The following is a 50,193-nucleotide window of genomic DNA, read 5'->3' on the forward strand; positions in this document are numbered from 1 at the left end:
CCCCCCCCGCCCCCCCCGCGGGGGGGCGCGCGGGGGCATGCACCCGGCGGGGGCCCCGGCGCCCTCAACGGGCGCCCGGCCGCCTCCATGCGGCCGGCAGACACCGACAGCACGATTTAAGGCTTGCGTCCGGGCACAGCCTGTCCGAAATCACGCCGCATGGCCTATATGATCAAGGAGATGTTCGCGACCCTCCAGGGTGAGGGCGCGCATGCCGGCCGCGCCGCCGTGTTCTGCCGTTTCGCCGGATGCAATCTCTGGTCGGGGCGGGAGGCCGATCGCGCGGGCGCGACCTGCCGCTTCTGCGACACCGATTTCGTCGGCACCGACGGCGAAGGCGGCGGCCGCTTCGCCGACGCCGACACCCTGGCCGACGCCATCGCCGCCACCTGGGCCGCACCGGACATGGAGCACGCCTTCGTCGTCTTCACCGGCGGCGAACCCCTGCTGCAACTCGACGCCCCCCTCATCGCGGCGGTCCATGCGCGCGGCTTCGAAATCGCCATCGAAACCAACGGCACCCTCCCGGCCCCGGAGGGCATCGACTGGATCTGCGTCAGCCCCAAGGCCGACGCACCGCTCGTCCAGCGCACCGGCCACGAACTGAAACTGGTTTTCCCCCAGCCGGAGCGACTGCCCGAAACCGTCGCGGATCTCGATTTCCAGCAATTCTGGCTCCAGCCGATGGACGGCCCCGACCAGGCCCGCAATACCGAACAGGCGGTCGCCTACTGCCGCACCCACCCACGCTGGCGCCTCTCGTTGCAGACCCACAAGCTGATCGGGATTCCCTGACATGGCCGCATCCCTCACCCCCACCGACCCGAAGCAGGAAAGCGCGATCGTCCTGTTCTCCGGCGGCCAGGATTCCGCGACCTGCCTCGCCTGGGCGCTGTCGCGCTTCGGCCGCGTCGAGACGCTGGGCTTCGCCTACGGCCAGCGCCACGCGGTGGAACTGGAATGCCGCGACACATTGCGCGCGGGCATGGCGGCGCACGACCCCGCCTGGGCGGCCCGCCTGGGCGAGGACCACACGCTGGCGCTCGACGCCCTGGGCGCGGTCTCCGACACCGCGCTGACCCGCGACGCCGCCATCACGATGAACGAGAACGGCCTGCCCAGCACCTTCGTGCCCGGCCGCAACCTGATCTTCCTCACCTTCGCCGCCGCCCTGGCCGCCCGCCGGGGCGCCCGCCACATCATCGGCGGCATGTGCGAGACCGATTATTCCGGCTATCCCGATTGCCGCGACGACACGATCAAGGCCATGCAGGTGGCGCTGAACCTCGGCATGGCCAGCCGCCTGGTCCTGCACACGCCGCTGATGTGGATCGACAAGGCCGATACCTGGCGCCTGGCCGAAAGCCTGGGCGGCCCCGATCTGGTCGCCCTGATCAACCGCGAGAGCCATAGCTGCTATCTGGGCACGCGCGAGACGATGCACCCATGGGGCCATGGCTGCGGCACCTGTCCGGCCTGCGACCTGCGCCGCAATGGCTGGGAACGCTACATGGCGGGGCGCAAGAATGCTTGATCTGGTCTTCACCCGCCGTTTCTCGATGGGACACCGGCTGATCCACGGCGCCAGCGAAAGCTGCGCCCTGCCCCACGGCCACAACGAATTCGTCACCGTGCGCCTGCGCCCCACCGCTCCCCGCCGGCTCGACGGGGCCGGCAACATGGTCGTGTCCTTCCAGCGCGCCAAGTCGCGCTGGCACCGCTTCGTGGACGAACGGCTGGACCACGCCCTGCAACTGGCCGAGGACGATCCCCTCCTGTCCTGGTTCCGCGCGCACGAGCCCGAACGCGCCCGCCGCATCATCGTCACGCCCGGCGACCCGACCACGGAACTGATGGCCTGCCTGATGATGGCCAAACTCAACGCGCTGCTCGACGCCGACGGCGCCCTGCTGCGCTGCGCGGAGATCACCTTGCAGGAAACCCCGACCAACACCGTCCGCTACGAAGGCGACCCGCTGGACGTGCTGCCCGCTCCCCGCCCGGCCGGGCAATGCTGGTGGCGGCGCGCCGACGACAGCATCGCCGACGCCTGACCCGGCAATGTCCGAATCCACCCTTTCCGCCGCCCCGCTCTCCGGCCTCGCCCGCTACCGCGCCGAATGGGCGGCCAATCCGATGCGCGAGGTCCTGGCCGGCATGGTCGGCACCTTCGCGCTGATCCCCGAAGTCATCGCCTTCTCCTTCGCCGCCGGGGTCGACCCGGAGGTCGGGCTGTATGCGTCGTTCGTCATCAGCGTCGTCATCGCCATCGCGGGCGGCCGCCCGGCCATGATCTCCGGCGCCGCCGGCTCGGTCGCCCTGGTGGCGGCGGCGCTGGTCCGCGCGCATGGCGTGCAATACCTGCTGGCCGCCACCCTGCTGGCCGGACTGTTGCAGATGCTGGCCGGCGCGGCGCGGCTGCACCTGCTCATGCGCTACGTCTCGCGCCCCGTCCGCACCGGCTTCGTCAACGCGCTGGCCATCCTGATCTTCTCCGCGCAACTGCCGCACATGTTCCATGTCACATGGCACACCTACGCCCTGATCGCGCTGGGCCTGGCCATCATCTACGGCGTGCCGCGCCTGTTCACCGCCATCCCCTCGCCGCTGATCTGCATCCTGGCCCTCACGGCCGTCGCCACCATCTGGCCCATGCCGGTGCATACGGTGGCCGATCTGGGCCGCCTGCCCGACAGCCTGCCACACCTGGTCTGGCCACGGGTGCCGTTCTCCTTCGCCACGCTGGACATCATCCTGCCCTTCGCCGCCGCCATGGCCATGGTCGGCCTGCTGGAATCGATGATGACCGCCAGCGTCGTCGACGACATGACGGAAACCCACAGCAGCAAGCGCACCGAATGCGTCGGCCTCGGCCTGGCCAATGTCGCCGCGGGCCTGTTCGGCGGCATCGCCGGCTGCGGCATGATCGGCCAGACGGTGGGCAATCTCCGCTATGGCGGGCGCGGCCGTCTCTCCACCTTCATCGCCGGCGCCTTCCTCCTGCTGCTGATGGTGGCGCTGCGGCCATGGGTCGCCCGCGTACCCGTCGCCGCCCTGGTGGCGATCATGATCATGGTCTCGGCCAGCACCTTTTCCTGGTCGTCGCTGCGCGACCTGCGCACCCACCCGCGCGGCGCCAGCCTGGTCATGCTGGCAACGGTGGCGGTGGTCGTGGTCACCCACAATCTGGCGGCGGGCGTGCTGGTGGGCGTGCTGCTCAGCGGCCTGCTCTTCGCCGCCAGCGTCTCGCGACTGGTCACGGTCGCAGCCCGGTACGACACCGCCACCGACACCCGGACCTACAGCGTAACGGGCCAGCTCTTCTTCGCCTCAGCCGACCTGTTCGCCGAGGCGTTCGACACGCACGACACCGCCCGCCACATCCGCATCGACCTGCGCCACGCCCATTTCTGGGACATCACGGCCGTCGGCACCCTGCGCGACATCGTCGCGCGAATGGAAAGCCACGGTCTCGCGGTCGAACTCGAGGGCCTGAACACGGCCAGCGCGACCCTCATCACCCGCCATTCGGACCTCAGAACGGGGCTGTAAATGCGCGCTGGCGGCGATCCGACGCGCGTTTCCTGCGCTTCGGTGCTCACGGCCATCAAGGCCGCTCCGCTCCGATGCTCGGAAACACACGACGGCCGTGCCGCTGCGCGGCACTCTCGCTCGCCAGCCCACATTTCCAGCCCCGTTCTCCGAGGCACCACACGCCTCAAACCGACGGAGCCAACTCCGCGAACAGCCACCAAGCCCGCTCCGCACCACGCTCGCGCGCCAGCCCCCATGTCCAGCCCCGTTCCCCGAGGCCCACACGCCTCAGACCGGCGGCGTCGGCGCCGCAAACGGGTCGGGCGCCCCGACAGCAGGCGCAGCACTCGGCGATTGCGCATGCAGGCTCTGCCCGGCCTGTAGCGTCAGGGCCGCCGCGCCGGCGGCATCCCCCGCCTGCCCCGCCGCGCGGGCCGCCAGGGTCAGCGCCCGCGCCATGCCGCGATAATCCACCATCTGCCGCCGCAGATCGGCAGCCTGCACAGCCAGGTCCCGCGCCCCCGCCGGGTCATGGGGCAGACGCATCCGGGCCTGCAATTCATCCTCGTCCGCCTGCCATTTCGCGGCCACGGGGCGCCTATGGGCCAGATGCGCCACGGCCTGCCCCAGCATCGCGCGGTCGCCCACCCCATCCGCGATCAGCCCGGTCAGCAGGCTGGCCTGTTCGGCAATCGCCGGATCTGGGCTCGCCATCGCCCCGGCGGCCAACGGCACCGCCTCGCGGTCCCGCGACAGCCGATGCAGGGCCGCGGCCTGCGTCAGGTCCAACCCCGCATCGGCGCCCGACCGCCCCCGTACCGCCAGCGCGGCCCGCGTCGCCGCGAGGGTCGTGAGCGCATCGGCCGGCTTGTCCTGCGCCAGTTGCACCACCGCCAGATTATAGCCGGCATCGCCGATCGCCCCGGCATCGTCGCGCGCCAGCGCACGCGTGCCGGCCTGCCGATACTGGCCTTCCGCGACCGCCAGCCGCTCCAGTCCCGCCGACTGGCGCCCGCTCTCCATCGCCTGGTCCAGCACGGCATCGCCGGCGGGCGCCACCCTGCCGCCCCCACACCCGGCCAATGCCGGCATGGCCAGCACCAGCAGCAGGGCCGCGCGCGTGTACCCAGCCTTCATGGCGCGATCCTCCCCGTCGGCAGGCGGTTCGACGCGGGGGCCTTCGTCCCGCCACCGCCCAGCAGCCACAGGCCGCGCAACTGGTCGGTCAGCTTCTGGAGGCTGGCGGCGGTGGTCTGCGCCTGCGTCAGCAGCACCGGCAGCTCCGCCGACGTCTCCTGCAGGTTGCGCGTGATCGCCGGCATGTTCGGCGTGGCCTTGCGCAGGTCGCCCGACATGGCGCGGACATTGGCCATGCTGGCATCGGCCTTCGCCATGACCGACGACAATTGCCGCTCGATCGGTGTCAGATGGGCAACCGCTTCGTTCAGCGACGTCACCAGCGTCTCGGCCTGACGGATCAGCTTGTCGTCGGTCATCAACTGCCCGGCGGTGCCCTTGCCGGCATGCAGGTCCGTCACCGTGGCATCCAGCATCGACATCATATGCTGCGCACTATCCAGCACCGGCATCACCCGCGCGCGGATATCGGCGAATGTCTGGGTGATCATGTCGGCCGGATTGGGTGCCGAATGCGCGGTCAGCACCGCGTAATGCCAGTCCATCACCTCCCCGGTGCCACGCGTGATGTCGATATAGTTCGCCCCGGCCACCACGAAGCGCCGTCGGATGGTGGCGGTGCTGTCACGACGCACGAAGGGTTCGATATCCGGGTCGATATCCGCGATCGCGTACATCCCCCCGCTCGGATTGATGCGGATGCGCCGGATGGTGCCGGCATGAATACCCACCACCTCGACATCGTCGCCCGGCGCCAACCCGCTGACGCCGCCGTCAGGCAGCACGATCTGCAACCGACCGGCCGGCGTCAGCCAGTTATGCAGCACACCCGCCTCGATCACCGCCGCCGCACAGATCAGCAGCGCCACCAGCACCAGCAGCCCGACCCATTCATCGGCATAGCGCACCCGCACCAATTGCCGCGCCAGGCCCTTTACTTGATCCTTGGCCATCAGACCCCCCGCACCGGGAAAAGACCTTCATCGAGAAGGCGCAGATGAACATTCACCGCCGACCGGTAATCGGCCCAGGTGGCGGCATGGCGTACGAACCAGATCACCGCCGCGCCCCGGTCGCGCGCCGCCGTGATCGCTTCCAGAAACGCAACCGCCGCGTCCGCCGGCAGCACGTCGGAGATATCCTCCAGCACCAGCAGGTCGGGCCGGCCGAGAAAAGCCCGCACACAGGCGGCGCGCGCCAGATCGGCCGCCGACAGATGCCCCGGACTGGTCACCGGCAGGCCGGGAAAGCCGAATGCCAGGCCCAGCGCCATCGCATCCGCCACCACGTCCGCCGTCGGCCGCGTCGTGTGGTGCAGTTGCTGGAGAATGATGTTCTGGTGCGTGCCGAACAGGTCCAGCCACGATCCGCGCCGGGTAATCCGCCCGATCCGCCCCCGCAGGGCGTAAAACTGGCGGTCCCTCAGTTCGGCCCAGTCCAGCCCCATGAACTGCACGTTGCCCGAGGCCAGCGAGATCATGCCGCAGCACAGATCGGCAAACAGCGTCGCCCGCGCGGAATCCCGGCATTCCACCACCGCGCAGTCACCGGGCATCAGCCGCAGGTCGATCGGCACCGGCGCCATGCCGCTTTCGTCGAACGACGGCTGGGCGGCGCGAAGTTCCAGGATCGCTCCCTCGTTCGCCATCGCTCAGCCCCCCAGGATGAACAGGATATTGACGACCATCACCGTCATGATCCCGCGCGCGAACCCGCGCGGCATCAGGGTCGCGATCGTATCGTCGGCATCCACCAGCAGGCCGGTCATGCAGGCCCCCAGGCCCACGAAGAACCCGACCAGAATGAATTTCAGCGGAATGACCAGAAAATCCCAAGACGACATCGCGGCCAGCACATTGGCGAAGAACGTCCACACCGATGTCGTGATCACGCCCGAGGCATGGGTGATGATAAAACCCATCAGCAACGCATTGGTGGCGAACAGGATACCCAGCGTAAAGCCGCCGACCATGAACGCGCAGGTGCGCGGCAGCACCAGCAGCAGGAACGGGTCCATGCCCTGCGCCTGAAGGGCGCGGATCTGCCCCCCCAGCGTCAGCATGCCGATTTCGGTCAGCACCAGCATGCCGCTGCGCCCCAGCAGGATGATCCCCACCAGCACCGGCGAGATCTCGCGCACCAGCACCGACACCAGAATCGAGCCCGTCATCTGCGCCATGCCGGCAAAGCCAAGCCAGTAGACCGCCTGCGACACCACCATCAGCCCCGCCAGCGTGGCGGTCACGATGGTGCTCAGAAACCCGCCGCCCACCACCTGGCGCAGGCACAGGCGGAATTCCTCCCGCACCGTCCGCCGCCAGGAATTGGGGCGCATGCTCTCGCGCACCACCCCCCACGCCGACCCGATCAGCACCAGCACGAACCGGACCTGATGGCGCGTCAGCCGCCCGATCCAGGCCAGGGCGGGCCTGATACGCGCCAGCCGCGCCTTCAGCCAGCCCGACGGCCCGTCCGGCAGCCCCTCAGGCAGCCCCTCCGGCAACCCGTCTTCCGACAGGTCGGGCGGCCCCGGTGCAACCGTCCCGCCCGTCACCGGCGCCCCGCCAGAACATAGGTGCGCGTCATCCCCGCATGCGGCACGAAGAAGCGCCCGCGTTCACGGAACAGGAACCGCCCGCGCAGAAGCTGATACACCTCATCCGACACCTGGATGGTGCCGACATCCGGCGCCCCCTGGGCCATCATCTCGGCCATGCCGATGGCATCGCCCCACAGGTTGAACACTTTCGGGTCGTCACCGAGCAACCCGCCGAACACCGGCCCGACATCGATCCCCATGCGAAAGACCGGGTCCAGGTCGGCGCGCGACAGGATCGAGAGCGACGCCTCGCGCATCACCAGCGCCGCGTTCGCCATCCGCTCGGCGGCCGCCGGATCGGGCGTGTGCGTACACCCGGCCACGCAGACCAGCCGATGGCCCAGCATCTTGATGGAATACAGCCCATGGTCCCGCGCCACGGTCTGGAGCTGAAGCGCCAGCGCCTCCACCAGCGCGATGATCCGCGCCGGATCGTCCCGCGAGGACGTGATGATATCGGCAAAGGTAATGACCATGACCGCCACGGCCGGGAACAGCCCTTCCACCGGCCCCCCATGCCCGTCAGCCTGCGTGCTGCCCGGCGGAATCAGGAAACCGTCGCCCAGCGAATGCTCGGCTTCCTCCGCCGGCGGCGCGGCCAGTTCCTCGGCGGCGGCGGCAACGGCGCTGTAATGCTGGGCGGAAAAACGCGCCGACACCACCCCGCCGATCATGGCGACGAAATGCGACACCAGCCCGGCACGCGGCGCATCCTCCAGTGTGATCATGCCGATCGGCCCCGACGCCCCCAGAATGGGCGCCAGGAACAGGCTGCGGCTGCCGAAGGTCCGCATGAACAGCCGATGGAAACTGACCGTCCGCTCGTCCGCCCCCGCATCGGGCACCGTGATCGCATCGCCATGCGTCACCAGGTCGAAAAACGCCTGGAGGTCGGTGCGCGACAGTTCGAAACCGCCCGAATGGGCATCGTGCCGCGCATCGTAGGAATCGACGCACAGCAACGTGGCGCCGTCATGCATCAGCCGCCAGACCGAGGCCCGCCGCGCCAGCGTCATCTCCGCCAGGCTGCGCGTCAGGATCAGCGCCTCGTCGGTCGGGTCGAACAACGCCGGATAGCCGGCCACCGCCCGCAATGCCTGGCTCTCGCGCCCCGAAACCGCACGCAGGCCCGCCAGTTCCGCCGCCACCCGGTCGGTCCGCCGCCCCTGGCGGAACAGCAGCCCCCCCAGCAACGCGGCAAGGGCCACGATCATCAGCGAGAACAGCAGGTTCTGCCGGCCGTCCACCATCGCGAAATTGGCGAAATCGCTTTCCGGCGCAACCAGGATCAGCACCCATTTCTTCGCCGTCGAGGGCAGCGGGGCCGCCATGGTCACGAAATTACGCTTGCCGCTGCGAATCGCATGCGGCCCGTATCCCAGCACGCGATACACGTCGAACGCCTGCGCCAGCGCCGGATAGGTCTGGGGGTCCAGCACCATCTTCGACGGGTCCCAGTTGGCTTTCTTCGCCACATCCAGCATGTGCCGTCCGGCCAGAAGATGCCCGTCCTGGTCGACGATCAGCGCATGGCCGTTCTTGCCGATCTTGAGGGAATCCAGAAAATTCGTCAGCTCGTTCATCGACAGATTGATGGCGAAGACGAATGTCTTGCCATCCAGCCCCTGATAGACGATCGAGGCCGTGATGATCATCTGGCCGGTCTGGCTGATCAGATAGGGCGCCGACCAGTAAAGCTTGCCGGACTCCGCCGTCCCCCTGAACCACTCGCGGGTCCGTGGGTCAAAATTGCCGGTCGGATTGCTCTCCGTCCGCAGCAAGTTGCCCTTCTCGTCGCGAAACTGATGGACGAACTGCGCCCCGGCCCCCTCGCCGGTCAGTTGCGTCGTCTCCAGCCCCTTGCCCTTCGGGTCGCGTTCGATCAGGTCGAAATGCCCGTCGGAATCGGCCAGATAGAAGGAATGAACCTGCGGCACATGCCGCAGCATGCTGCCGCCGTAGGAATTGAAGATCTTGATGATGGCGGCCTGCGAGCCATGCTCCAGCATATCGCGCGCAATCACCGTTCCCGCCGTGGCCGGGCCGAGGTAATCGCCGACTTCCTGCGCGATGTAGTTCTGCTCGCTGACCAGCAGGTCGTGGGTCAGCGCCAGCGCGCCCGAGCGGATCGAGCGATAGGAATGCAGCCCGATTCCGGCGATGACGGCCACCACCAGCACGACGCCGAAAATGGGCACACCGACATGCAGCAGAAAACGCCTGACCTGATCGGAACGGGCATCGGCGGGGTCCACGATCTCGTCAGCGTTCAATGATCTCTTCCCGATCTGTTGGCCCGGAGCGCACGACGGCTGCCTGTTACGATAGGATACACGCGCCACAAAAACCAACCCGCGAGATGCCTACCAGCCCCCCCGCCCCGTTACAGAGACCAGATCGGCTCCTTGACCTTCTCCAGAAAGCGGCTGTGCGCCGCCAGTTCCTCGGGCGTCGGCACGATCGGGCGCGGCGTGCGGTTCGTAACCCGCGCGTAGCTGTGCGCCACCGGTCCGCCGGCCCCATCCTCCATCATCAGGCCCAGCCCGCGCTGGCGCCCCCCCATCAGTTCCAGATAGACCTCGGCCAGCAGCCGGCAGTCGAGCAGCGCGTTATGGGTGGTGCGGGCCGAGAGATCGATCTCAAAACGCCGGCACAGGGCGTCCAGGCTGTTCGGCAGGCCCGGATAGCGTTCGCGCGCGATATCCAGCGTATCGACCATCCGCTCCAGCGACAGCACCGGCCGGCCGGCACGCTCCAGTTCCGCGTTCAGGAAGCCGAAATCGAAGCGCGCATTATGGGCGATCATCGCGTCCGGCCCGATAAACGCCAGAAACGCATCCGCGATTTCATGAAACCGGGGCTTGCCCTCCAGATCCGCCAGCCTGAAGCCGTGAACCTTCGTCGCCTCCTCGGGAATATCGCGTTCGGGGTGGATCAGCACATGGAAATTCTGCCCGGTCGGCAGATCGTCGATCAGTTCCAGCGCGGCGATTTCGATCACCCGGTCCCCCTTCTTCGGGTCCAGGCCAGTCGTCTCCGTATCGAACAGAATCGTTCGCTTCATGGCGTCTTCCCTTCCGCGCGCATCCGCATTTCGGCATCCGCGCGCATCCGCGCGACCAGTCGCCGCACCCGGCGCACGGTATCATTCCGCGACAACCCGGTACAGATCACATCATCCGCCCGCCGCCGCTTCTCGCGGTCGGGCATCTGGCGCGCGATCACCGCCGCCACCTCGCCGGGCGCCATGCCCCGCCTCCTGGCCACGCGATGGATCTGCACATCCGGCGGCGCCGACACCACCGCGACCCGGTCGCACAACCGGTCCCCCCCCGTCTCGAACAGCAGGGGAATATCCAGTACCGCCCAGGAATGCCCAGCCCGCCGCGCCCGCGCCAGAAACCGGTCTCGCTCCTGCCGCACCATGGGGTGCAGAATGCGCTCCAGCCCCTTCATCACCGCCCCGTCGGCAATGGCCGCGCGCCGCAGCACCGCGCGATCCAGCACCCCGTCCCGCACCGAACCCGGCACCAGCCGCCCGATCGCCGGCAGCGCCCGGCCGCCCGGCGCCTGCAACGCATGGACCGCCGCATCGGCATCGAACACCGGAAAGCCGGCGCGCCGCAGCATCCGCGCCACCGTCGACTTGCCCATGCCGATCCCGCCGGTCAGGCCGAGAATGCGCATCGTCACCGCGCGAGGTCGGCGTCGAACAGCGCCTGGATATCGGCATCGACCTCCGGATCGACCCCGAACCAGCATTTGAACCCCAGCCGCGCCTGATGCAGCAGCATCCCCGTGCCGTCCACCACCCGCAGCCCCCGCGCCACGGCGGCGGTCAGCAGCGGCGTCATGCGCGGCACATACACGATGTCCGACACCACCATGTCATCGGGCGCCCGCGACAGGTCGGGCGTAAACACGTCGTCCGGCCCGCCATGCATGCCCAGCGACGTGGTATTCACCAGCAGCGCATGCCCCGGCAGACGGTCCGTCCAGTCCGCCCAGTCGATCACCGAAACCGGCGCCTGCCCGTCCGCCGACAGCGCCTCGGCCAATGCGACAGACCGGGCGACCGTGCGATTGGCCACCGAAACCGCCACCCCGCGATCCAGCAGACTGGCGGCAACCGCCCGCGCGGCGCCTCCGGCGCCCAGCAGCAGCGCCGGCCCGCGCGCCACATCCACGCTCTTCGCCTCCAGGCTGGCGACGAACCCGTCGCCATCGGTCGAATGCGCCTCGATCGTCCCATCCTGCCCGAAGACCAGCGTATTGACCGACCCGGAGCGCACGGCGGAGCGATGCAGCCGGTCGGCAATCGCAAACGCCGCCTCCTTGTGCGGAATGGTCACGTTCGCCCCCCGGAACCCCGCGGCGCGCAGGCCATGCACCGCCACGTCGAACGCGCCGGGCGCCACCGGCAACGGCACATAGGCACCGTCGATCCCATACCGGGCCAGCCAGAAATTATGCAGCAGCGGCGAGCGCGAATGCGCCACCGGCCACCCGATCACCCCGGCCAGCGCGGTCGTCCCGCGAATCGTCAGCCGGCCGGGCGCCACCCGCGCCGAGGAAGGATGCGCCACCACGTCGTCCATTTCCGCCTTCATGCCGTGTAACGCGCCCAGGCCAGCGGCAGCAGCCGCGCCAGCCGGTCCGCCCATTCGCGCTGCCCCGCCGCATCGGCGACCAGGTCCTGCCTTATCTCCAGTTCCACATGCGGCAGGTCGCGCCTCTCGCCATGGAACGGCACCGTGAAGTCGCTGGTATCGGTCAGCGCATAGGGCTCGTTGTCCCCCACCAGCAGGCCCGGTTCCCGCTCCAGCAGATCCTTCAGGATCAGCCCGAAACGCGGGCCATGATTATGCAGGATGCCCGCATGCCACGGGCGCGCCACGTTATCCATCTCGGGCGTGAAACTATGCAGCGACACCAGCACCGTCGGCTGCCCCCGCGTCAGGCGCGCATCCAGTTCCTCGGCAATCCGGTCGTGATAGGGCCGGAAGATCCGCTCCACTCGCTCCGTCTCCGCCGCCGCATCCAGCGCCGCATTGCCTGGCACCACGGTCCCGTCACTGGCCCGCACGATCGAGGTCGGGTGCCCCGGCGCGCGATTGCAGTCGATCACCAGCCGCGAATAGACCTGCTCGACCAGAATCGTCTCCAGCCGTTCGGCCAGCAGCCGCCCCATGCCGGCCATGCCGATATCCCAGGCGATGTGCCGTTCCCAGTCCGGCGCCGACACGCCCAGATCGCCCAGCCGGGCCGGCACCGCCCGCCCCGCATGGTCGCTGACCAGAACGAATGGCGACAGGCCCCCCCGGCCATGCACCCGCACCGGCTGCGGATCGTCCGCGCCCAGCAGCGGTCCATCCTGTCGCATTCTGTCATCCTTACCTGATATGCCGATCCCGGCCGGTTCTACCGCGCCCCCCGCCGGCACGAAAGCCACAGCCCGCACCACAGCCTCACACCGCAGCCCCTCAACCGCCGGCCGCCAGCCCCCGCACCCGCTCCGGCGTCGATGCCGGGTCCCAGCGCACCGGGCCGACGACCCGCGCCACCTCGCGCCCCGCCCGGTCGATCACCAGCGTCACCGGCACCCCATCCTCGCGCAGCGCGGTCGGGATCTGCATGTGCGGGTCGCAGAGCACCGGCAGGCCGGCAATGCCATGGGTGCGATAGAATCGCCGCACCAGATCCACCCCTCCATGGTCGATCGAAACCGGCAGCACCGCGATATCCCCCGCCGGCGCCACCTGCCGCGCCAGCGCGTCCAGCGCCGGCATCTCCGCCACACAGGGCTGGCACCAGGTCGCCCACAGATTCAGCACCACGATCCGCCCACGCCAGTCGGCCAGATGCCGCGTCGTCCCTGCGTCATCCACAAAGCTCAGGTCCGGCAGCGCGCGCGGCGCGGCCGTGCGGTGCGGCGGCAGGTCCACCGGCACCGGCCCTTCCGCCCGCGCCGGCGGCGCAAGGATGGAATTGCACCCGGCCCACGCGGCCAGTAGGGTGCCGCCATCTGCGAGCAACGCTCGCCGACCGACGGTTTTCGACAGGATCTGGGGCATGGCATGTCTGTGAACGAAGAACATGCGACCGACAATGACTCCGCACGGGCGAATGTCCAGTGGGGCGGTCGGTTCGCGGGTGGCCCCTCGGCCATCATGCAGGACATCAACGCCTCGATCGGCTTCGACAAGGCCCTGTGGCGGCAGGATATCGCGGGCTCGCTGGCCCACGCCGCCATGCTGGCGAAAACCGGCATCATCAGCGCCGAAGACGAAGCCGAGATCCGACGCGGCCTGACCGGCATCGGCGAGGAGATCGAAGCCGGCCGGTTCGATTTCAGCCCCCGGCTCGAAGACATCCACATGAATATCGAGGCCCGCCTGTCCGACCGGATCGGCGAGGCCGGCAAGCGCCTGCACACCGCGCGCTCGCGCAACGATCAGGTCGCGACCGATTTCCGCCTCTGGGTGCGCGACGCCATCGACGGGCTGGACGGCCAGATCGCATCCCTGATGCGCGCCCTCGCCCGCCGCGCGCGCGAACACGCGGCCGCCCCCATGCCGGGCTTCACCCACCTGCAAACCGCCCAGCCCGTTACCTTCGGCCATCACCTGATGGCCTATGTGGAAATGCTGGCCCGCGATCGCGGCCGCCTGGCCGACACCCGCCGCCGCCTGAACGAATGCCCGCTCGGCTCGGCGGCCCTGGCCGGCACCTCCTTCCCGATCGACCGGCGGATGACGGCCAACGCCCTGGGCTTCGACCGCCCGACCGCCAATTCGCTCGACGCCGTGTCCGACCGCGATTTCGCGCTGGAATATCTCTCGGCCCTGTCGATCATGGCCATGCACCTGTCGCGCCTGTCCGAGGAAATCGTGATCTGGTGCTCGGCCCCCTTCGCCTTCATCCGCCTGTCCGACGCCTTCACCACCGGCTCGTCGATCATGCCGCAGAAGCGCAACCCCGACGCGGCGGAACTGGTGCGTGCCAAGATCGGCCGCATCGGCGGTGCGCTGGTCGGGCTGCTGACGGTCATGAAGGGCCTGCCGCTGGCCTACGCCAAGGACATGCAGGAGGACAAGGAACCGGTCTTCGCCGCCACCGACGCCGCCGCCCTGTCGCTGGCGGCCTGCGACGGCATGATCCGCGACCTCAAGCCCAATACCGAGCGCATGCGCGCCTATGCGGGCTCCGGCTTCTCCACCGCCACCGACCTCGCGGACTGGCTGGTGCGGGTGCTCAAGCTTCCCTTCCGCACCGCCCACCACGTCACCGGCCGTCTGGTCGCGCTGGCGGAGAGCCGCAACCTGGACCTCGCCGACCTGTCCCTGGCCGACATGCAGGCCGAAGAGCCCGGCATCACGCAGGACATCTTCTCGGTCCTCACCGTCGAAGCCTCGCTCGCCTCCCGCACCAGCGAGGGCGGCACCGCCCCCGCCAATGTCCGCGCGCAGGCCGAACGCTGGCTGGCCGCCCTGGGCGATACGCCATGACCCGGCGCCTGATGCGCCCCCTGGGCACCGCGTTGGGCCTCGCCCTTCTGCTGACGGGCCTCGCGGCCTGCGGCAAGAAAGGCTCCCCCTCAGCCCCCGGCCCGACCTCGCATATGACGTATCCCCGCACCTACCCCATGCCCGACTAAATTTGTGGGGGGAAACGCGTGCTGGTGGCGATCCGATGCGCGTTTCCTGTGCTCCGGTGCTCACGGCCATTAAGGCCGCTCCGCTCCGGTGCTCGGAAACACACACCGGCCGCGGCCCTGCGGGCCGCTCTCGCTCACCAGCCCACGTTTCCCCCCACAAATTCCGAGTCTCACGCCCACCGGGAAACGGTCTGGCGTTCACGGCCTTTCGGCCGCTCCGCTTCGATGTCCACCGTGGGGCCAGCCCTTCCAGAACGTCCGAGCCTCACCTCCATCAGTAAACGGCCTGGCGTTCGCGGCCTTTCGGCCGCTCCACCTCGATGTCCGCCGTGGGGCCAGCCCTTCCAGAACGTCCGAGCCTCACCCCCACCAGTAAACGGCCTGGCGTTCGCGGCCTTTCGGCCGCTCCGCTTCGATGTCCGCCATGACGCTGGCAGCTTTCAGAACGGCTTCAGCAGGCGATCCAGATAATCCAGTTCGTCGCGCGGACGGGTGCGGTCGGAATCCCGGCGACGCAATTCCTGCTCGATCTCGCGGGCACGCTCGCGCGACATCGCATCGGGCACATGGGTATCGGCATCGATTCCCTCCTTGCCCTCGCCAGTCCGCCGGCCCAGCGGATCGCGGTCCCCCTTTTCGTCTTCCTGCGCGCTGTCGCTGGAATCCTCGCCGTCGCCCGGCTTGCCGCCGCCGGAACTGTTCGAGAAACCCGGCAGGAAACTGGTCATGCCGCCGCCGCCCGATCCCTTCATCGCCTGATGCATCTGCTGGTCGCCCTTCTGGAGGTCGGCCAGGGCCTTGCGCTGCGCCGCCGCCGCCGCCGCGTCATCGCCGCCGGCCAGCGCGGTGCGCGCGTTCTTGATCGACTGCCCCGCGTCGGCAAAACCGGACGGCGCGTCCTTCCCCGTCAGGCCCTTGAATTCACGCCCCAACTCACCCAGCGCCCGCCCCAGCGCGCGCTGCATGGCCCGGTCAGTCCCTCGCGCGGCCTCGTCGCCCGGCATATCCTCGCCCCGCTGGCCCGGCCCGGATGACGGCGCCCCTTTCGCCCCATCGGCCGAAGCACTCCCCGGCGGCGGCCCGCCCTGCGGGCCGGACTGCTCGTCCTGCATGCCGGGCAACGGCCGCAGGCCAAGGCGGCGCATCAGTTCGGCCGCCGGCATCGTGGTCAGATCGCCATCCGAATCCGCCTCTTCCTCCTGCTTCGCCCGCCGCGCCGCCTCGGCCTTGTCCCGCGCGCGCTGCACGCGATCGAGGCGTGCCTGGCTGTGATCCAGCAGGCCGGACTGGCGGGCAATCAGGTCCCGCAGCGCCGCCTGCTGCTCGGCGGCCTGCTGGCGCGCCATCATCTGCGCCGCCAGGTTCGCCATATCCTGCGGCGAGGCCGTGCGCATATGTTCCAGCATGTCTTCCATGCGCTGCATCATCTGCATCGCTTCGGCGGACCGACCGTTCTTCGCCGCATCCTGCATCTGCTGCATCATCTTCGACAGCGCGCGGTCCCCATCCTGGGTCATCCCCGGCAGATCGGGGATCGCGGTATGCGACTGCAACGCCTGCTGGGCCAGCGCCTGCATCCGGCGGGAAATCGCCTGACGCAACGCCTCCATCCGCCGCTGCAATTCGCTCTGTTCGGCGGGTGACTGGCCCTGCGCTCCCAATGCCCGCATGCGGTTCAACTGCGCGGTCACGGCATCCTGCGCCGCGCGAACATCCAGCGCCGCCTGGGCGCCGGCCTGCCCGCCATGCCGCACGTCCTCGATCTCCAGCGCCAGATACCACAGCCGCGACACCACCTGATCCAGCGCCGCCTGATGCGCCACATCGGTGCTCTCCAGAAGAGCCGCCGCAGCAGCAAGGTTCAGCAGCATCCCCGCATCGGCCTGGAACGGATCAGGCATCTCCCCCAGCGCCGCCAGATCGGCAGCGCCCTCGGCCGCCCCTTCACGCCCCAGCGCCAGCCGGCGCCTGATATCCAGCACGGCCTTGGCCACCGGGCTGGTGAACTTGCGCGCGCCAAGACGGAATCGCGCCTCCGGGCTCGTACCCTGCTGCCCGCTGGTGCTGGTCGCCACCAACCGCCCCACGACCTCTTCGCCGGCCCAGGGATCGGCCGAAAGATCAGGCGAGGTCACGCCGGACGCATCGCGCGGCTGGCCATCCAGCGGAATCGGCACGCTCAGCACCCGTCCGGCCGCATCCCCCTTGCCCTGCTGCGCCAGCCGCAACTCGGCATGCAGCGACGCAATGCCATAGGCTTGCTTGGCGGCATAAGGCAGCCGGGTGCGCCACTCGCCAGCCGCGCTCCCCGGCCGCGTACCCCATGCCACGGTCGGCGCCGCGTAGGGCAAGACCGTCACGGTCCAGTCGCTGAAGGTCCGCCCGCGCCCGCGCAGCGCCAGCGTCGCACTGCCCAGCAGTTTGATTTCCGCCGACCAGCTTCCCGGCCCCAGCGCGCGGAACCGCTCGTCCGCCACCGCAGGCCCCGCCCCCAGCGGTGCAACACGCACGCTCGGCCGGCCATGCAGATCCGTCACGCTGACACTCAGGACCGAACCCTGAGGCACCGTCGCCTGCCCCGTCCGCTCGTCCAGAAACACCGGCGCGCCGGGCGCATAGGCCGGCAGCGTAATCCAGGCCTGGATATGCGGCCGCGCCGCCCCCGGATCGTCCAGCCCCGGCCAGAACGCCGCCGCCAGCCGCCCCGGCACCTCAGGCCCGGCCCAGCCCAGCGCCGCCAGCAGGGCCACCGGCAAGACAATTCCCAGACGCCAGGGGTCCTGCGCGCCAGCCCACAGCCGCGGCCACCCGGCCCGCAACCGGCCGATCGCATGGCCCGTGCGCCATAGATGCGCCGCCCACAATCCCGCCTGTTCCGTACCGTCCGTCGCCGGACGATCGCCCAACGTCTGCAATGGCCGATGCGCCAGCCCCGACGCCCGCTCGATCCGCCGGTCGATATCGTCCGGCGTCGGCGCCACGACCCGCCGCCCCCGCCAGACGATCCACCCCACGCAGGCCCCGGCCAGCAAGGCCAGGATCACCCCGCGCAACAGGTCGGACAACGCCTGCGGCACCCCCAGCAGGCCCGCGATCATATAGGCGGCCAACACCCCCAGCACCGGCAGCACGACAGGCCGCAGCACTTCGATCCACAAGACCAGCCGCGCCCGATGCCGCGCCGCCGCCAGACGCACCGCGAACGGTACGACGGATGGCGCCGGCGCCCCGTCATTCCCCAGGGATGTGGACCCGCCCGCCATGCCGGGCTCAGCCGCCTGCCGGCGCGGGCATCACCCAGTCGGGAATCCGGTCCGCCGCCCACAGGCTCTCAACAGGCTGGCGCGCACGGATCACCGACCAGCGCCCGCCATCCACCAGCACCTGGGCTGCCAGCGGCCGGCCGTTATAAGTGGAACTCATGACGGCCCCATAAGCACCGGTATCCAGCAGCGCCACCCGCGCCCCCTCGTCCAGACGCGGCAGAACCCGCCCATCCGCAAAGGAATCCGCGCTCTCGCAGACCGGCCCGACCACATTCACCGCCTCCGCCGGCCGCGTCGCATCGCGCGCCGAAACCGGCAGAATCCCATGCCAGGCCTCATAAAGGCTGGGCCGCATCAGATCGTTCATCGCCGCATCCAGGATCAGGAAGGACGGCAACCCATCCTCACCGACCTTGCGCAGGATCACCCGCGACAGCAGCAACCCGGCCGGCCCCGCCAGCCAGCGCCCCGGCTCGATCGCCAGCCGCACATCCAGATCGCCCAGTTCCGCCCGGATCGCCCCGGCCAGAGCCTCCGGCGCGCCCTCGACCTCATCGCGATAGGTGATGCCGAGCCCCCCGCCACAATCCACCAGACTCACCGGCAGCCCCCGCGCCCGCACCGCGCGCACCAGATCCGCCAAGCGGGCAAACGCGGCCCGATAGGGTGCCATGGCGCCAATCTGGCTGCCGATATGCACCGAGAAGCCCAGCGGCTTCAGCCCCGGCAACGAATCCGCGCGCTCATACAGCGCGGCCGCACGGGCATAGGCAATGCCGAATTTGTTGGTCGAAAGCCCGGTGGTGATCTTCTCATGCGTGCCGGCATCCACGTCCGGATTCACCCGCAGCGTAATCGGCGCCACCCGGCCGGACGACCCGGCGACGGCGGAGAGAATCTCCAGTTCCTCGGCACTCTCGACCGCGATGTGCCCAATGCCCTCGGCGAGCGCCAGCGCCATTTCCTCGCGCGTCTTGCCCACGCCCGAAAACACGATCCGCCCCGCCGGTACCCCCGCCTCACGGGCACGGCGCAGTTCGCCACCGCTGACCACATCGGCCCCGGCCCCTTCCGCCGCCAGAACGCGCAGCACGGCCAGATGATCGTTCGCCTTCACCGCGAAATGGATCGACGGCGCCAGCCCCGCCCCGCGCATCGCACCGTCCAGCAGGCGATAGCGCGCCCGCAGCGTTCCCGCCCCCATGACCCATGTGGGCGTACCGACCGCATCCGCGATCGCATTCAGCGGCACGTCCTCCAGCGTCAGGCCGTCAAGAGCATGCATCGACAGATGCGGGCGCGCGGCCAGCAGGTCGGCAACGGTCGGGTCCTGCGCGGCAGGCGAAGAGGGGCGATCCAGCATGGATCGAGAATACCGGCACGGCGCCCAGGTTCCAAGCACCACAACCCCCACACGCTGTTCTTTCGCCATACGATCCGATAGAGGGTTCACCAGGCTGGACAAACCAGGGAGGCCACAATGTCCGACGACACGCTGATCGACGCCGCGATCGCCGTCCGCACCAACGCCTACGCCCCCTATTCCCGCTTCCTGGTCGGCGCCGCCCTGCATGATGCCGACGGTCGCCTGTTCGTCGGCTGCAATACCGAAAACGCCGCCTACCCCGAGGGCATCTGCGCCGAAGGCGGAGCGATCTCGGCCATGGCGGCCGCCGGCGGCCGCCGCATCACGGATATCGTCATCTGCGGCGGCGGCGACCGCGCCTGCGCACCCTGTGGCGGCTGCCGCCAGAAAATCCGCGAATTCGGCGCGCCAGACCTGAGAATCCGCATGGTCAACCCATCCGGCGACGTACTGCTGGTCCGCACCCTGGCCGAACTACTGCCCGACGCCTTCGGCCCCGAAGACCTGGCGACAGCCTGAGGCTTTACAACCAGCCGACCGCCCGGCAAGCCGCAACACGCGCCTTGCTGACGGGAATACGGAGCCCCGAGGGCAATTCCAGTTGCCAGGACTGCCCCCGACGCGCGGCCCGGGGCGCCGCATGCATCGCCACCCAGTACGAACGATGCACCTGTAGCCCCGCCTCGGCGCCCAGACTGTCGATCGCATCGCGCAGACGCAGCAGCGCCAGCGCCTGCCCCCTGTCGGTATGAATCCGCAGATAATGATCCTCCGCCGCGAGCGCGAGCAGCCTCGCCCCCGCCATATCCGGGGCATGACGTCCAAGGAAAGCGCAGCACGACACGCCACCCGCGTCAGACACCCGCGCCGGCGCAAGCTCGGCGGAAACACCATCCCGTGCCGCAGACCGCTGCCCCCATATCCCATAGCGAATAGCGGCCAGAATGAATCCAAGCCCCATCGCATCGGCATAGAACAGGGCAAAGTCGCCGAAGGTGCCGACGGTCCCGTTGATAACAAGCATGCACAGCGGCACGGCGGGGACGGACGCAAGCCCCAGCGTCAGCAGATAGCCGCGAAAGACTGTCCGGCCACCCGCGCGCCCACTACCAAACCGCCGCGTCACGCCATCGCGCACCAGCCACACCGCCGCTTCCCATATCGTGATACAGACCAGCCATTCGACCGCCCGTCGCGGCAGCGGCAGATGCGCGCTGCCCCATGGGGCCAGGAACGTCATGGCGATGGCGGTCGCAAAGGCAAAGCCGACCCGCCGCTTCAGCTCGCACGGCACCGCCGCCAGCGCATCGTCCAAGGCGCCCCCCATTCACGCTTCGCGAACGGCATATAAGCATCCATCCGCGAAAACGGCGAGACACTGGCGAAACCGGCCCTGCCCGCACCGTCCGATCTCCGCAACATGACGTGGTCGAACCACCAACCATGAACGGAGCACCCCGTGTCTGCCCCGATGATCCTCTCGCATGTGCCGCTCTGGGTCTGGCTGCTGCTGGCCTATCTGGTCTGGCAGGGCTCCCGCGCCCTGTCCGACCATACCGTTCCGCTGCGCCGGGTGGCGCTGGTGCCGATCGTGTTCATCCTCTGGGGCCTCTCGGGCCTGATCTCACGATCCGAAGGAAGCATGGCCCCCTCCCTGACCTGGATGGTGGCCGCGGCAAGCATGATACCGGCCGGCTACCGGATCGGGCCACGACACATGACGATCGACCGCGCCCGCGCACTCGTGCACCGCACAGCCACCCCCTGGCCGCTGGTGCGGAATGTCAGCCTGTTCGCCGCGCAATTCGCCATCGGCATGGCAATAGCGATGAGACCGGAAGAACGGTTCGCACTGGGCCTGCTGCGCGCCGCACTGTCCGGGGCACTGGCAGGCTATTTCCTGGGCTGGGCGCTGGCCTTCCGCCGCCAGTACGCAGCCGCAGGCCGCATGACGGCATAAACGCCCCACGAGAGCCCGGCACGATCACGAACGACGATCGCCCCGGCTCTCACCCGCGATATCGGCCGAGGCCGCGAGCCCCCAGCCGACCATCAGAAAGATCCAGCCCGCCGTGCGCGCCGTAAACAGCGCGCTGCTGGACGCCAGCGGCCACAGCATCACACAAGCCGTCACGCACAGCATCGCCTGCTGCGGCGCCTGCACCGGCGACAGCGCCCGGATCATCCGCCATAGCCAGCACGCCACCATGGCCAGGAAACAGGCCAGCCCCACTAGCCCCGCCGTGGTCGCCACATCCAGATAGATATTGTGCGGGTGAATGTTGCACCCCACCGCAACGCCACGGCTCGCGAATGTCCGGCCGAACAGCACGAGATCGCGAACATAGGCCGGGTCGGCACAGGCATTCCTGAACCCATCCACCCCCACCCCCAGCCAGGGATGGTCCTCCAGCATGACTCCGGCACGGATATAGATCTGCCCATAGGCGCTGTCGGAAAAATGCTGCATCTGGTCCATGAAACGAACCACCAGCTTCGCATAGGCCGGCGGCGACAGCACGGGCAGGAGGGCCAGCCCCATCGCGCCCACCAACCCGGCGGCCAGCACCGGCCAGCGCAACCGGCGGATCAGCACGGCCATGACGACCAGCCCCAGGCCGAACAGCAGCGCGGGCATACGCTGCCCGATCAGAATCATCGTCAATGTCAGGAACATGATCAGCCCGACACCGGCCAGCCGCGTCCGCCACGCCGGCGCCTCCAGCCATCGCACGGCAAAAACCATCAGGCCCGGAAAAACGACCATCAACAGCGCCGCCCCCGCGCGCGGCTTGTAGAACGGCCCGGTCAGCGCGCCATCCACCCAGCGCGGATACCCCCACAGATTGGTCCCCAGCAGATATTGCTGCCAGCATTCCACGACCAGCCACAGGGCGGCCAACGTCACCGCCCCCCCCAGCCAGCGCCGCGCCGCGCCATCGCGCAGCACCCAGCGTTCCAGCGCCACGCAGAACAGCAGAAACCGCCCCAGCACGAACGCCTCGGCCACCGCATGGCCGGTGCCATGCATCACCGACGACAGGATCGCGCACCCCCAGAACGCCAGGGCGAACACCGGCCACCCCCGCCACCAGCCGCGATCACGCACGCGCACGCAATGCAGCAGAAACAGCACGGCGATGCCGGTCATGAATCCGTCGCTGATCGCCCGCCCCCGCAACAGGAAGAACGGCAACATCAGGGTCATCGCCACGGCGATTCCGCGCATCACGCCATCGGGCACGCCCAGGCGCCCGCCTACCTTGTCAACCATCATCCCCACATAACGCCGCTTGCCTGTTCGTAGTCCCCCATACAGGCGCGCACGCATCCCTGGCGACCAGACCGTCCGGCACGAATTGTTTCAACACCTGACGGGCAACGCGCATGCGCAACACTCCGCCCCGATGTCAGAGCATCACGCGCGTCCATTCATCATCCGCACTTCCGAAAACCATTCGTCAGACAACAGGCGTCTCACGACGGATCAGGCAGGGTTGAATTCCGGAAACAGCGCCAACGCCTCCAGCAGCGTGCCGCTGACCGGCTGTCGGCCCATAAAGCCGACATAGTCTTCGCCTGCCTCCCCAAGCTTTGGGATCACGCAGCACGGCCGTGCCCGACAGAGTTTTTCACCCATTCGTGAAAAACAGCAGAACGGCATGCCAAACAGGCACACCATGCGTCGACCGGCATTCATTTTCAGGAAAAGGAAATTGGCGGAGGGGATGTCCGCCGCAAAAACAAATCAACATATTGATTTATTTATATTTATTCCGTGGACTCCGAAAATTATCCCACACAAAAACCCACATAATATCGTCGATTGCGTCATTCGGGGAGGCTCAGAAGGCACAGGACCATCCGCCTCTTACCGCATATTCATCGCCGAGCAACGCGGATTCTGACGGACGATTCGTGCTCATGAAAAGAGCACCCGCTCCAATGCCTCGGTCAGCTCAGCCCGCTTGGCATCGGGCAGCTTGGCAAGATTGCGCTGTTTCCACATGACGGCAGGCAGATGCTGGGCCTCCGGTATCCCGAGTAGCTCCCAATCCGGCTCGCCTCGTTTGAAGCTCACGAGGAAGCGCCGGTGTTCCTCCGGCATGGCGGCGACCATCTCGGCGATAATCGCTTCTCGCGCGGCTTCCAGTTCCGTGAGAGTGACGGGCTCTTCCGTCATTCCGACAAAGCCCCGTTCGAACTCCTCGCGCAGCGGTTTGCGGGTCGGGGCAAGAACTTCGGCCATCGGCCGGTTATGACTGATGAGATAAACCAGAAAGGCCCGACGCAACGCATCGTCGACTCCCTCGTTCGCCAGCAGGCCGCGCACGTCGAAAAGGTCGCGGGGATGCTGGCGGTCGAATGCAGCTACGATCTTGCCCGCATAAAGGTCGGCGAAAGATACGACTTGCATCTCGGCAAAGCCGAAGGTGTCTTCGACAGCGGGCACCACGCTTGTCACGGCCGGATCATAGACGGTGCCTCGTAGCACCGGCGTTACCTCTATCTTGATCTGTACACCGCCGACCCGAACGACCAGCTTGGTCACGACGTTCTCATCGGCCGAACGTGAGGTATTGACCTTCACACCGGGTATGCCCTGTTCGATCCGCTCCTTGATCCTGAGCATCGCGGCGTCAATCGCAGACAGCGATACGGGCCGCCCCTCAACTGGCAGATAAGTCAGGTCGATGTCCACGGAAAGGCGTGGCATGTCGCGCACGAACAGGTTGATCGCAGTGCCACCCTTAAGCGCGAAAATCCGTTCCTCCGCGACGAAAGGAACAACCCGCATCAAAAGAGTCACCTGCTGCTGATATGTGTCCAAGAAAGCCATGAGCTTCACGAACCTCCCAGGTCGGTTGGCACGGTGATGTTATAATGCGGATCGAGTTTTCCGCCTTTGGCAAGGACGCGCTTACCCGCACCCAGATCGATGCGAGATATATCGAGCCGGGGTCGCCATGCATGGCGGTGGCGGTCCGCGAAGAAGAGGAAGAGCCGCTTCACCTTCACGCTGGTGCAAGCCTCAAGCAGCGCTTGCAGTCGGCGCGGGCTTAAATCGCTCATTCCTTCCATCAATGCATCAGCTTGGTGGAAGGTCTCACGCTCAGGCAGTTCATCGAGTAATTCGAGAACGGCGCGCTCTTTGCTGGAATAGCGAATGGGCAGGGCCAGACCACCGACATTGACCATAGTGGGACTTGATATGGGCGATGCATCGGTGTGGCTTGGAAACAGTCGCAGGCTGTTGTGCCAATGGAAGGCCACATCGAGCGGCAGGCTTGGCAGCCAGGTCGGTGGGGGCTTCGGTCCGTAAAGGTGAACCTCACGCATCGACGTTGACAGATAATGAGCATACCCCTGCTGTTCGAGTGCGGTGCGCCCACCGACGGTCAACGGAAGGTCCAGTATGGTCTGGAGGGAAACGACGACCTGCTGCCACGTGAGCGGTGTTCGTGAGCGGCGATAGACGCGCCGGGCCGGGCTTTCGAGCCAGCCGGAGCGCACATACTGGCTCCTCAACGCCGATGAATAGCCGTGGGCCTCCATCCAAGCGGCATCAACAAGGAGTCCCTCGGGGAGCTCCTGCTGGAGTCGGTTTAACTTACCACCAAAACGCATATCCATACTTAAGATTATGACATACCGTCAAACCCATGTCGAGTTTATAAATTACACAATATACAAAGTCCTGCTTAGTATTTTTGCAAATATAAAAACAAGATACCTACCCGACGTGGACTTGCCGGAGTGCACGATTAAAGAAATGGCGAGTTGCCTTGTCGCGGGCATCGGCATCGGAAAGGACGATATTTCGCATTTCGTTGTCGCGCTGGAACATACGGATCGCGCCCTGAAAGAAGGCTTGGGCGAAAGCCGTATAGACCACATCGGGCGGGTTGTTGCGGAGCATCTCTGATAGATCGGTGCCGAGAATTTCAGCGTTCACGGCCTCGAAGCGTATCATGTCCGCCTCGGTGAACTGCGTGCCGTGTCGTTCGTTAAATGCCTTGACGATCTCGGAAAGCTCTTTTTGCTCGTCCTCGGTGTAGGATTTCGCGCCGAACTCGCTAATGGGCTTGAGAGGCGTGCGATCACCCGCCGAAAGCGAAGCATCACCTTGCTCCTTTTGCTCCACCTTGAACTTTTGAAGGCGGAGCATGTCGTCGGTAATCTCGATTTCCGGTGGAATTTCGCGATCAGGAAGAAGGCGCGAAAGCCAAGCGGCAAAAGCAGAGAGCTTCTCTAGGCTCGTATCCTCCAGATTCATAACTTGGGAGATGAAATTGTAGAAGCGCATGTAGCTTCGCAAAAGCTGGCGGAACTCTTCCTGCCGTCCTTCGTCGTCATCGCACTCGAAACGGGTGACTGCCTGACGGACAAGCCCTTCAAGTCGAGCACGGTCGCCACCATTCAATCGCCCCTTGAAATAGGTCTGCGCGAAGCGCTCGATCTCCTCCTTGTCGAGATAGCCGAATTTAAAAAGACGGCCTTCAAGGTCATAGACAAGGTTGGGGTCGGAATTAGCCTCCAGCGCCGTCGCCTCGTAGTAGGGACGGAAGGCGTTCTGAATATCTTCGATAGTGTTTTGGAAATCGAGAATGAAAGTCTGATCTTTGCCCGGCCTCATCCGGTTCAAGCGCGAAAGAGTCTGAACGGCCTGCAAGCCAGCAAGCTTGCGATCGATATACATGGCGCAAAGCTTAGGCTGGTCGAAACCGGTCTGATATTTTTCGGCGACGATCAGAATTTGGTATTGCTCGGAATAGGCCGTACCGTCGGGCTTGAAGCCGTCGAAGCGACGGGGTAGTTCGGTCTCGGCAAAGCCGTTCAGTTCGGCCTCGGTATATTTCTCGCCATTGAACACAAGCTCACCCGAAAAGGCGACAAGGGCGCGAAGGTCGGCATAACCTTGCTGCGTGATGTAATCGCGCACGCCAAAATAATATCGCAGCGCGTGATCGCGGCTACTGGTCACGATCATTGCTTTCGCCTGTCCGTCTAGCAGCTTGGCGACGTGGCGGCGGAAGTGCTCGACGACAATTTCGACCTTTTGGCCGATGGCGGTCGGATGAAGGTTGGCATAACGGGCAACCTTGCGTTGGCCCCGTCGGCCGCTCAATTTCGGGTCGTCTTCGACCGCCTTTTCAAGCTCATAATAGGCTTTATAGGTCATGTAGTTCTGGAGCACGTCCAGAATGAAACCTTCCTCAATGGCCTGACGCATAGAATAGAGATGGAAGGGATGCGGTAAGCCGTCTGGCCCTTTGGTGCCGAAACGCTCCAGCGTCACATTGCGCGGTGTCGCCGTGAAGGCAAAAAAGCTGATGTTCGCTTGTGGGCCGCGCGCCTTTTGATAGGCGGCGATCATGTCCTCGATGTCGTCGCTGGAAACGGCCTCGCGGGTCAGCGCATCGGTCATCGCTTGGGCTGTCTTACCCGACTGGCTACTGTGGGCCTCGTCCACGATAACGGCAAATGTGCGGCCTGATTGTCCGGAAATCTCCCGCAAATGCTCCGTCGAAAATTTCTGGATAGTCGTGACGATGATGCGCACACCACTTGCAATGGCAGCCTTCAACTGACGCGACGTGCCGTCGATCTTGCGCACAATGCCCTGCACCTGTTCGAACTGCGAAACAGTGCTTTGCAGCTGACGGTCAAGCACGATGCGATCGGTCACGATGATGGCCGTATTGAACAAGGCCTTGTCCTGTACATCGTGCAAGTTAATCGCGTGATGAGCAAGCCAGCCGATGGTGTTAGATTTTCCCGATCCGGCGGAATGCTGAACGAGGTAGTTCTGGCCCGTGCCAAACGCCTGAGAATGACTCATTAACTTGCGGACCGCATCAAGCTGATGGAAGCGGGGGAAGAGCACGACTTCCTCCTTGCCGCTAGCATCGAGATGCATGAAGCGCCCGATGATATCGAGCAACACGGGCCGGGAGAAAATCGCTTCACCCCAAATGCCGGAGCTATAAAGATAGGAAACGCGAAACTCGCCTTCCACATCTGGGTTGCCCGCTCCGCCGTCACGCCCCCGGTTGAAGGGTAGGAAACGGGTACGGCCGTTTTGCAGCCGCGTGGTCATGGATACGTTGTCTTCGTCCACCGCGAAATGAACCAATGCGCCGCGTTTGAAGGCCAGCAAAGGCTCCCCTGCGGGGGAGCGGTCTTTGCGATATTGCTTTTCGGCGTGGCGGAAATTGGAGCCGGTAAGAAGGTTCTTCGCCTCCAGCGTGGTGACGGGAAGGCCATTGAGGAAAAGTACAATATCCAGCCGATTGCCGTTGCGCTCGCTATATTCGACCTCCTTCATGACGGAGAGAATGTTGGCCTCGTATTCGGCAACGCGCTTCGGCTCCAAGGCGCTCGCGGGCTGGAAATAGCACAGCGCAAACTTGATGCCTGGGACGATCTTAATGCCCTGCCGCAGCACGTCCAGCAGACTGCGGTCCTTGAGTGCCTTTTCGAGCTGCTTGAAAAACCTCTCCTCGGCGGAAGTCGAATAGTGCCCCTCCAGCTTAGCCCATTCCGTAGGTTGAGTGCTGCGGACAAAGCGCAGCACAAGTTCTTTATCCATCGCAAGGCCGCGATCGTAGTCGGCCTTGGAATCGCGAAATTCATAACCCTCCCCCGCAACAAGTTGCGCGATCAGATGGTCTTGAAGCACCTGTTCCTTGTGGGCGTTGTGGGCGGCGTGTGCGGTCATACGGCGGTCTCTTTGCACGGGGCGGTGGCGGCTCGTGCTTCCTGATAATCTCGGCTCTCGACAAGGAAATCACAAAGGACGAAGGCAGCATTGACGGCAAGCTTGGCGTGGTGCCGTGTAGGATTGAAACGACAAGCATGGCGGTCGCTGCCCTTATTGGCCATTTCGTAAAGGCCGCCGATCAACGTCTGGAAGCTGCCCACAATGGGTTTTAGCGGCTCCTGAATCTTGGCAGGATCAAGATTAAAGGATGGCTGCAATACTTTGTAGAGCGCCCTGATGTCTCCCTCAGTTTCCTTGAAAGCCGTGGCTGTTTCGGCGAGCAAGAGCTTTAACAAGTGCTCAACCAAAGTGTAGGCGTTAGTGATCGCGCCGGAGTAGTCGCCAGTCTCGATCTTCTGGTTGGCTTTGCGCACCTGCTCCGTGACGCCCTCGTGACTGATCGCAATTAGGCTTGTCGGTACCACAATAGCCTGCCCAAGCGGACGAACCTTGAAACGTGGATTAATCCTGACTTCCTTATCTCCATCCATCCAGCCATAGTCGTCGATCATGACAAGCCGGAAGCCATCGCGGGACAGGATTTGGTTGAACTGACAGGCGGCATCCTCGGCGTTGAAGCCATCCTCGCCGATAAAATCAAAGGTGGCGGACACGATACCTTTCATCGTGTCGGTGCCGTTAAACTTGTCCAGTTTGTCACGCGCAAATTGAGCGCGGGCGGGAAAGCCCTGCCCGTAGAGGTCGCCTTCGCCGAAATCGTTGAAGAAGCCGACAAGCTGCGGGCCAGACCGATACGGGCTTTTCTGGGAGTCGCCGGTGATGATCCCGGCCAGATGTTCGAGGGATTGGGCGGTCAATCTCATGCCCGCATGGCCTCCTCGATCCGCTCAAGGCGGCGGTCTGTCTGACCTTGCCTGTCCCAAGTCGCCACGTCGATCTGGCCGGTCACGGCGGCGGTGATGAGAGCGGCGCGGAACTCCCCAAGTCGAGCAATCGACTGTTCTGTTTTTCCTTTCAATCGTCGCTCGAAATCGACCGCTTGTTCAACGGTCTTCTGCAACATTGATCCAGGGACAGGGATTTTCTCTTTTCCGAGGCGGCGCACGTTGAGGGGCCTGTTACGACCAGCCGAACCTCTCGATGCCTCGTTGAGAAGGAAATCACCGTAGCTGCTCCTCAAGAGACCAAGCAAATAAGCGGTGTTAACCCCGGACTTGCCCCGGTAAACAGGGTAACGGTGCGAAACGACGCAGCCTTCTTCCTCGGTGGTGGCGAGAGCGACTGCACCCTCCCATGCGAACTGACCGCTAAGGATGAGGTCGCCATCTTTGACGAAGAAGAAATCAGAATCGCCCATGCCCTCCTCGTCTGCGGCAGGCTTTTTAAAAATGCCACGCCCCCGGTTGTAGAGGCCGAGGCGAACCAATTCATCATGCTCGGATAGCACGGCAGGCCTATGCACTCTGCGGGCTATATGCTCGAAACGAATGCGCGGAGTGTTGGGATCGGAAATGGCTTGGTCTACCAATGCCTTAATCCGATCGGCTACACCCTGCTGAAACCGCTTCTTCTTCTCGATTAATTGGTCGATGCGCGTGGTTTCGCGATCGAGGAAATCAGCGATGGATTTTTGTGTCTGATACTCCGGATAGTTTACAAGGAGATTACCTGCATCTTTCCACCGAAAGTCAGTGCTGCGCTCCCGAATTCCTTTAGCAAGACTTTCGATAAATCCTGTGACTGCTAAATTTCTTAGATAATAAGCCCAGAATTCGGGGAAGACCGCTTGCTTTAATCGCGGAACAACTATCGTATATACGGGCGAGCACTTGCCTCGGGAATCAGAAACGCCTATCGCGCCCGCAAAGCCGTCCATTGCATGAATCACTAGATCACCCGGCTCTATACCTTGATAACCGATCTCCTTGTTAGAAAAAGTGAAACCGTCTTCACGCCGGTTAGATCGGAGAGTCACAACACCGTCTCGGAAAGCCGTTACCACGCCATCGTCTTCCCTCAGCGCACGGTTCCGGCGTTGAAACAAAAATTTGAGACGGGAAGTCACCCAGTCTGGACGGTGTAAAGGAGTCATCAATCCGGCTTGTGGCATCATGCTGCTATCTCTCGCAGTAGCTCGGCGATCTCCGTCTCTAGCGCCTTTAGCTCCACATCGATCTTCTCCAGCGGTCGTGGCGGGGCATAGCGGTAGAAATAGCGGTTAAAGTTGATTTCGTAGCCGATACGCCCGATTTCGTGGTCACGAGCATCACGGTAGGATTCATCCACCCAAGTATCGGGAGCAAAGGGTGTCACTTCTCGCGCGACATACTCACGCCAGTCCTCTTTCAGTGGCACAAACTCATAGTCGCGTAAGTCGGTATCCGGCTCGGGGTTACCGTCCTTATCAGTGCAGATGTCGGCCTCCTCGTCGCGCTCAGAGAGCGCGGCAAGGACCGCTTTCTTCACTGGCGCGGCCGTCTTTATCCTCTCGGCCTTGAGCGCCTTGGTCAATGCTTTCTCGAAAGCCTTGCGATTGGTAAAAAGTTTGTCGCCCATCCCCAACAAGACGACCTCAATCTCTTCCTGTTCATCGTCAGGCAGGCGAGTAAACGCCTTTTCCTTGGCGAGGCGAGCGATTCGCTCGTGGCTGGCCTGAAAGTTCAGACGTAGCGGACGTTCAATACGGATTTCGCGGTAACCAAAATCGTCAACGTCGAAGATTTTGGCGACATCGCCTTCGCCATTCCCGCCGTTCAAGAAGCCCTCGTAAATACGCACGATGTCGGCGCGGGCCTCTTCGGGTATCTCCCGCCGCTTCGAGCCAAGCGATTTGCGCATAGATTTCCAAAACCGTTCGCCCGATGCGTCGATCAACTGAACCTTACCTTGACGATTGGCAGGTTTGCGGTTGGTCAGCAGCCATATGTATGTCTGGATACCGGTATTATAGAACAGGTCGGTAGGAAGCGCGACGATGGCTTCGACCCAATCGTTCTCGAACATCCAGCGGCGGATCTCGCTTTCGCCGGAGCCAGCACCGCCGGTGAAGAGTGGGGAGCCGTTCATGACGATGCCTATGCGGGAGCCGTCCTCATCATCACGCATTTTGGAAATCATATGCTGGAGGAAGAGAAGCTGACCATCCGATATCCGCGGGGTTCCCGCCCCGAAACGGCCTGAAAAGCCTAGCGTGTCAGCTTCCTCCTTGATCGGGTCTTGATACTTTTTCCAGTCCACACCGTAGGGCGGGTTTGACAACATATAATGGAAGCGCTTGTCCTTGTGGGCATCCTGCGTGAGGGTGTTGCCGAAGGCGATCTGCTCAGGATCGTGGCCCGTCACCAGCATATCGGATTTGCAAATACCGAAGGACTCGGCGTTGATCTCCTGTCCGAACAGTTCGACACGGATGGAGGGGTTGAAGTCCTGCAACGCCTCCTCAGTTAGTGCCAGCATCCCGCCCGTTCCACAGGCGGGGTCATAGACCTGCCGAATGATGCCACGCTTAGTGAGCTTGGTGTCGTCATTGGCGATTAGCAAATCTACGATCAGGCGAATGACCTCGCGGGGCGTGAAGTGCTCGCCTGCTGTCTCGTTGGAGATTTCCGAGAACCGGCGAATAAGCTCCTCGAAGAGATAGCCCATCTCGATGTTGGTCACGCGGTTGGGATGAAGGTCGATCTCGGTCATGCGTTGGAACACGTTCCAGAGGATGCCTCCGTCCTTGAGCCGCTTGATCTGGTCGGTGAACAGGAACTTGTCGAGAAAGATATCACGGACATTACTAGAGAAATTGGTGATGTAGTCGACAAGGTTCTGGTGAAGCTGCCCCGGGTCTTGACCTTTGAGAGTGGCGAAGGTGAAGCGCGACAGATTGTAAACCTTCACGTTGCCGCCGACTGCGCCGAACAAAATCATGTCGCGGGTGGCCTCGTCCACACCATCGGGCAGGGCCTTGGCGGCGTTGAGCACTTGGGCTTTAGATGTCTCAAGAATGCAATCAAGTCGGCGCAACACGACGAAGGGAAGAATGACTTTCCCATATTCCGACTGCTTGAAGTCGCCGCGCAGAATCTCAGCGACTGACCATGCGAACCCGCTAAGATTGCGGATTTCTTCCCTTTGCATTCTTTAATATCCTACAGTTCTTAAACTTACAGTGCGCGATACCTAGCCGCGTCGGCCCCCTGATCGAAAGACGTTCAAACCAAGGCGGGCTAATTCTGTCACGTTCCCCAATTTCTACGGCATTTATCTGCCTACCTTGATCCCCTTATTAAACAAAGAGATATCGGCGACCTGCGTTAAACAGAGCAGCCCTCTGAGACCTCATCTTCCCACATCGGATAGGCTATACGGATTTGAGTTACAGGGCCATGGCTTTGGCGGCCGCCCTGCCACGCCTGTCCCCTATTTGGGCGCTTGCCGCCTTTCCGATACCCACGGCCGATTCAAGGGCGACCTGCTTCACGCCCGACCGCTCCTGAATCGCCGCCACGAGTTTGGCGCGGTCATTGGTATAAACGGCAACGCTCTCCCTGGCGCGAGACAGGGCTACATAGAAGCTCTTCTGATCCACAAGCTGGCTAGCCGTGCTGTCGGCATGGACCAGAACACGATCGGCGGTGCGTCCCTGCGCCGCAAAAGCCGTGGCAACCCAGGCATGGGCGATGTGACGGTCGCGCGGATCGTCCGGCGTCAGATGCTCGATCCGGCGATTGGCCATGCGGAGCGTGACCGTTCGCGCTGCGGGATCGACACCGATCACTTCCCCTTGCTGGCCGTTGAGCCGCCCCGCTGCCCGATCGTTACGGGTGAACTGCACGCGATCACCGGCACGGAGTTCGATCGGCTCGGCGGTGAACACCTGGGATTGCGTGGCCCCCCATTGCCGCAGGCGCCAGTCTATGCGTCGTCCGTCGCGCGCCGTAAGGCTTACGGCCGCCTTTTTCGTGTCGATGCCGGCCACGGTATAGGCATCCCGCCGGGAGACGCCCTTATCGGCATAATCCTTCGTGAAACGGACGACATCACCGACCGCGTAACTACTCGCCTCCTTCGCCTCGGTGCGGGTCATGTCTTTGGTTACGAGACGCGACAGCTCGATCGCCGGCCCGTGCAGCGCACCCGCCCCGGCCAGCTTCTCGCGGATTTTTCCGGTCAGGATGTCACGCCCGTCCCGCGACGGCTCGATGACCAGGGCGCGCTTGCGGGCTTTTCCGTCCATCGCCGCGAAATCCCGCGCCATCTGCTCGAACCGTGCTTCCCGCCCCTCATGCTCGACGACATGCCCGCCACCCGAATCAAGGGCCGCCAGGGCTTTCTTCGCATCGCCGGCAAGGCTGGCATCCACCGCCGCACGGGCCTGCTCGTTGGTCTGGCGCAGAATCCGGGTGAGATGGGCAGTCTGCATGCCCGCCTGCTGAAGCTGCCCGAAGGCCGCGCCAGCCTCGATCGAACCGAGTTGTGCCGTGTCGCCGACCAGAAGCACGCGCGCCCTATGGGTTTCCGCCAGCGCCAGCAGCTTCGCGGTGTCGCGTGCCGACACCAGCGACGCCTCGTCCACGATCCAGAGCTGATCGGCGGCGGTCGGTTTGCCGGGTGCCAGAAGATGACGTGCGAGCGTGTCGGCGCGACTGCCGAGCGCATCGCCAAGCACCTGGGCCGCCGAGGCGGTCGGGGCCAGCGCCATGACGCGAAGCCCCTGCGCCTGGGCTTCTTCCGCGACGGTTGCCAACACGGTGGAGGTCTTGGCGGTGCCGGCCGCGCCCTGCAAGGCGACGATACGGTTGCGGCTGGTAAGAATTTGCGTGGTCGCCGCGCGCTGCGCCTCGTTCCATGCGTGGCCCTGTGATTCCGCGCGCCGTTCCGCCTGGGTCACGGCGCGCGCGGCGACCACAGGTGGCAGGATCGGTGCGACCTGCTCCCGTCCACTCTCTTCAAGGCGCAGCAAGGCAGTCTCGTCTGCGATATTGGCGGCCGTGGTCATCCCCTCGAAGGCCGCGCCCCGGCGATCGACGAACGAGCGGGCTTCCAGCGCGCCGGTTTTTTGCGCCCGCACGATCGCGGCACCGATTTCGGCATGGCCGACCTCGCCGAAGGCGAAACGCCCCGCCGCCTCGTGCAGCGCGGTCGTGGCGAAGACCGATTGCCGCTCGCCGAGCATCGACGCGCCCCGCGCGACCGCCCGGTCAGCAGCGCATTCGCGGGCGAAAGGGCTTTCCACGTCCTGGGCTGTGGCTTGGGTCCGAGCGCGCGCCTCGGCCCGTGCGACCGTCTCGCGCCGGGCTTGTTCGTTCCAGCCGGCGGAGTCCGCCACCGCGCGCCACTCCCGGACCAGATCGGCATGGGGCACGGCCTCCTTGGCCTGTCTGGTATCGAGTGCCGCCATCTGCTTCTCGGCGGCGCTCGCCTCTTCCCGGCTGGTCCCGCGCTCGCTGAGATGCGCTTCAATCGCCTGGGATCGCTGGCTGAACGCTTCCAAGGTCGCCGCGTCGAGTCCCGCGATCTCGAAGCCGGAGTCCTTGCCCTTGTCGATCGCATAGCCCAGACGCTGGACCTCGCCCGCCAGTTCCTGGCGGTAGATCGCGCCCAACTGCTTTTGCAACTGATAGAAGGCGCGGGGTTCCAGGCTCCGCCATTGCCCGCCGTCATCCTGGGTCATGTTGAGAATGATGTTATGGCTGTGAAGCTGCGGATCGAGCGCGCGGCTGGTGCCGTGGCGGAAAGTAGCGATGACCAGATTCCCCGTCGTCTCACGCCGGACCTCTCCGTCCTCTCGGATGCGCGTTGCGGCGAAATGGGTTTCGGCCAGTCCCAGCGCGGTCCTGACCGCGCGCTCATGCGCCTCGATCAGGCGGCGGTCGCCCGCCACCTCGGCCAGGATCGACACCGATTTCGGGGCGCTGAAGGTCAAATCCCAGCCCGGTCGGTGCGCGATCTCGCCCTCCCGCGTCGCGCCAAGCTGCTGATCCGCGACCCGGCCTGCCAGAAGCCGGGAGAACTGGTCGTGTTCGACCGCGCCCTGCAACTTCAGCGCCTCCGCTCCTTTGCCCTGCCATTCGGAGGGGGCGAGGCCACCCTCGGCGTAATAATCGTCGGCCTCGTAGTAGCTCGCCGCCTGGGCCGCGTTGGTCAGGGCCGACAGGGTGGCGACCATCAGACCGGACCAGGTTTGGAGGCCGGGTTGCGTCGGGCGGGGCGGTTCGATGCCGGGGCCTCGCCGGTGGGTTTGTCCTCCTTCTTCTCCTTTCCGGCCTTCGGCTCGTCCGGCCGCGTCTGTTTCCACAATGTCTGATCCAGGCCGATCGGCTCGAACGCTGGCGTTCCGGCTGCGCCCCGCGCGATGATATGCGCGTTGGTGAGCGTGATCGGGGCCACCGGCAAGCCGTCGGGCAACAGGAGATAGGCCCAGCCGGGCGGCAGGCGCAAAGCACTTTCCATCACGGCCGGGCGGACCTCGCGTCGTGTGCCGACCGTGATCTGCGGTTTCCGTGTTTTGGGATCTAGATTGGCCGAAAGGGTCTGGATTTCGACCTCGGCCTGACCGATCGTCTTCGACGCCCACTCCCGGCTCTCGACATCGGCGAGCTGAAGGAAGAGCTTGATGTTGCAGCTTCCCAGCACCGTTTCGGCGTCCTTTTCTCCGTACCGGCTGCGCATCTGGTCGATGGCCTGGAAGGTCAGGATCACGGCCGCGCCGAACTTGCGCCCCTGCGGCAGCAGGCGGGTCATGTTGTCCACGCGCGGCAGGTCCGGGAACTCGTCGAGCAGGAACCACATCCGGCGGCGATCGGAGGGCGGCAAGCCAAGCGTCGCCGAGGCCGCGCATTCCAGCCACAGCGCCATCAGGGGTTTGATGGCCTCGAAATGGTCCTCCTTGCGTGGCACGAAAATCCACGGGTGACGGCCCTTGTGGTTGTCGAACCCGGCGAAGAAGCGGGCGAAGGAAAAGCCTTCGCCGCCTTGTGCCGGTTCGGCGCGCAGGAACATGAGCAGGTTGGCCGCCTTGGCGAGCATGAACAGCACGCTGGCCGTGGCGCGCTCGGCGTCCTGGGCGAAGGTTCGCGCCGAGGAGGTATGAGCCAGCCATCGCTCCATATCCGCGCTGGACATATATTGCAGCGTATCGAGCAGCCGCGCCGGTGTGCCGCGTTTTTCCTCCCAGAGTTCACGCAGGATGTTGGCCACGAGGATACGGGCCGTTTCGAGCCAGACATCGCGGTCCCGGTCTCCCGTCTCGCTGATCAGATAGCGGGCGATCCGCGCGGCGTCGGCGGGATGGCGGATTTCGTCGAACGGGTTCCAGTACACGCCCCGCGCATCGAAAGGATTGAGCAGGATGTCGCCCCGGACGGGGTTGTAATACTGGGCGACGAAATCTCCCGACGTGTCATAAACGAGCGCTGCCTCGCCACGGGCTTCGATCACGTCGAGAAGCTGGCGAAGGGCGGTGGTCTTGCCTGCGCCCGTGGTGCCGATCATCGCCAGATGGCGCGTCTCGATCGCGCGCGGCAGGGCGACGCTGCCCAGCCGCAGGGGCGCGGGATCGTCTGTATTCTCCGTGGCCGCCGCCAGCGTGGCTTCAGACACGACCCGGCTGCCGGCGATGGTGCGGTCGGCCAGTTCCTGTGCGCGTTTACGCCGCCGCCGACCTTCGGTCAGGGCAAAGGCACCGATACCCAGCCCCATGCCGAGCAGACCACCCAGGCCAGTGCGTTCGATCAGGCCAAGGACGCGATGTTGCACGTCTTCGCTGCCCAGCAGCTCGTAGGCACCGGTCTCATAGCGTCGGCCATCAAGGATGACGATCATCGGCGCATCCCGATGGCTTATGGCCATAATGGGACGCTGGGCCTCGGCGAGAAGAAACTGCCCGGCTACGGTCAGTTCTTCGGGTGAGGTGGTGGCGGCCGCCATCAGCCCGCCACCGGCCAGCAGGCCGAGGCTGGTCACGAGGAAGCCAGCACGAAAGCGTGCGGCGCTCTGGGCGCGGCGGATGGCGCGCAGGGCGCGGGCATGCGCCTGCTGGTCGAGATCACTGGTCATGGGGTGTCTCCCGCCAGGGCAAGCTGGCGCTGGAAGGCTGCATTGATGTCGTCGGTGAGACGGGTCTCGTCGATGCGGGTGGGGGCTGCGGCGCGGGCGAAGACATAGGCGGCGCAGGACACGTACAGCGCGCGCTCGGTCAGGCGCTCGACATGGACGATCCGCGCGCTGATCTGCCCCAGTTCCTCCGCCAGTTCGGCGGAGATTGGTCCCGTCGTGCCCTCCTGCGTCATGGAGGCGAGGCCGATGCGGACGCAGTCCTGCAACAGGGCATACGGGGTCATCTCGCGCCGGGTAGCAAGCTGCCGGAGTGTCCGATCCAGCACGATCGGCAGGCGGACGGAATGCTGAACGTGCCTCATGGCCACCGCTCCAGCCGCACCCGATCCGCACGCGCGCAAAAGGGCGGAAATCCGCCACATATCGCGCCGCGAAGGCAGGCGCACCCCGATCGCACCCTCGAAAAACGGCAGAAAACCGCCGCAGGCCAGTGCGTGAGGTGTGTTCTTCTTTCTGTGGCCCGATGCGCAGCATCGGGGCCGCTGGTCACATGGAAAAACCCCCATGGATCACGCATGATCCGCGCCCTCCCGGCGATGCTGGGCAGCCCAATGGGCGATCAGGACAAGGGCCTCGCGATCCGCTGTCCGACGGTCCAAATGGGGATCGGCGGGCGGCAGATCGTAAAGCTCATGCTCGGCAGTCCAGGCGCGGATCACAAGCTCGATCGCTTCCCGAAGACGCAGGTCCAGCGCGTTCGCCTCGAAGGGTGTCAGATGGGCTGTCACGCCTGGCGTTTCGATCAGGCCGCCCAGAGGAAAGTAGGTGCGCGCCGCCGCCTGCAACGGGCCGTCTATCCGGCAAGTTGAAGTATCCCCCCGATAGACGACAAGCGGTGGGCGCACGGCATGACACCAGAAGGCGATTGCGCATCGGTAGGTCTCGCCGTCCGGGGTATCAGCGAGCAGTTTTTCGATCAGCGGGAGGGCTTCGAGGGCGATCCGGGGATGGACGCGAAAACGTAGCGTGACCCGGTTGCCAAGGTGAAGCCAGTCCAGCATAGCGCGGACAATGGGCATGGGGTATCCTTTCGTGAATCACGCGAAACACGATGAAACGGGATTGTCGGGGGAAGTCCGGGAGCAGGCGCGGCGTGGACCGCCCCCAAATGGCTGGGGCCGCGCCGTGCCTGCGGTCAGATGTAGGTCTGGATCGGGAGGCCCTGGAGCCAATGTTCGATCTCGCCTGCGCGCCAGCGGACGCGCCCGCCACCGATCACCACGGGCGGCGGGCAGCGCTTCTGGCGCACCAGGCGATAAATGCTTGACCGACTCTTATAACCGGTCAGGCGCATCACATCGTCGATCGTCAGCAGTATGGTGAAGGCGGCATTCTGGTCCATCGGACGGCATCCTGTTTGATGGCGTGCCGTGGACGCTAAACCGCTTCAAATCCGTGAAAAAAGCCCGTTAGCCAACGTTATCCGATGCAATAAGGACCAATCAGGAGCCTCTGGGGTCGAAATATCCCTTGATATCTTTCCGCCCCTGCCTGCCGCTCAAAAGTGCCTTGAGCGATGAGGTCGAATCGCCACCTTGCGGACCCAGGTCGCTGCCCAGCGACACCACGAGTTCCTGCTTGATGACCTTGATCGCGGCAGCCAGAGCCCCATGTTGAGCGCCTTTTCGCATTTCACGCCTGGCAACGGTAAACGCCGTCCGATACCACGGCTGATCGTCGGGAGAGATATTCTCGCGCAGAAACGCGTCGAGATTGGTCATGAATTCCGGCATCGTACCGCCGACCAGCCAACGGAAGCGCGGATCGGTGTTGAGGCACGGTGCCTCATCACCACCCGGCACGGTATCTGGCACCACATAGATCGGACGGGTGAACGACCTACGGAAGGAGAGCCAGAACAGCGCCCAGAATTTTGCCTGGCGGGAGAGGAGCAATGGGGAGTAGCGGTTGGAAAAGGTCTCGGGCGAAATCCGTCCATCCAGCAGGACACCATCGGGCGCCTGCACGGCGCTGAGGATCGTATTGCCGTAGCCGGCGCTCGTATAGGCGGAAAGCCGCCCGCTGCGCAGGTCCGACATAAGCCGCTCCAATTCTGCGGGCAGCACAACATCGTAGGGCGTTTTGACAAACAAAAATTTTCTGGTTTGAAACCATCTGATGCCGGTCGCGGAAAATACCATCACGAAAAAGCTGCTCAAAAATAAAATGAGATACGTGATATAGGCAGGAGAGTTTGGATGATGAAAAATAAATGAAAATAGAAGAATCCCAGATGCCAAGCTTACAATGAAAGATACAACTAATAAAGCGATGAAGAAGCTGAACGCCCTATCAGATTTTTTCTTCAGATCGACAATCGCCTGATCAACCAGTTGATAACCTTTTTCCAGATTATCAGGGTTCAGCTTCTGGGCTGCGAGCAAGCTCAATCGGACTGCTTTCATTCCCCTCGTCTCGGTATTTCTCTTGGCAACAATACGCTCCCCAAGCTTCCATCAAAATACGCCGTTTTTCCAGAAGATTACCACGCCGATAGGCGGCTTCAACCTTATTGCCGATCGTATGGGCAAGCGCCATCTCGGCTATATCGCCGTCGAACTGGGTTTCCTCGGCGACCCAATCGCGAAACGATGAACGAAAGCCATGAGGAACCGCTGCGATTCGCGCGTCGCGGCAAATCTTGGTCAGCGTCATATCGGACAACGGCTTGCCCGCGCGCTGGCCAGGAAACACAAGCTGGCTTCGTGCCTCCCGATAACCTTGCGCAAGCTTGAAGACGTGACATATCTGCGACGAGAGAGGGATGACATGCTCCCGCCCTGCTTTCATCCGTTCGGCGGGAATCGTCCAGAGCTTGTTCTCAAAGTCGATTTCATCCCATGTGGCGCTCCTGATCTCCCCAGAGCGTGTGGCGGTCAGGATAAGAGCCGCCAGAGCCAGGCGCCCGATCGAATCTCCCGATCGGAGATAAGTGAGGAAGGCCGGCACCTCGGCGTAGGGCAACGCTGTGTGATGAACGGTCTTGGTCTTCGCCTTGGGAAGGGATTTATCCATTGCTGCCAGCGGCAGGGGAAGCGTGCGGTAGCCTTTGCCGATCGCCCAGTCCGTGACGTTGCTGATCCGCTGCCGAACCCGGCGGGCGGTTTCAGGCTTGTTGAGCCAGATCGGGGCGATTGCTTCGCGCACATGATGACCGTCAAGATCGGCGATCGACACATCGCCGATCAGCGGGAACGCATAGGTCTCAAGGGTCGTCAGCCATTGAGCCCGGTGCTTCTTGTTCTTCCAGGTCGCCTTGTTCTGCGCGTAGACCTCAAGGGCAGCTTCACGGAAGGACGGGATGCCCGCCTCCTTGCGGCGCTCGGCCACGGGATCAAGGCCAACTTCAACCTGCATCCGCGCCTTGACGGCTCGTTCGCGCGCCAATGCCAAAGATACCTTCTTGGCACTGCCGAGGCCGATGTCACGCCGCTTGCCGTTTTTCTGGACCCGGCAGACCCAGGATTTGCCACCCCGTGGGCTAATGACGAGATAGAGCCCGTCGCCATCGCCATAGCGACCCGGCTCCCTGATGGCCTTGACGGTTGTTGCTGAAAGACGCCCCATTTTTATCCCACACTTCTTACCACGCGAGATGTGGGATAGGATGCAATTCCATGCATCAGCATGCAACACGAAATGGCGTGAATTCCGCAGAATTCCGCCATTTTTGGCAGGCTATAACATTGAATAAAAAGGGGAATTGGCGGAGGGGATGGGATTCGAACCCACGGTACGGCTTGACACCGTACAACGGTTTAGCAAACCGCCGCCTTCAGCCACTCGGCCACCCCTCCGCCGAGGAGCGTGTTTATCAACACGGCGTTTGCAGCGCTGCTTGTAGACTGTCACCACAGCGCCGTCAAACCCCAAACCGCCGGTTCCCCGGCGATTACAACACTTTCTTCAGCGCCTCGTTCACCAGCGCCGGATTCCCCTTGCCGGCCATCGCCTTCATGACCTGCCCGACGAAGAATCCAAACAGCTTGTCCTTGCCGCTGCGATATTCCGCCAGCTTGTCAGGGTTTTTGTCCAGCACCGCCTGCACGGCAGCGTCGATCGCCCCCGTATCGGTCACCTGCCGCAGCCCCTTGCGCTCGACGATATCCGCCGCCGACTCACCGCTCTCCAGCATCTCCTCGAACACATCCTTGGCGATCTTGCCGTTGATGGTGCCATCGGTGATCAGGTCCAGCATCCCACCCAGCGCATCCGCACTGATCGGACTATCCTGAATCGTGCGACTGGTGCGGTTCAGGGCCGCGAAGAAATCGCCGATCACCCAGTTCGCCGCCAGCCGCGGATCACGCCCGCGCGCCACCGTCTCATAGAAATCGGCCGTCGCCTGTTCGGCCACCAGCACGCCCGCGTCATAGCGCGGAATGCCATATTCATCCTGAAAACGCTGGCGCTTCGCATCCGGCAGTTCCGGCAGCTTCCCGGCCAGATCCTGAACCCACGCCTCCTCGATCACCAGCGGCAACAGGTCAGGGTCGGGGAAATAGCGGTAATCGTGCGCATCTTCCTTGCTGCGCAGCGAGCGCGTCTCGGAGCGCGCCGGGTCGAACAGGCGCGTTTCCTGATCGACCGAACCGCCATTTTCCCAGATTTCCACCTGCCGCACGGCCTCGACCTCGATCGCCTGCATGACATAGCGGATCGAGTTGACGTTCTTGATCTCGCAGCGCGTCCGGAACGGTTCCCCGGCCTTGCGAACCGACACGTTCACGTCGGCACGCATCGAGCCTTCTTCCATGTTGCCGTCGCAGGTGCCCAGATACCGCAGGATCATGCGCAGCTTGCGCAGATACGCCCCCGCTTCCTCCGGCGAGCGGATATCGGGCTCGCTGACGATCTCCATCAGCGCGACACCCGCCCGGTTCAGGTCGATGAACGAACGCGCGGGGTCCTGATCATGCATCGACTTGCCGGCATCCTGTTCCAGATGCAGGCGGGTAATGCCGATCATGCGCGTCGAACCGTCAGCCAGTTCGATCTCCACCGCACCCTCGCCGATGATCGGATGCGTAAACTGGCTGATCTGGTACCCCGTCGGCAGGTCCGCGTAGAAATAATTCTTGCGGTCGAACCGGCTTTCCAGATTCACCCGCGCCTTCAGCCCCAGCCCGGTGCGCACGGCCTGCGCCACGCACTCCCGGTTGATGACCGGCAGCATGCCCGGAAACCCGGCATCGACCAGACTGACATGCGTGTTCGGCTCGCCACCGTACGAGGCCGAAGCCCCCGAGAACAGCTTGGACTGGCTGATGACCTGGGCATGGACTTCCAGCCCGACCACCAGTTCCCACGGGCCGTCGCGCCCTTCGATCAGATAGGTCATCACACCACCTCCGCGCGCACGGCCGGACGATGCGTGAAGCCCGCCGCCCGCTCCAGGGCACTGGCCGCCGCGAAAACCGATTCCTCGTCGAACGACCGGCCGATCACCTGCAAGCCCAGCGGCAGCCCGGATGCGCTCAACCCGGCAGGCACCGACATCGCCGGCACGCCGGCCATGCTGGCCGGCACGGTAAACACGTCGTTCAGATACATCTGCACCGGATCATCCATCTTCTCGCCCTGCGCGAAGGCGGGCGACGGCGCGGTCGGCGTCAGCAGCACGTCCACCGTCCGGAACGCATTCTCGAAATCCTTGCGGATCAGGTTCCGCACCTTCTGCGCCCGTAGATAATAGGCGTCATAATAGCCGGCCGACAGCACATAGGTCCCCATCAGGATCCGGCGGCGCACTTCGGCCCCGAACCCTTCCCGACGGGTCGCCTCATACAGCGCATCCAGCGACTCACCGGGCACCCGGCGGCCGAATCGCACACCGTCATAGCGCGCAAGGTTCGACGAACATTCCGCCGGCGCCACGATGTAATAGGTCGCCAGACCGTATTTCGTGTAGGGCAGCGACACCTCGACGATCTCGCATCCCGCGTCACGCAGCCACGCGATGCCCTGTTCCCACGCCGCCTCGATCTCGGCAGGCATGCCCGCCACACGATATTCGGCGGGAATACCCACCTTCATGCCCTTCAGCGACCGGCCGCAGGCCGCGCGATAATCCGGCACCGCGATATCAACGCTGGTGCTGTCCCGCACATCGAAACCGGCCATGGATTGCAGCAGGATGGCACAGTCCTCGACCGTACGCGCCATCGGCCCGGCCTGATCCAGAGAACTGGCGAAGGCAATCGTCCCCCAGCGGCTGCACCGTCCGTAGGTCGGCTTGATCCCCGCGATGCCGCAATAGGAGGCAGGCTGGCGGATCGACCCGCCCGTATCGGTCCCGGTCGCTCCCATGGCCAGCCGCGCGGCCACCGCCGCCGCCGACCCGCCAGACGACCCGCCGGGCACCAGCACGGTCGCCTCATCCCCCGCCCGCTTCCACGGATTCTCCACCGAACCGAAGGCCGAGGTGATGTTGGCCGAGCCCATGGCGAACTCGTCCAGGTTCGTCTTGCCGACAAAAACAGCGCCATCGGCCAGCAGGTTCGCCGTCACCGTGCTTTCATAGGGCGGCACGAAGTCTTCCAGCATCCGGCTGGCAGCCGTCGTCCGCACGCCATCGGTGCAGAACAGGTCCTTGATCCCCAGCGGAATCCCGGTCAGCGCCGGCGCGTCCTCGCCGCCGGCCAGGATCGCATCGGCCCGCCGCGCGGCATCCAGCGCCAGGTCGGACGTGACGGTGATAAAGGCATTCAGCCGCCCGTTCAGCCGCTCGATGGCCGCGACATGCGCCCCCACCAGTTCCGTGGCGGAGAATTCGCGGCGACGCAGCCCCCCCTGGGCAGCGGCGATCGTGAGTTCGGTCAGCATCATTCCACCACCTTCGGCACGGTATAGTACGGTCCCGCCGCATCGGGCGCGTTCGACAGCACGGCATCGCGTACGCCGCCGTCGGTCACCACATCCTCGCGCATGCGCAGGGCAGCGTGCCCGGTGCCGACCATGGGTTCGACGCCGTCGATATCGACTTCGTTCAATTGCTCGATCCAGCCGAGAATGCCGTTCAGTTCCCGCTGAAGGGCGGGCAGGTCGGACTCGTCGATACCGATCCGTGCCAATCTGGCGATACGTCGGACCGTCGCGGGGTCAAGCGACATGAAGCACAACTTTCCATTATCATCTGGGGGGAATATCCTGCCGGTCAGGATACCGCGCGGACCATAGACCCAGACCATGCCCCTGTTCAACATGCACCAGATCCGCACCCAGTTGGGTCGCGGCCAACGCCTGCTGGGCATTGATCCCGGCCAGAAGACGATCGGCCTCGCCCTGTCGGACCCGCTGCTGATGCTGGCCTCGTCCTACGGCACGCTCAAACGCGGCAAGCTGGGCGCCATCGCCGCCGAAATCGGCCGGATCGCGGCGCGTGAGGGCGTCGGGGGCCTGGTCTGCGGCCTGCCGCTGTCAATGGACGGCAGCTTCGGCCCGGCGGCCCAGGCGGCACATGACTGGATGTTGAACCTGTCGGCCCTGGTCGGCCTGCCCGCCGCGATGTGGGACGAACGCCTGTCCTCCAGCGCGGTGAACCGCATGCTGATCCAGGACGCCGACCTCACCCGCCAGCGCCGCGCCGAACTGGTGGACAAACTGGCGGCCGCCTACATGCTGCAAGCGGCGCTGGACGCCTCGGCCACGCGATCGGAGCCTGCCTGAAAACACGCGCGCCCCACGCGCCGCTTCCGCGGCCCGCTCACGCGGCGATCGTCTTTTCAGACGATCTCTATCGTTTTTTTTCAGAAAGGGAGCCCGAAGGATGGTGGGCGCAACAGGGATTGAACCTGTGACCCCTACCATGTCAAGGTAGTGCTCTACCGCTGAGCTATGCGCCCATCCGTTCGGTGAACAGGCTTCTAGCCGGGCAACCGGCGTTGCGCAACCCATCCGTACGGAAAAAATGACGAGCCAGTGACCGTTTCCGCCAACACATTAAAAAAGAAGGATAATATCCTTCCCACCGCGCCGGATGACCGCGCGTGACGCACACGGCCTCCCCGGTCCCCCCTGAATCGGACATGATATCGGACACGATGCCGGACACGACATCGGAAGCGCCTCCCAGCCCTTTCGTGCTGGTGCCACCCCTGATCGCGGGCGTACCCCTGGTCGTCGCCTCCCCCCATTCAGGGCACGCCTACCCGCAGGATTTCCTCACCCTGTCGCGCCTGGACCGCACGCTCCTGCGCCGCAGCGAGGATTTCCGCGTCGACGAACTGCTGGCCGGCGCCCCCGGCGTCGGCGCCCACCTGATCCACGCCACCTTCCCGCGCATCTATTGCGACGTGAATCGCGATTCGGATGAACTCGACCCCACGATGTTCACCGAGTCCATGCCCCCCGAGCGCACGACCATCACGCCGAGGGTCCGCGCGGGCCTCGGCGTCATTCCCCGCATCTCCGCATCCGGCGCGCCCATCTACCGCACCCGCCTGCCGCTTCGGGAGGCAACGGACCGAATCGCCCGCTTCTGGGCTCCCTATCACGCCGCCCTGTCGGCCCTGATCGCGGCCCAGATCGCGGCCCATGGCGTCTGCGTGCTGGTCGATTGCCACTCGATGCCCGGCACCGGCCTGCGCGCGTACGACATGCCGGATTTCGTGCTGGGTGACGCCTGGGGGTCGTCCTGCGCGGCCGCCCTTACCGAGGCAGCCGAGGCCTGCCTGCGGTCCCACGGGTTCCGGACCAACCGCAACACCCCCTATGCCGGCGGCTACGTCACGCGCCATTACGGCAGGCCCGCAACGGGGTGCCACGCGCTCCAGGTCGAAATCGGCCGCGCGCTCTATATGGATGAAAACGGCCTGACGCCGAACACCGGGTTCGGCGACATCCGCACCGTCATGACCGCACTGCTGCGCACGCTGGCCGGCATCGCCACCGACCTGGCCCACCCGTCCGGCATCCGGACGGGCTGAGAGCCTGACCGAAAATGCGCGGAGGCGCTCAGGCGGAAGGGGGCGCGCCGCCCGGTGTCTGATGATCGACCGCGGCTGGCAGAAACTGCGCCAGCGCGGGCAGGATCGTCGCCGCCGGCAGGCCCGTCTTGTCGACCAGCGCCTGCACCTGCTGGTTCGAGAGAATCGAACGCAACTGGTCGGCCGACACCGGCAGGTTCTCGCCAGTGCCGATCCAAGACCGCACCTTGTCCCCCAGTCCGGCCTGTTCCGCCTGGGCCAGCAAGGTCGAGATACCGTTGGCCGACGTCAGGTCGGCCAGATGCTGATGCACCTGATCGGTCAGCCCCGTGCTGTCCGCCAGTTCCGTCAGCTTGTTCACCAGTCCGTCGAAAAGTCCCGCCATGATCCACCTTCAATGCCGATTGGTTCAGTAGAGGCCGACCGCCAGGGATCGGCCAAGGGGCCCGGACAAAAAAAAGACGGTGCCGAAGCACCGCCAAGTTTAGGGAGGAAACGTCCAAGAAGCAGCCGTTCAAACGAAACGCTGCAACCCATTTTTGATGGCTCAGATCACTTTTAAGTGTCAAGAAAAATCGCGACGCCAAACACATGTCCACGGCCGACGCGGCCCGACAGCCGTATCGAACTCGATCAAGATCGCAGGATTTAAACGGGTTTTTTCCGGTCGGATGGTGGGTGCGACAGGGATTGAACCTGTGACCCCCGCCGTGTGAAGGCGATGCTCTACCGCTGAGCTACGCACCCATCCGTGCCCGGTGGGGACCTCATAATGGATCTCCCACCGGGCTGCAAGACACCCCGTCACACATTCTTCAAAACCCGAACATGTGGTCCAGCGAGAAGGCGCCATCGGCCCGCATGACACCGTGATAGCCAAACAGCCGGCACGTCACGTCGCGGATCATGACATACCCCCCCATCCCCGCGCGCGCGATCGCCGCCGCGCCGAACAGGCGATGCGGCCAGACCATCGCCGATCCCGAACAGGCGATCTCCAGATCCGCCTTCGCCACCGCCTGCCCCTGCCCGTCATGCAGGCTCAGCACGGTCCGCGACCACGGCCGCCAGTTGGCGGAAGCGGGGTAGATCAGGCAGCAGAACGCCTCGCCCAACCCGTTCCCTCCCTTCAGGAACAGCCGTGTGGTCAGCCCCGGCGGCGGCCCGGAATATGATTGCGGCTCGCCGAGATAGGTCATGACGGTATTGAAGATATGGGCTCCGAAACTGGTCTCGGCCGCATGGCCACCCTCCCGGGCGGTAAACCGGATCAGCGCATGCAGCCAGCCATCGGCCTCGCCGCCATCGCGGAAATCATAGACCAGCTCCCCATGCCCCTCTGGCACGCCCAGTTCCGCCACATCCTGCGCCAGGTCATGGCCTCGCGGCAGGCAGCCGAGGAATTTCCGGCCGGTCAGCCGCCCTTCGACATCGAAGCAATCCAGCCGCAGCGGCAGGGTCCCCTGCGATTCGGCCATGGGCGAAGGCTGGACCACCGTACGAAACCGCGCCGGGTCCAGAATCGGGAACGGCAGCAGATATCCCCGCCCCAGACTCGGCGGCAGGTCCGCAATCCCCGGATCGGGCCGCAGATCCGCGCGCTCCACGTTCAGATGGGCGATGCGCGTCCGCGCGGCCTGCGTGACTTCATAGCGAGGCCGCACCAGATACCGCCCCGACCGAAGCTCGATCTGCGCCGGCCAGCGCAGGTCGGGCAGACACGCGGCCACAGGAATCGCCACCGTTTCATAGGGGCCGATTCCACGCATGATCGGTACCTGCCGCTCGTCCCCCATGCGGTTGAGCGCCATCGCACCGGCCGGAATCGGCACGGCGTGACTGTTCTGCACCCACAGCACCACCTCTTCACCCACATCCGGGGCCGGCAGGTTGGCATAGCGGTCCGATGGCCAGGCATTGGCGTCATGCGTCACCGACAGGCTCGGATTATCCCCGGTGCCATAGGTATCCAGCGCATATTTCACCACGTCGTGCCCCGCTACGCCGATGGCATGCACGAACAACTGCCCGACGAAAGGCGGCAGGCCGAACCGCGCGCGCACCGCGCGACTGTCGATCACGATCGCACTTTCACCGTCGGGCACGGCCTCTTCCCAACTGGCCAGCACCTCGCCCCGCGCCCCGAACAGCCGCAGCCACAGCCGCACGTCCGTCGCCCCATAGCGCGCCCAGTAATTCGCCGTGACCAGACGGGTCGACAATCCCTCCGCATCGCGGAAAAAGGCATGATTGGTCGCGAAATTCAGCCGGTCGAGATACCGCTCCGGCACGGTCAGCAGGGTATCGGGCAACCGCACGCCGTCCAGAGCGAAAACCCGCGCCCCGTCGGGCAGCAGATGCGCGATCCGATCGCGCACCCGCGCACCATCGAAACTGACGACCAGCACCGCCCCGACCGCCGCAAGCGGCAGATCCACCAGCGCCCGCGCGGGACCGGCCGCCGTGGGCCGGCCGACGCGCTGCGTATCATGGACATACACGCCTTCGATCACGCCCAGGCCGGACAGCCCATCGGCGGCACCGGGGCAGAGCGCCAGCACCATGGCGAACATGCCCTCGGGGTCATACACCGCCACCGGCCCGGCGGCGCGAACCGAAGCCGCCAGTCCCGCCAGCGCCTCGGCCGCCAGCGGATGCGCCAGCGCCTTGTAGAGAACATTGCCGCCCGCCTGAGCGTCATAGGTATGGATGTCCAGCATGGGGATTCCATACCGCATAATCCCGCCCCCAGAAATCATACCGTTTCGACAGGTTGCGGACACCGACCGCCGTGCGGAACCTCAGCCCAGCCCCAACCGCCGCCGCATCGTCTCCGCCACCTCGATCGTATCGTCCAGCGGCCCCACCGGCCACGCCTCCATCCGCCCCGAAAAGCGGCGGATGCGCCCGGCCACCGCCAGTTCCCGCAGAAACAGCCCGATCCGCCGCGACCGCCCCGGCAGATCGACGACCATCACCGGCGCCGTCCCCGCCACGGCTTCGGACACCATCGAGACACTGTCCTGCGTCACCACCACCCCATCGGCGCAGGCCAGCAACCCCAGATACGGATTGTCGCCCTGCATGTCCCACACCCAGCCCCCCAGAGGGGCCAGCGCCTCACGCACGATCCGGCACACCCCTTCGCCCGTCCGCCGCGACGGCGTCACCGCCATCCCGACTCCGTCACGGCGCATCATGTCCGCCAATTGCCCCGCCAACCGGGCCGCAACCGCCTCATCCAGCCGGAACCGCCCGTTGGAACCGCCCAGCAGCACGGCCACCAGCGGGCGCGGCAGATGGGCCAGACGCGGCAACCACACCGCCCGCGCCGCCGCCAGCCGCTCGGGCGAGACCCCATGCAGCGCGGTGCGCGACAGCAGGACATTGGAACCACTGATTTCATCATGCCGGTTGGCGATGACCAGATCGAAGCGATCCAGCCGCATGCGCGGATTCTGAATCTGCACCACACGCCGCGTGCGCGCCCGCAACGCGGCTCCCACGGCGCCCCCGGTCCCACCGACACTGAAGACCAGCCCCGCCGCCCCCGCATCCAGCGGATCGACGGCCCGCAGCGGCGCCGGCCACCACGCGGCCGGCCCCCGGCCCCACAGGCCCCGCGCCCGCACAGAGCAGAAAAACGGCTCCAGCCCGGCCCGCGCCGCCAGCCCGAACGCCTGCGACCGCATCCCGGCCAGGTCTTCCGCCACCACCGCCACCGCGCGATCCGCGGCGGGCAGAACAGAAGGGGCGTCATGCGTGCTCATCGCCCCATCTGCCGTCCATCCCGGCCGACCGTCAATGCCACGACCCGCCCCGGAGATTCGCTTTGCTTCCCCCGGACCGCCACACACGGTATCCCCTCATGGAA

43 protein-coding genes and 3 tRNA genes are annotated in these 50,193 nt (G+C 65.0%); 10 read left to right on the plus strand and 36 right to left on the minus strand.

Going from position 1 to position 50,193, the window contains the following annotated elements:
- Positions 1-159: 159 nt before the first annotated feature.
- The 4 genes from queE to ABF821_RS03955 are packed head-to-tail and all read left to right on the plus strand — an operon-like array spanning position 160 to position 3,552.
- Positions 160-795 carry a 7-carboxy-7-deazaguanine synthase gene (gene queE / locus ABF821_RS03940; RefSeq protein ID WP_415529100.1) on the plus strand — a complete coding sequence of 212 codons (636 nt, stop codon included), beginning with the start codon at positions 160-162 and terminating at the stop codon, positions 793-795.
- A gap of 1 nt (position 796) precedes the next feature.
- On the plus strand, positions 797-1,534 hold the full coding sequence (gene queC, locus ABF821_RS03945; protein WP_182975041.1) for a 7-cyano-7-deazaguanine synthase QueC: 738 nt from the start codon (positions 797-799) through the stop codon (positions 1,532-1,534).
- Positions 1,527-2,054 (plus strand): 6-pyruvoyl trahydropterin synthase family protein, encoded by a 528-nt coding sequence (locus ABF821_RS03950; RefSeq protein ID WP_415529101.1) that lies wholly within the window; start codon positions 1,527-1,529, stop codon positions 2,052-2,054. The genes queC and ABF821_RS03950 overlap by 8 nt, the downstream gene beginning before the upstream one ends.
- A gap of 7 nt (positions 2,055-2,061) precedes the next feature.
- On the plus strand, positions 2,062-3,552 hold the full coding sequence (locus ABF821_RS03955) for a SulP family inorganic anion transporter (RefSeq protein WP_415529102.1): 1,491 nt from the start codon (positions 2,062-2,064) through the stop codon (positions 3,550-3,552).
- 270 nt (positions 3,553-3,822) lie between these two features.
- Here ABF821_RS03955 and ABF821_RS03960 read toward each other — a convergent pair whose 3' ends face one another.
- The 10 genes from ABF821_RS03960 to ABF821_RS04005 form a co-directional block, all read right to left on the minus strand.
- Positions 3,823-4,671: a hypothetical protein gene (locus ABF821_RS03960; RefSeq protein ID WP_415529104.1), complete on the minus strand. Its 849-nt coding sequence runs from the start codon at positions 4,669-4,671 to the stop codon at positions 3,823-3,825.
- Positions 4,668-5,624, minus strand: coding sequence for an MlaD family protein (locus ABF821_RS03965; RefSeq protein WP_415529105.1), 957 nt, complete (start codon positions 5,622-5,624; stop codon positions 4,668-4,670). Before ABF821_RS03965 ends, ABF821_RS03960 begins: the two co-directional genes overlap by 4 nt.
- The gene (locus tag ABF821_RS03970; protein WP_415529106.1) at positions 5,624-6,319 is read right to left on the minus strand and encodes an ABC transporter ATP-binding protein; all 696 of its coding nucleotides are present in this window, start codon (positions 6,317-6,319) and stop codon (positions 5,624-5,626) included. Before ABF821_RS03970 ends, ABF821_RS03965 begins: the two co-directional genes overlap by 1 nt.
- A gap of 3 nt (positions 6,320-6,322) precedes the next feature.
- Complete coding sequence (locus ABF821_RS03975; RefSeq protein ID WP_415529107.1) at positions 6,323-7,225, minus strand: MlaE family ABC transporter permease; 903 nt, start codon at positions 7,223-7,225, stop codon at positions 6,323-6,325.
- Complete coding sequence (locus ABF821_RS03980; RefSeq protein ID WP_415529108.1) at positions 7,222-9,543, minus strand: adenylate/guanylate cyclase domain-containing protein; 2,322 nt, start codon at positions 9,541-9,543, stop codon at positions 7,222-7,224. Before ABF821_RS03980 ends, ABF821_RS03975 begins: the two co-directional genes overlap by 4 nt.
- Positions 9,544-9,653: 110 nt before the next feature.
- Complete coding sequence (dnaQ, locus tag ABF821_RS03985) at positions 9,654-10,334, minus strand: DNA polymerase III subunit epsilon (RefSeq protein WP_415529109.1); 681 nt, start codon at positions 10,332-10,334, stop codon at positions 9,654-9,656.
- Entirely contained in the window at positions 10,331-10,957 is a 627-nt protein-coding gene (coaE, locus tag ABF821_RS03990; RefSeq protein ID WP_415529133.1) for a dephospho-CoA kinase, read from the minus strand. Before coaE ends, dnaQ begins: the two co-directional genes overlap by 4 nt.
- A 2-nt stretch (positions 10,958-10,959) precedes the next feature.
- A complete protein-coding gene (locus tag ABF821_RS03995; protein ID WP_415529134.1) occupies positions 10,960-11,868 on the minus strand; it encodes a shikimate dehydrogenase in 909 nt (302 codons plus the stop codon).
- 8 nt (positions 11,869-11,876) lie between these two features.
- On the minus strand, positions 11,877-12,653 hold the full coding sequence (locus ABF821_RS04000) for an N-formylglutamate amidohydrolase (RefSeq protein ID WP_415529110.1): 777 nt from the start codon (positions 12,651-12,653) through the stop codon (positions 11,877-11,879).
- Positions 12,654-12,753: 100 nt separating this feature from the next.
- The gene (locus tag ABF821_RS04005) at positions 12,754-13,344 is read right to left on the minus strand and encodes a TlpA family protein disulfide reductase (protein ID WP_415529111.1); all 591 of its coding nucleotides are present in this window, start codon (positions 13,342-13,344) and stop codon (positions 12,754-12,756) included.
- 3 nt (positions 13,345-13,347) lie between these two features.
- Here ABF821_RS04005 and argH point away from each other — a divergent pair, with 3 nt between their 5' ends.
- Both argH and ABF821_RS04015 read left to right on the plus strand, forming a co-directional pair.
- On the plus strand, positions 13,348-14,778 hold the full coding sequence (gene argH / locus ABF821_RS04010) for an argininosuccinate lyase (RefSeq protein WP_415529112.1): 1,431 nt from the start codon (positions 13,348-13,350) through the stop codon (positions 14,776-14,778).
- The gene (locus ABF821_RS04015; protein WP_415529113.1) at positions 14,775-14,927 is read left to right on the plus strand and encodes a hypothetical protein; all 153 of its coding nucleotides are present in this window, start codon (positions 14,775-14,777) and stop codon (positions 14,925-14,927) included. The genes argH and ABF821_RS04015 overlap by 4 nt, the downstream gene beginning before the upstream one ends.
- A gap of 440 nt (positions 14,928-15,367) precedes the next feature.
- On the opposite strand, the gene ABF821_RS04020 is transcribed toward ABF821_RS04015, so the two are convergent.
- Both ABF821_RS04020 and lysA read right to left on the minus strand, forming a co-directional pair.
- Positions 15,368-18,190: a DUF4175 domain-containing protein gene (locus tag ABF821_RS04020; RefSeq protein WP_415529114.1), complete on the minus strand. Its 2,823-nt coding sequence runs from the start codon at positions 18,188-18,190 to the stop codon at positions 15,368-15,370.
- 7 nt (positions 18,191-18,197) lie between these two features.
- Complete coding sequence (gene lysA, locus ABF821_RS04025; RefSeq protein ID WP_415529115.1) at positions 18,198-19,556, minus strand: diaminopimelate decarboxylase; 1,359 nt, start codon at positions 19,554-19,556, stop codon at positions 18,198-18,200.
- 117 nt (positions 19,557-19,673) lie between these two features.
- On the opposite strand from lysA, the gene ABF821_RS04030 reads away from it, so the two are divergent.
- Positions 19,674-20,078 (plus strand): cytidine deaminase, encoded by a 405-nt coding sequence (locus tag ABF821_RS04030; RefSeq protein WP_114727141.1) that lies wholly within the window; start codon positions 19,674-19,676, stop codon positions 20,076-20,078.
- 4 nt (positions 20,079-20,082) lie between these two features.
- Here ABF821_RS04030 and ABF821_RS04035 read toward each other — a convergent pair whose 3' ends face one another.
- Positions 20,083-20,886 carry a LytTR family DNA-binding domain-containing protein gene (locus ABF821_RS04035; protein WP_415529116.1) on the minus strand — a complete coding sequence of 268 codons (804 nt, stop codon included), beginning with the start codon at positions 20,884-20,886 and terminating at the stop codon, positions 20,083-20,085.
- 132 nt (positions 20,887-21,018) lie between these two features.
- On the opposite strand from ABF821_RS04035, the gene ABF821_RS04040 reads away from it, so the two are divergent.
- Positions 21,019-21,519: a DUF6622 family protein gene (locus ABF821_RS04040; protein WP_415529117.1), complete on the plus strand. Its 501-nt coding sequence runs from the start codon at positions 21,019-21,021 to the stop codon at positions 21,517-21,519.
- A gap of 24 nt (positions 21,520-21,543) precedes the next feature.
- Here ABF821_RS04040 and ABF821_RS04045 read toward each other — a convergent pair whose 3' ends face one another.
- From ABF821_RS04045 to gatC, 18 genes are all read right to left on the minus strand, one after another.
- The gene (locus ABF821_RS04045; protein WP_415529118.1) at positions 21,544-22,836 is read right to left on the minus strand and encodes an O-antigen ligase family protein; all 1,293 of its coding nucleotides are present in this window, start codon (positions 22,834-22,836) and stop codon (positions 21,544-21,546) included.
- A gap of 645 nt (positions 22,837-23,481) precedes the next feature.
- Positions 23,482-24,399 carry a nucleotidyl transferase AbiEii/AbiGii toxin family protein gene (locus ABF821_RS04050; protein WP_415529135.1) on the minus strand — a complete coding sequence of 306 codons (918 nt, stop codon included), beginning with the start codon at positions 24,397-24,399 and terminating at the stop codon, positions 23,482-23,484.
- 5 nt (positions 24,400-24,404) lie between these two features.
- Entirely contained in the window at positions 24,405-25,193 is a 789-nt protein-coding gene (locus tag ABF821_RS04055; RefSeq protein ID WP_415529119.1) for a type IV toxin-antitoxin system AbiEi family antitoxin domain-containing protein, read from the minus strand.
- 100 nt (positions 25,194-25,293) lie between these two features.
- Positions 25,294-28,281, minus strand: a complete 2,988-nt coding sequence (locus tag ABF821_RS04060; RefSeq protein WP_415529120.1) for a type I restriction endonuclease subunit R — start codon at positions 28,279-28,281, stop codon at positions 25,294-25,296.
- Positions 28,278-29,147: an abortive infection family protein gene (locus tag ABF821_RS04065; RefSeq protein ID WP_415529121.1), complete on the minus strand. Its 870-nt coding sequence runs from the start codon at positions 29,145-29,147 to the stop codon at positions 28,278-28,280. The genes ABF821_RS04060 and ABF821_RS04065 overlap by 4 nt, the downstream gene beginning before the upstream one ends.
- Positions 29,144-30,397 (minus strand): restriction endonuclease subunit S, encoded by a 1,254-nt coding sequence (locus ABF821_RS04070; RefSeq protein WP_415529122.1) that lies wholly within the window; start codon positions 30,395-30,397, stop codon positions 29,144-29,146. The genes ABF821_RS04065 and ABF821_RS04070 overlap by 4 nt, the downstream gene beginning before the upstream one ends.
- The gene (locus tag ABF821_RS04075) at positions 30,394-32,412 is read right to left on the minus strand and encodes a type I restriction-modification system subunit M (protein ID WP_415529123.1); all 2,019 of its coding nucleotides are present in this window, start codon (positions 32,410-32,412) and stop codon (positions 30,394-30,396) included. Before ABF821_RS04075 ends, ABF821_RS04070 begins: the two co-directional genes overlap by 4 nt.
- A gap of 238 nt (positions 32,413-32,650) precedes the next feature.
- On the minus strand, positions 32,651-35,443 hold the full coding sequence (mobF, locus tag ABF821_RS04080; protein ID WP_415529124.1) for a MobF family relaxase: 2,793 nt from the start codon (positions 35,441-35,443) through the stop codon (positions 32,651-32,653).
- Positions 35,443-37,332: a type IV secretion system DNA-binding domain-containing protein gene (locus tag ABF821_RS04085; RefSeq protein WP_415529125.1), complete on the minus strand. Its 1,890-nt coding sequence runs from the start codon at positions 37,330-37,332 to the stop codon at positions 35,443-35,445. Before ABF821_RS04085 ends, mobF begins: the two co-directional genes overlap by 1 nt.
- The gene (locus tag ABF821_RS04090) at positions 37,329-37,694 is read right to left on the minus strand and encodes a hypothetical protein (RefSeq protein WP_258367907.1); all 366 of its coding nucleotides are present in this window, start codon (positions 37,692-37,694) and stop codon (positions 37,329-37,331) included. Before ABF821_RS04090 ends, ABF821_RS04085 begins: the two co-directional genes overlap by 4 nt.
- A 207-nt stretch (positions 37,695-37,901) precedes the next feature.
- Positions 37,902-38,411: a hypothetical protein gene (locus tag ABF821_RS04095; protein WP_415529126.1), complete on the minus strand. Its 510-nt coding sequence runs from the start codon at positions 38,409-38,411 to the stop codon at positions 37,902-37,904.
- 116 nt (positions 38,412-38,527) lie between these two features.
- A complete protein-coding gene (locus ABF821_RS04100; protein WP_010513390.1) occupies positions 38,528-38,734 on the minus strand; it encodes a helix-turn-helix transcriptional regulator in 207 nt (68 codons plus the stop codon).
- Between the two features lie 100 nt (positions 38,735-38,834).
- Positions 38,835-39,782, minus strand: coding sequence for a hypothetical protein (locus tag ABF821_RS04105; protein WP_415529127.1), 948 nt, complete (start codon positions 39,780-39,782; stop codon positions 38,835-38,837).
- The gene (locus ABF821_RS04110) at positions 39,748-40,959 is read right to left on the minus strand and encodes a tyrosine-type recombinase/integrase (protein ID WP_415529128.1); all 1,212 of its coding nucleotides are present in this window, start codon (positions 40,957-40,959) and stop codon (positions 39,748-39,750) included. The genes ABF821_RS04105 and ABF821_RS04110 overlap by 35 nt, the downstream gene beginning before the upstream one ends.
- A gap of 137 nt (positions 40,960-41,096) precedes the next feature.
- Positions 41,097-41,189, minus strand: a tRNA-Ser gene (locus ABF821_RS04115).
- A gap of 95 nt (positions 41,190-41,284) precedes the next feature.
- Positions 41,285-42,733 carry an Asp-tRNA(Asn)/Glu-tRNA(Gln) amidotransferase subunit GatB gene (gene gatB / locus ABF821_RS04120; protein WP_415529129.1) on the minus strand — a complete coding sequence of 483 codons (1,449 nt, stop codon included), beginning with the start codon at positions 42,731-42,733 and terminating at the stop codon, positions 41,285-41,287.
- Positions 42,733-44,217 carry an Asp-tRNA(Asn)/Glu-tRNA(Gln) amidotransferase subunit GatA gene (gene gatA, locus ABF821_RS04125; protein ID WP_183009228.1) on the minus strand — a complete coding sequence of 495 codons (1,485 nt, stop codon included), beginning with the start codon at positions 44,215-44,217 and terminating at the stop codon, positions 42,733-42,735. Before gatA ends, gatB begins: the two co-directional genes overlap by 1 nt.
- Positions 44,217-44,504, minus strand: coding sequence for an Asp-tRNA(Asn)/Glu-tRNA(Gln) amidotransferase subunit GatC (gatC, locus tag ABF821_RS04130; RefSeq protein WP_182975027.1), 288 nt, complete (start codon positions 44,502-44,504; stop codon positions 44,217-44,219). The genes gatA and gatC overlap by 1 nt, the downstream gene beginning before the upstream one ends.
- A 76-nt stretch (positions 44,505-44,580) precedes the next feature.
- On the opposite strand from gatC, the gene ruvX reads away from it, so the two are divergent.
- The gene (gene ruvX, locus ABF821_RS04135; protein WP_183009162.1) at positions 44,581-45,060 is read left to right on the plus strand and encodes a Holliday junction resolvase RuvX; all 480 of its coding nucleotides are present in this window, start codon (positions 44,581-44,583) and stop codon (positions 45,058-45,060) included.
- A gap of 101 nt (positions 45,061-45,161) precedes the next feature.
- Here the strand turns inward: ruvX and ABF821_RS04140 are convergent.
- Positions 45,162-45,236, minus strand: a tRNA-Val gene (locus ABF821_RS04140).
- A gap of 198 nt (positions 45,237-45,434) precedes the next feature.
- On the opposite strand from ABF821_RS04140, the gene ABF821_RS04145 reads away from it, so the two are divergent.
- A complete protein-coding gene (locus tag ABF821_RS04145; RefSeq protein WP_415529130.1) occupies positions 45,435-46,319 on the plus strand; it encodes an N-formylglutamate amidohydrolase in 885 nt (294 codons plus the stop codon).
- A gap of 28 nt (positions 46,320-46,347) precedes the next feature.
- On the opposite strand, the gene ABF821_RS04150 is transcribed toward ABF821_RS04145, so the two are convergent.
- The 4 genes from ABF821_RS04150 to ABF821_RS04165 all read right to left on the minus strand — a co-directional run bounded on the left by ABF821_RS04150 (position 46,348) and on the right by ABF821_RS04165 (position 50,089).
- On the minus strand, positions 46,348-46,704 hold the full coding sequence (locus ABF821_RS04150) for a YidB family protein (protein WP_182975025.1): 357 nt from the start codon (positions 46,702-46,704) through the stop codon (positions 46,348-46,350).
- A gap of 287 nt (positions 46,705-46,991) precedes the next feature.
- Positions 46,992-47,066 (minus strand) — tRNA-Val (locus ABF821_RS04155).
- 68 nt (positions 47,067-47,134) lie between these two features.
- On the minus strand, positions 47,135-49,039 hold the full coding sequence (locus ABF821_RS04160; protein WP_415529131.1) for a hypothetical protein: 1,905 nt from the start codon (positions 49,037-49,039) through the stop codon (positions 47,135-47,137).
- 81 nt (positions 49,040-49,120) lie between these two features.
- A complete protein-coding gene (locus ABF821_RS04165; RefSeq protein ID WP_415529132.1) occupies positions 49,121-50,089 on the minus strand; it encodes a mitochondrial fission ELM1 family protein in 969 nt (322 codons plus the stop codon).
- Positions 50,090-50,193: the final 104 nt, after the last annotated feature.

Source organism: Gluconacetobacter sp. (assembly GCF_047721585.1).
GTDB lineage: Bacteria > Pseudomonadota > Alphaproteobacteria > Acetobacterales > Acetobacteraceae > Gluconacetobacter > Gluconacetobacter dulcium.

Excerpts from the sequence above, each read along its gene's own strand:
- argH (WP_415529112.1), top strand. The coding sequence starts at position 13,348 with ATGTCTGTGAACGAAGAACATGCGACCGACAATGACTCCGCACGGGCG.
- ABF821_RS04060 (WP_415529120.1), bottom strand. The coding sequence starts at position 28,281 with ATGACCGCACACGCCGCCCACAACGCCCACAAGGAACAGGTGCTTCAA.
- ABF821_RS04005 (WP_415529111.1), bottom strand. The coding sequence starts at position 13,344 with ATGCCCCAGATCCTGTCGAAAACCGTCGGTCGGCGAGCGTTGCTCGCA.
- ABF821_RS04100 (WP_010513390.1), bottom strand. The coding sequence starts at position 38,734 with ATGGACCAGAATGCCGCCTTCACCATACTGCTGACGATCGACGATGTG.
- ABF821_RS04110 (WP_415529128.1), bottom strand. The coding sequence starts at position 40,959 with ATGGGGCGTCTTTCAGCAACAACCGTCAAGGCCATCAGGGAGCCGGGT.
- ABF821_RS04160 (WP_415529131.1), bottom strand. The coding sequence starts at position 49,039 with ATGCTGGACATCCATACCTATGACGCTCAGGCGGGCGGCAATGTTCTC.
- ABF821_RS03970 (WP_415529106.1), bottom strand. The coding sequence starts at position 6,319 with ATGGCGAACGAGGGAGCGATCCTGGAACTTCGCGCCGCCCAGCCGTCG.
- dnaQ (WP_415529109.1), bottom strand. The coding sequence starts at position 10,334 with ATGAAGCGAACGATTCTGTTCGATACGGAGACGACTGGCCTGGACCCG.
- gatB (WP_415529129.1), bottom strand. The coding sequence starts at position 42,733 with ATGACCTATCTGATCGAAGGGCGCGACGGCCCGTGGGAACTGGTGGTC.
- queC (WP_182975041.1), top strand. The coding sequence starts at position 797 with ATGGCCGCATCCCTCACCCCCACCGACCCGAAGCAGGAAAGCGCGATC.
- gatC (WP_182975027.1), bottom strand. The coding sequence starts at position 44,504 with ATGTCGCTTGACCCCGCGACGGTCCGACGTATCGCCAGATTGGCACGG.
- ABF821_RS04055 (WP_415529119.1), bottom strand. The coding sequence starts at position 25,193 with ATGGATATGCGTTTTGGTGGTAAGTTAAACCGACTCCAGCAGGAGCTC.
- lysA (WP_415529115.1), bottom strand. The coding sequence starts at position 19,556 with ATGCTGGATCGCCCCTCTTCGCCTGCCGCGCAGGACCCGACCGTTGCC.
- ABF821_RS03955 (WP_415529102.1), top strand. The coding sequence starts at position 2,062 with ATGTCCGAATCCACCCTTTCCGCCGCCCCGCTCTCCGGCCTCGCCCGC.
- ABF821_RS04145 (WP_415529130.1), top strand. The coding sequence starts at position 45,435 with ATGCCGGACACGACATCGGAAGCGCCTCCCAGCCCTTTCGTGCTGGTG.
- coaE (WP_415529133.1), bottom strand. The coding sequence starts at position 10,957 with ATGCGCATTCTCGGCCTGACCGGCGGGATCGGCATGGGCAAGTCGACG.
- ruvX (WP_183009162.1), top strand. The coding sequence starts at position 44,581 with ATGCCCCTGTTCAACATGCACCAGATCCGCACCCAGTTGGGTCGCGGC.
- ABF821_RS04045 (WP_415529118.1), bottom strand. The coding sequence starts at position 22,836 with ATGATGGTTGACAAGGTAGGCGGGCGCCTGGGCGTGCCCGATGGCGTG.
- ABF821_RS04020 (WP_415529114.1), bottom strand. The coding sequence starts at position 18,190 with ATGGCGGGCGGGTCCACATCCCTGGGGAATGACGGGGCGCCGGCGCCA.
- ABF821_RS04085 (WP_415529125.1), bottom strand. The coding sequence starts at position 37,332 with ATGACCAGTGATCTCGACCAGCAGGCGCATGCCCGCGCCCTGCGCGCC.
- ABF821_RS04050 (WP_415529135.1), bottom strand. The coding sequence starts at position 24,399 with ATGGCTTTCTTGGACACATATCAGCAGCAGGTGACTCTTTTGATGCGG.
- queE (WP_415529100.1), top strand. The coding sequence starts at position 160 with ATGGCCTATATGATCAAGGAGATGTTCGCGACCCTCCAGGGTGAGGGC.
- mobF (WP_415529124.1), bottom strand. The coding sequence starts at position 35,443 with ATGGTCGCCACCCTGTCGGCCCTGACCAACGCGGCCCAGGCGGCGAGC.
- ABF821_RS04095 (WP_415529126.1), bottom strand. The coding sequence starts at position 38,411 with ATGCCCATTGTCCGCGCTATGCTGGACTGGCTTCACCTTGGCAACCGG.
- ABF821_RS03960 (WP_415529104.1), bottom strand. The coding sequence starts at position 4,671 with ATGAAGGCTGGGTACACGCGCGCGGCCCTGCTGCTGGTGCTGGCCATG.
- ABF821_RS04150 (WP_182975025.1), bottom strand. The coding sequence starts at position 46,704 with ATGGCGGGACTTTTCGACGGACTGGTGAACAAGCTGACGGAACTGGCG.
- ABF821_RS03965 (WP_415529105.1), bottom strand. The coding sequence starts at position 5,624 with ATGGCCAAGGATCAAGTAAAGGGCCTGGCGCGGCAATTGGTGCGGGTG.
- ABF821_RS04070 (WP_415529122.1), bottom strand. The coding sequence starts at position 30,397 with ATGATGCCACAAGCCGGATTGATGACTCCTTTACACCGTCCAGACTGG.
- ABF821_RS03995 (WP_415529134.1), bottom strand. The coding sequence starts at position 11,868 with ATGGACGACGTGGTGGCGCATCCTTCCTCGGCGCGGGTGGCGCCCGGC.
- ABF821_RS04035 (WP_415529116.1), bottom strand. The coding sequence starts at position 20,886 with ATGGGGGGCGCCTTGGACGATGCGCTGGCGGCGGTGCCGTGCGAGCTG.
- ABF821_RS04075 (WP_415529123.1), bottom strand. The coding sequence starts at position 32,412 with ATGCAAAGGGAAGAAATCCGCAATCTTAGCGGGTTCGCATGGTCAGTC.
- ABF821_RS04165 (WP_415529132.1), bottom strand. The coding sequence starts at position 50,089 with ATGAGCACGCATGACGCCCCTTCTGTTCTGCCCGCCGCGGATCGCGCG.
- ABF821_RS04000 (WP_415529110.1), bottom strand. The coding sequence starts at position 12,653 with ATGCGACAGGATGGACCGCTGCTGGGCGCGGACGATCCGCAGCCGGTG.
- gatA (WP_183009228.1), bottom strand. The coding sequence starts at position 44,217 with ATGCTGACCGAACTCACGATCGCCGCTGCCCAGGGGGGGCTGCGTCGC.
- ABF821_RS04090 (WP_258367907.1), bottom strand. The coding sequence starts at position 37,694 with ATGAGGCACGTTCAGCATTCCGTCCGCCTGCCGATCGTGCTGGATCGG.
- ABF821_RS04030 (WP_114727141.1), top strand. The coding sequence starts at position 19,674 with ATGTCCGACGACACGCTGATCGACGCCGCGATCGCCGTCCGCACCAAC.
- ABF821_RS03950 (WP_415529101.1), top strand. The coding sequence starts at position 1,527 with ATGCTTGATCTGGTCTTCACCCGCCGTTTCTCGATGGGACACCGGCTG.
- ABF821_RS04015 (WP_415529113.1), top strand. The coding sequence starts at position 14,775 with ATGACCCGGCGCCTGATGCGCCCCCTGGGCACCGCGTTGGGCCTCGCC.
- ABF821_RS04065 (WP_415529121.1), bottom strand. The coding sequence starts at position 29,147 with ATGAGATTGACCGCCCAATCCCTCGAACATCTGGCCGGGATCATCACC.